The organism is Loktanella sp. DJP18 (genome assembly GCF_049310965.1).
Taxonomy (GTDB): domain Bacteria; phylum Pseudomonadota; class Alphaproteobacteria; order Rhodobacterales; family Rhodobacteraceae; genus Loktanella.
Genome location: NZ_JBMERN010000004.1, coordinates 56038 through 98947, shown reverse-complemented (window position 1 = coordinate 98947; position 42910 = coordinate 56038). Strand labels below are relative to the sequence as shown.

Sequence of the window (42910 nt, the reverse complement as noted above, 5' to 3'; positions counted from 1 at the left end):
GGTTGTAGTCGAAATCGGCCTGCATTTCGGCCGAGGAATCGACCACGTCCATCGGGCGCAGATCCTCTTCGGTCTGGGCTGCGAGCGGCGATGCCACGGTCAAGGCAAGCGTGGCGGCCATTGCTGTCATTCTGGTTGTCGAGCGCATGGGAAGGGAAGGCATCCTTCTTTTCAGGTCGGTTCAGGCGGTCCAACGCAGGCGGGGCGGTCCGGGATGCAGCGCCCACGCTGTCGTGACAGTCCGTGATGGGATGCGATGATGCGAGAATGGCCCGCGACAAAGGCGCGGGCCATTCGAGGTCGGCTGGCGCGGGTGTTCAGCGCGCGTTGAAGCCGTTGCCGAACTCGTTGGAGTCGCCGTTCACGACCAGATCGACACGACGCGCCTTGGACTCAAAGCTGCCTTGATCGCGCAGGATCGACTGGATCGCCGTCAGTTCTTCGCTGGTGATGACGTCGCCCTTGCGGGTCGAGACGCCGAGGGTCGCGAGGTTCTGCCTTGTCGCCGAAATGGCCTCGGCGGATCGGTCGTAAATGCCGTTCGTGGCGATCAGGTCGTTGACGCTGGCGGCAGAGGCGGCGGTCACGCCCAGTCCGGAGATCAGGGTGGCGATGATGGCGGTGGTTTTCAGGTGGGTCATGGGTCAGGTCTTTCTTCTGGTGTGTCGGAGGGATCGTTCCCTCTTGTCAGTCCATATAGGAGCCCGTTTTACTAATACGCACATAAAATGCAAACTTTAATGTGATATCCGCATTTACGCACATTAAATAGATCAATATCCAACAGTCGATAATTGTCGTGATGGATTGGGTGACCTCATGCAGCGCCCGTTGCGGGTCAGACACCGGCATGCCAACATGCCTACATGACACAACTTTGCACCCGCGACGGGACCGCGCTGTCCCGCCTGACCTTTGGCACCATGCAATTCGGCGGCCGCGCCGATGCGCGCGAAAGCCGGGCCATGTTTGACGCTGCCCGCGCCGCCGGGCTGAATCACTTCGACACTGCCGTCCGCTACACCGAAGGCGAAAGCGAAAGGCTGTTGGCACCGATGGTGGCACAGGAGCGTGACGCGATCTATCTGGCGACCAAGATTGGCTATCAGGGCGGCTGCGGACGGGCGAACATCCTGGCGCAGTTCGACATTTGCCGCAGCCAGTTGGACATGGACAGCGTCGATCTGCTGTATCTGCACCGCTGGGACCATGAGACTCCGCTGGAGCAGACCTTCGAAACGATGGCCCGCCTGCAATCGGAAGGTGCCATCCGCCACATCGGGATCAGCAACTATGCGGCCTGGCAGGTGATGAAGGCGCAGGCGGTCTGCGCGGCGCTTGGCACGCGCATCGATGTCATGCAGCCGATGTACAACCTGGTCAAGCGGCAGGCCGAGGTCGAGATCCTGCCGATGGCCGCAGATCAGGGCATTCAGATCTGTTCCTACTCTCCCCTTGGCGGAGGCCTGCTGACCGGCAAATACGCGCGGGGTGAGACGGGGCGTCTGAGCGAGGACAAGATGTATGCCGCCCGTTACGGACGCGACTGGATGCACGACGCAGGAGCCCGACTGGCGGCCATGGCGGATGAGGCCGGCGCCGAAGCCGCGACGCTTGCCGTGGCTTGGGTCGCGGCGCATCCAACCGCCCCCTCGCCCATCGTGTCGGCAAAGTCGGTCAAGCAACTTGAACCATCACTCGCCGCGAACGGATTGCAGATGACGGCGGACCTTTACGCCCGGATCACGGCGCTGTCGCCGACCCCGCCGCCCGCGACGGACCGGCTGGAGGAAGCATGACCGACTTCATCGTCGTCGGCGGCGGTGTGGCCGGCATCTCGGCTGCCGCGCGGCTGTCGCATCTGGGCCACGTCACGCTGCTGGAGGCAGAGGCGCAGACCGGCTATCACAGTTCTGCCCGGTCGGCCGCGCTGTTCGAGGAGAACTATGGCAAGCCCACGACGCGGGCGCTGAATGCGGCCAGCCGGGAGTTCCACCAGACGGCGAACGGCGGCGTGCTGTCGCCGCGCAACGTCATGCTGGTCGGCAGTGCCGCCGATGCCGATGCCTTTGCCCACGACCTGACCGACATGAGGCTGGAACCGATCACCGGGACAGAAGCACGCGCGATGGTGCCGATCCTGACGGACCGCGTCGACCGCGCGGGGTGGCACGCGCAAGCCTGGGACATCGACACGGACCGCCTGATACAGAACTGGCTGCGCGAACTGCGCGGCAACGGTGGCACCATCGTCACCGATGCGCGGGTCACTGCGGTAACACGCGAAAGCGCGGGCTGGCATGTGACCACGCCGCAAGGCGAGGTGTCCGGCGCGGTGCTGGTCAATGCGACCGGGGCCTGGGCCGACCGGATCGCAGCACTGGCCGGTGTCACGCCTCTTGGCCTGACGCCCTATCGCCGGTCGATGGCGCGGCTGGCGGCCCCCGGCGGGCATGATGTCAGCGGTTGGCCGATGATCTTTGGCGCAGGCGAAGCCTGGTATGCGAAACCCGACGCCGGCGCGCTGCTGGTGTCCCCCGCAGACGAGGACCCGGTCGAACCGCACGACGCCTTTGCCGACGACATGGTGCTGGCCGAGGGGCTGGCGCGTTATCAGGATCATGTGACCGAGGCGGTGACGCGTCCGATCGCCACCTGGGCCGGCCTGCGCACCTTTGCGCCGGATCGGCAGCTTGTGCTGGGCCGGGCGGTGGATGCACCGGACTTCATCTGGTGCGCAGGACAAGGCGGCTATGGCTTTCAGACGGCACCTGCCGCGTCCGCCCTGATCGCGGACATCGTGGCCCAGCGGGTGCCAGAGGTGGGGGTGGACCTGGCCGCTGCCCTGTCGCCGGCGCGGTTCGGCTAGGCGACGCAGGCCATCAGTTCCCAACTGCGCGGGGTGGTGAAGGCTGCGTCGTGGCAGTGACCGCCGACGCGCAGGGCGGGAAAGATCGTGTAGAGCTCGGTCCGCGCCTTTGGCGAGAGGTTGGCAATGCCCTCGGCATCGGGATGGAAGCTTTCGGTCGCGGCCCCTTGCGGCACGGTGCCGTTGTCCTGACAGGTCGCAACGGCAAAGTCGCCGATCCGCGCCAGTTCGGCCGGGCGTGCGAAAATCTCGATGAACGCTGCGACATCTGTGGATTGCGCCACGGTGTTGCGATAATGGATTTCCGAGATGAAAGCCCTTCTGGCACCTGGTCCCTTGACTGACACGGTCAGCGTCGATCGGGCAGATGGCGGGGGAATGTTGCGGTTTGGGAAAGAATAAGGCGCGGGCCCCCTTGATGAAATCCGGCGGCCCGCCATTTGCTGGCAATGAGTGATCCACAGATATCCCACGAAGGCCGCCGTTTGCGCCGCCAATTCGACCGTCTTCGCCGGGACTATCCCCGCATGGGCGCGGTCCTGCACCGCATGAGCCGTCCAGGCTGGGCGCTCGTGCGGGTGCCGGTCGGCGTTTTCTTCATCTTGGGTGGGTTGCTGGCGATCCTGCCCATTTTCGGACTGTGGATGATCCCGGTCGGTCTGCTCTTGCTGGCCGTCGATGTGCCGCTGCTGCGCCGCCCGGTGTCCGCGGCGATGATCCGGTTGCGGCGCAGGGCCGAGACATTCCGGCAGCGCCGCAAACGGTGACGGCACCGATTGTTTCATCGGAAAAGGGGGGCCAGCCCCCCGGGCTGCGCCCTCCCCCCGGAGTTTATCTGGCCAGATGAATGCGGATCAGCCGTCCTTGCGGATCGTGGCGTTATGGGGATCGTAAGGGCTGTCCTCGACGATCTGGCAAGGCCAGAGTTTGTCGAACATCTTGACCTGCAGCCGGGTGCCGACGGCAGCGTGGTCCGGCTTGACGTAGCCCATGCCGATGCTTTTGCCGAAATGGACGGAATAGCCCCCGGAGGTCAGACGCCCGACGCGGGTGTCGCCGTGATAGAGCACCTCGCGGCCCCAGGGGTCGGCGTCGGCGGGACCGTCGATCAGCAGGGTGACGCATTTCGACCGGAGGCCCTTGGCCTGCATGGCATCCTTGCCGTGGAAGTCTTTGGCGAGGTCGACGAAACGCGGCAGATCGGCCTCGAGCGGGGTGGCATCGCGGCCGAGTTCGGTGCCGAAGGCGCGGTAGGATTTCTCCTGCCGCAGCCAGTTCTGCGCGCGCGCGCCGACGAGCTTCATGCCATGCGGCTCGCCGGCCTTTTCCAGCAGGTCGAACAGGTAGTTCTGCATCTCGATCGGGTGGTGCAGTTCCCAGCCGAGTTCGCCGGTATAGGCCACGCGGATCGCGTTGACGGGGCACATGCCGAGTTCGATCTGGCGCGCGGACAGCCAGGGGAAGCGCTTGTTCGACAGGGCCGTCGCGGGGTCGGCGTCCTTGATGACGGCAGCCAGCACGTCGCGGGATTTCGGGCCGGCGATGGCGAAGACGCCCCACTGGGTCGTCACGTTCTGCACCTCGATGCGGCCGAAGTCGGCTTCCTTGTCCGCGACCGCCTTGCGCAGGTAATCCGCGTCATAGGTGGTCCAAGCTCCGGCGGATACGAGGTAGAATTCGTCCTCTGCCAGACGGACAATGGTGTATTCGGTGCGCGTCGTGCCATGCGCCGTCAGCGCATAGGTCAGGTTGATGCGACCGACCTTTGGCAGCTTGTTCGTCGTGAACCAGTCGAGGAAAGCGGCGGCACCTGGGCCTTTGACGACGTGCTTGGTGAAGGCAGAGGCATCGATCAGACCAACGCCTTCGCGGATCGCGCGGGCTTCATCGACCGCATACTGCCACCAGCCGCCGCGCCGGAAGGACCGCGCGTCGTGGTCGAAGCTGTCGGGTGCGTCCACCGGGCCGAAGTAATTCGGGCGTTCCCAGCCGTTGACCCAGCCGAATTGCGCGCCGCGCGCCTTTTGCCGGTCGAATGCGGGCGTGGTGCGCAGGGGGCGGCAGGCGGGGCGCTCCTCGTCCGGGTGGTGCAGGATGTAGACGTGCTCGTAGGCCTCCTCGTTCTTGCGGGCGGCCCACTCGGTCGTCATCCAGTCGCCGTAGCGCTTGGGGTCAAGGCTGGCCATGTCGATCTCGGCCTCGCCATCGACCATCATCTGCGCGAGGTAGTAGCCGGTGCCGCCCGCCGCTGTGATGCCAAATGAGAACCCTTCGGCTAGCCACATGTTGCGCAGCCCGGGGGCCGGACCGACCAGCGGGTTGCCGTCGGGGGTGTAGCAGATCGGGCCGTTGAAGTCGTTCTTGAGACCTGATTCCTCGCACGATGGAATCCTGTGAATCATCGCCATGTACTGCGCCTCGATCCGTTCGAGGTCGAGTTCGAAGAGGTCCGCGCGGAAGCTGTCTGGGACGCCGTATTCGAACCGCGCGGGCGCATGTTTTTCATAGACGCCGAGAATCCAGCCGCCGCGTTCCTCGCGCACATAGGATTGTGCGTCGGCGTCGCGCACCACGGGGTGTTCAGGGTTGCCGTCCTTGCGCCAGGCTTGCAGCGCGGGGTCGCCGTCCATCACGATGAACTGGTGTTCGACGGGGATCGCGGGGATCTTGATGCCCAGCATCTTTGCCGTGCGCTGTGCGTGGTTGCCGGAGGCCGTGACGACATGTTCGGCGGTGATGACGATCTGTTCGTCGGAGGGCACGAGGTTGCCGCCCCTTTCCACCATCTTCGTCGCGGTGACTTCCCAATGGCTGCCGTTCCAGCGAAACGCATCCGCCTGCCATTTGCGTTCGATGGCGACGCCGCGCTGGCGCGCACCCTTGGCCATCGCCATCGTCACGTCGGCGGGGTTAATGTAGCCGTCGGTGTTGTGGTAAAGCGCGCCTTTCAGATCGTCCGTGCGGATCAGCGGCCACTTCGCCTTGATCTCGTCGGGAGTCAGAAAGACGGAAGGCACGCCGCAGGTCTCGGCCGTGGAGGCGTAAAGCTGATATTCCTCCATCCTCTCGTCGGTCTGTGCCATGCGCAGGTTGCCGACGACGGCGAAACCGGCGTTCAGGCCGGTCTCCTCCTCCAGCGTCTTGTAGAAGCGGATGGAGTAGTCGTGGATGTGGGTCGTCGCAAAGCTCATGTTGAAGTAGGGCAGCAGGCCCGCCGCGTGCCAGGTCGAACCCGAGGTGAGTTCATCTCGTTCCAGCAGCATCACGTCGTCCCAGCCGGCGCGGGCCAGGTGATAGGCGATCGAGGTGCCGACGGCTCCGCCACCGATGACCAGTGCCTTGACGTTCGTTTTCATGGGCGATTCCCTGCGATCTGATGGATTTGCCCGCACTCTGGTCGAAACGCGGCAGCGGCGTAAGAACCAGCCGACTCAAATCGGCATGTTTGCGACAGGGTCGATGCGTCGTTGCCTAACGCAGGCAATACGGCGACAGTGGCCCAGTATTTTTACCGGATTTCAGCACCATGACCCGCGACGACTTCATCCGACTGGTCGGACCGTCCCTGTTTCACGTGACGCTGGTGTCGAACCTTGCCGGGATCACCGCGCGTGGGCTGCTGCGCCCGGCAGAGGCCGCGCGTCAGGCAGGGTTTGCACCCGTGGATGTCGCCCTGCGCAAGGAGCCTGAGACCATCGTCGCGCATGCAGGACCGATGACGCTGAACCATCAGCGACCCCTGCTGGCGGGCAGGGATCAGGCGAAGGATTTCCTGTCGTCCGGCAGCCTGAAGGATTGGGCGATGCAATTGGACGAACGCATCTTCTTCTGGCCGCGTGCGATGCGGCAGACCTATCTGGACAGCCTTGGCGAGCGGGCACCGCTGCACGTGCTGGAAATCGACGCAGGCGGGTTGTTCGACATCTATGCAGACCATCTGGACCTGGCACCGATCAATTCCGGGGCGGCGCTGCGCAGGCCGGCACGGCGCGGGCCGTGGCTGTATGTGCCGGCCACGGCCACCGTGGCGGCCTTTCGGACGAACCGGATCAAGCGGGACCTCGTGAAATCCCGCGACAGTGTGGCGGAGGTCAGCCTGCGCTGCGATATTTCCAGCCCCCAACTGTCGGTCCTGCTGACCAAGGGGGAAGCGTGACAAGCGGGACGGCCCGGCCTAGAAACACGCGGAACGACCGGGAGGGACAGATGCTGATCTGCAAGACCGTTTCCGAGGCGCGCAGGGCCGTGGCCGACCTGCGCCAACGGGGCAGCGTCGGGCTGGTGACGACGATGGGCGCGCTGCATGCGGGCCACATCGCGCTGGTTGCGGCGGCGCGGGCAGACCATGCATCGGTGGTCGCGACGATCTTTGTCAATCCGGCGCAGTTCGGCGACCCGGCGGACCTTGCAAAGTATCCGCGCACCGAAGACGCCGACCTTGCGATGCTGCGCGATGCGGGTGTGGCGATGGTCTTCTTGCCGACCGCCGATCTGATATATCCGCCGGGCCATGAGACCATTGTCGAGACGACGCATCTGGCCAACATCCTGCACGGTGCGGTGCGGCCGGGGCATTTCCGCGGCGTGGCGACGGTGGTGACCAAGCTGTTCAACATCGTGCAGCCCGACGCCGCCTATTTCGGCGAGAAGGACTACCAGCAGCTTGCGGTGATCCGGCGCATGGTGGCGGACCTGTTCATCCCCGTCAGCATCCACGGCGTGCCGACCGTCCGCGACGATGACGGCCTTGCCCTGTCGTCGCGCAACGTGCGGCTGACCGAGGGCGACCGCGCCGCGGCCCCGGTCCTGCACCGCGCGCTGCGCTCTGCCGCCGATACGATCCACGCCGGCGGCACCATCGAGGAAGCGGCGCAATCGATCCACGAGATCGTGGCGACTGAGCCACGCGCCAGCCTGCGCGGCCTCGATTTCGTCAACGTCGCGGATTTCAGCCCGGCAACGGGCGATCCCACAGACCCCATCGGCATCATGATCTCGGCCCAGTTCGGAGATGTCTTGCTGATCGACCAGAAGGAAGTGACCCCATGAGCAGCCAGACCGAACACGTCCGCCGGAACACCGTGCCGCAGATCCGCAATCGCAAGGGCGGAGAGCCGATCGTGTCGCTGACATCCTACCACGCGCATACGGCGGCCATCGTGGACAAGTATGCGGATTTCATCCTTGTGGGCGACAGCCTTGGCATGGTGATGCACGGCATGGACAGCACTATCGGCGTGCCGCTGGACCTGATGATCATGCATGGCCGCGCCGTCGTGCGCGGCACGAAGAAGGCGCTGATCGTCGTGGACATGCCCTTTGGCTCTTATGAAGAATCGCCGAACATGGCGTTTCGCAACGCTGCCAAGATCATGAAAGAAACCGGTTGTGGCGCGGTCAAGCTGGAAGGCGGCGCGCGCATGGCCGAGACGATCCATTTTCTGGTCGAGCGCGGGATTCCCGTGATGGCGCACACCGGCCTGACGCCGCAATCGTCGCACGTGATGGGCGGCTTCAAGACGCAGGGGCGCAATGAGGAGACGTGGGAGGCGCATCTGAACGATGCGCGGTCGGTGTCGGAGGCAGGTGCCTTTGCCGTGGTTCTGGAAGGCATGGTCGAGCCGCTGGCCGCGAAGATCACGAAGGAGGTGGCGATTCCCACCATCGGGATCGGGGCGTCGGTGGATTGCGACGGCCAGATCCTCGTGCTGGAGGACATGCTGGGCCTGAACCCATGGACGCCGAAGTTCGTGAAGGTCTACGGACAGCTTGGCCCGATGATCGAGGATTCGGTCAGGCGCTACGCTGCTGACGTGAAGGCGCGGGCGTTTCCGACCGATGACGAGGTCTATCGCTGAATAGCCGTTGAAACCGCGCCTTATGTCGAACCAGACGCCAGCTGATGCCGGATCCGGATTTGCAATTTTGACACGTCCCGCGTGAATCCACGGTCGATTTGTGGATTCGGGGGGATCAATTCCGGCATTTTCATGTTATCTCCAAGTCACCGCACGTCAGATGCGGACTTGAGGAGAGCTTTATGAAACGCACCACGCTTTTAGCGGTGGCTGCACTCATGGTATTGGGCGGATGCATGTCCCCCAAACCGATGGCAGGCCGCGCCGACAACAACATGCTGCGGTTTTCAAGCATGGACTACACGTCCATCGCGGAACGTGCGCAGTAAGGCATCGCCAGACCAGAGACGTGCCACCCCGCCTGCACCGCGCTGACGCGGTGCAGACAACGCGCGACGCAATCAACCAGCGATATCTTCGTCCATGACCAAAGGCTCGAACGGCGGCAGGTCCGCGGGGATCGGGCCGACGACACCGACCTCGACCGGGGGCGGCGGCATGCCGTTCGTGGACGGCAGCGGGGTCGGCGCGCGGGCCGGACCGTCAAGCGAGGTGGTGCTGACAGGTGCCGGCGGCGGAACCGGCAAGGGCTGCGACACCGAGGGTATGACCAGCGTGCCATTGCCGACCTGCGCATCCGATCCGTCGAACGCAGGGACCTGAGCCGCACAGGCCCCAAGGCTGGCTAGCGCCACGGCGGCCGTCATCAATTTCATCATCTTCATCGCTCCTCTTCCTTTGGGCATAGGTGGACCGTTGCCGGTCCGCGTCAAATCGCCCGTCATAGCTGTCCCGGCACCACAAGATCGGGTGGACGGTGGCCGTCCGCAAAGGTCTTGATGTTGATCAGCACCTTCTCGCCCATCTCGATCCGGCCTTCGGCCGTGGCTGACCCCATGTGGGGCAAAAGGATCACGTTGGGAAGGGCCTTGAGGCGGGGATTGATCTCGTGGCCGCGTTCGAACACGTCCAGTCCGGCACCCGCGATCTCTCCTGCCCGCAGCATCCGGGTCAGGGCGTTCTCGTCGATGACCTCTCCGCGGCTGGTGTTCACGATGACGGCGTTGTGCTTCATCAGCTTCAGCCGGCGGGCGTTCATCAGGTGAAAGGTGGACGGCGTGTGCGGGCAGTTGACGCTGATCACGTCCATCCGCGCGACCATCTGGTCAAGGCTTTCCCAATAGGTCGCGTTTAGCGGTGCCTCGACCTCGCCGCGCAGGCGCTTGCGGTTGTGGTAATGGATCTGCATGCCGAACGCACGCGCCCGCCGGGCCACCGCCTGCCCGATCCGGCCCATGCCAAGGATGCCCAGCCTGCGCCCGGCAACCCGCCCGCCCAGCATCGCCGTCGGGGCCCAGCCGGCCCATTCGTCGGACTGCGCGACCCGCATGCCTTCGGGGATGCGGCGCAGGACGGAGAGCATCAGCGCCATCGTCATGTCGGCGGTGTCGTCGGTCAGCACGCCGGGCGTGTTCGTCACGAGGATGCCGCGCTGGCGGGCCGTGGCCACGTCGATATTGTCCACTCCGGCCCCGTAGTTCGCGATCAGCTTCAGCCGGTCGCCGGCCTGCGCCAGCAATCGCGCGTCGATGGCATCGGTGATCGTCGGCACCAACACGTCAGCCCCCTGCATCGCCGCGACAAGCGCCTCTCGGGTCATGGGGGTGTCGTCGTCGCGCAGGCTGACGTCGAACAATTCGGTCATCCGCGTCTCGACCGCCGGCGGCAACCGTCGCGTCACGACAACACTCAGCTTCTTGCTCGACATTTGCCCCCCTGCGGTGCTTTTCAAAGTCCCCGGTTGATGGCAGGTTGCCAGTCAGGGACGCGCGGCACAAGAACCATCGCGCCCGTCTGGCGGATCGAGGCAGTACCATGAACATCACGCATATCCTGTGTCTGGCATTGTCGCTTGCCGTGGCAGGCCCCCTGCATGCGCAGGACACCGCACCGACCGCCGCCAGCTTCGAGGCACCTGACATCGGGCCAGAGACGAACCTGCCCCTGCCCCGCTATGTCAGCCTGAAAGTGAGGGAGGCGAACGTCCGCCGTGGGCCGTCGCTGACCCACCGCATCGACTGGGTGTTCCAGCGGCGCGACATGCCCTTGCAGGTGGTCGCGGAATACGGCCACTGGCGTCGGGTCATCGACCGCGACGGTCAGGGCGGGTGGGTGCACTACACGATGCTGTCGGGCGTCCGCACGGTGATCGTCGACGAAGACCACATGGCCCTGCGCTCCCAGCCCTCGGACAGCGCATCCGAACGGGCCGAACTGGAACAGAACGTCATCGCACGCCTTGGCGAATGCGAGGCCGATTGGTGCGAACTTTCCGCGGGCGGCTATACCGGCTGGGGTCACAAATCGCGGCTTTGGGGTGTGGACACCGACTGAGGCTTCCGCGCGCCCGTCCCCTCGGGTAGAGAGGGGCCATGAGTGATGCCGCCACCAACACCCGCCTGAACCTGTCTGCCGGACTTTTGTCCTGCGCCGTGGCCCTGGCGCTGGTCGTGGCAAAGCTGTGGGCGCTGGGTCAGACCGGATCGCTGGCGATCGCGGCGACGCTGGCAGATTCGGCAATGGACCTGATGATGTCGCTGGCGGCTCTGGCCGCCATCGCCTATGCTGCAAAACCCGCCGACGACGATCACAACTTCGGCCACACCTCGGCCGAGGATCTGGCGGCGCTGGGGCAATCGCTGATCATCCTCGCGTCGTCCGGCGTGATTGCGACGGCGGCGATCTGGCGGTTGTGGCAGGGCGATGCCGCCCTGCCCCGCAACGAGGCGTCGGGCATTGCCGTCGTCGTGTTTTCCATCGTCCTGACACTGGGGCTCGTGATCTGGCAGCGGCGCGTGGCGGCGCTGACCGACAACCCCGTCGTGAAGGCGGACAGCCTGCACTATCTGGGTGACCTGATCCCCAACGTGGGGGCCATCGTGGCGCTGTGGGCGTCGTCGGCGCTGGGACTGGCACAGGTGGACAGCGTCGTGGCCCTGGGGGCAGCATTGCTACTGGCGGTCGGCGCGCTGCGGATCGGTCGGGGGGCATGGGACGCGCTGATGGACCGGCAGGCCGACCCGGAGATGATCGCTGGCATCACGGCCATCGCGCGGGAATTCGAAGGGGTGCGGGGGTTCCACGACCTGAAGACCCGCCGCGCGGGCAGTCGCGTCTTCGTCAACCTGCATATCGAACTGGACGGCGCACAGTCCCTGGATGCGGCCCATGCCATCGGGGCGGGTTTGCGGCGCGCGATCCTGCACACCTATCCCCGCGCCGATGTGCTGATCCACAAGGACCCGGTCGGTGTGCAGAAGCACCCGGACGACCCGCAGGCCTAGTCGATCATGGGAACGCGGTGCTTTCTGGCACGTTGAGCCAGCAGCAATGGAGGCTGCGATGACAGTGACACCCCAATCCCTTGAAGGTCGGCTGATGGCCCAGCGGCAAGTGCTGGCCCGCCTTGTTCAGGCCGCGGACGAACCGGTCAGGCAATGGCTGCGCGACAAGTCCGAAGTGCAGGTGCCAGAGGAAGACCCCGGCATGGGCGACGCATCGGGTGCCTTCGCGATCGAGGCGAGCCTCGCCGACGAGATGCGCCTGATCCTTGCGGCCTCCGAGCGTCACCAGAAAGACTGACCGGTCAGGCGGCCAGGCCACGACCCCGCAACAGGGCATCCACGCCGGGCATCCGGCCCCGGAACTGCTGATAGAGCGTCGCCGCGTCCACCGATCCGCCCGACGACAGGACCGTTTCCTCCAGCCGCTTCGCCAGCGCGGGATCGAAGGGATCGCCTGCTTCGGTGAAGGCGTCGAAGGCATCCGCGTCCATCACCTCGGACCACATGTAGCTGTAGTAGCCGCTGGAATAGCCGTCGCCTGCGAAGACATGCGCGAAATGCGGTGTCGCGTGGCGCATGCCGATCGCATGCGGCATCCCGAGGTCTTGCAGGATTTCCGCCTGCTTCTGCATCGGGTCCGCCGGCGGCGGTCCGGCGTGGAATTCAAGGTCGACCAGCGCGCTCGCGATGTATTCGACGGTCTGGAAACCCATGTCGTAGGTGGCAGCGGCCAGCATCCGTTCCAGCATCGCCTGCGGCATCGCCTCGCCCGTTTCGGCATGAACGGCGAAGTGTTGCAGCACCTGCGGCACCTCGAGCCAGTGTTCGTAAAGCTGGCTGGGCAGTTCCACGAAATCCCGCGCGACGGACGTGCCCGAAATGGACTCGTAGGTCACGTCGGACAGCATCTGGTGCAGCGCGTGGCCGAATTCGTGGAACAGCGTGCGCGCATCGTCATAGGATAGCAGCGCTGGCTTGCCCTTGGCAGGCTTGGCAAAGTTGCAGACGTTCACGACTATGGGCTTCACGTCGCCCGCCAGCCGCTGCTGGCTGCGCATCGCCATGCACCAGGCCCCGGACCGTTTCGACGCCCGCGCGAAATAGTCGCCAACAAAGACCGCGACGTGTTTGCCGTTCCGTGTCACGTTCCACAGCCGCACGTCCGGGTGATAGACCGGGCCGTCGAAGGGCGCGAATTCCAGCCCGAACAGGCGGTTGGCGCAGTCGAAGCTGGCGTCGATCATCCGGTCGAGCTGCAGGTAAGGCTTCAGCGCCGCTTCATCCAGATCGTGTTCCGCCTGACGCCGCTTTTCGGAGTAATAGCGCCAGTCCCAGGGTTCCAGCGGACCTGTCACACCGTCGGCGTGCAGCATTGCGGTGAGTTTCACGGCGTCCGCCTCGGCCGACGCCTTGGCCGGTTGCCAGACCTGCATCAGCAGGTTGCGCACGGCGGCGGGTGTGCCGGCCATTTCGGTTTCCAGCTTGTAGTCCGCGAAACTGTCGTAGCCCAGCAGGTCGGCGCGCTCTACCCGCAGGGCGAGCGTTTCCGCCGCCAGGGCCCGATTGTCCGTCGCACCGCCGTTCATGCCGCGCGCGGTCCAGGCCGCGTAGGCCCGTTGCCGCAGATCGCGGCGGGGCGAGAATTGCAGGAACGGCACGATCAGCGACCGTGACAGCGTGACCACGGGGCCGCCGTGGTCGCCCGCCTCGCCCGCCGCCCGGGCGGCGTCGGTCACGAAATCGGGCAGACCCGTGAGATCGTCTTCGGACAGGGGCATGAACCAGTCGCGCTCATCCGCCAGCAGGTTCTGGGTGAACTGCGTCCCCAGCACCGCCAGCCGGGATTTGACGTCGCGCAGCCGGTCGGCGGCGGCCCCCTGCAATTGCGCCCCCTGCCGCACGAAACCGCGCCGGGTCAACATCAGAACGCGGGCCTGTTCGTCGGTCAGGTCAAGGTCGTCGCGCCGTGCCCACAGGTCTTCGATGCGCGCGAACAGTGCCGCGTTCGCCGTGATCTCGGACCCGAAGGCCGACAACAAGGGCGAAAAGTCGCGCTGCAACGCCTCGCGCGCCGGGTTGCTGTCGGCCCCCGCGACGCCAAAGAACACGCCCAGCACGCGGGACAGCGTGCGTTCCGCAAGTTCCAGCGCCTCGATCGTGTTGGCAAAGGTCGGTGCGTCGGGATGGGCCGCAATGGCGGCGATGTTTGCCCGCGCCTCGATCAGGGCCGCGTCGACGGCGGGGGCGAAATCGTCGTCCGTGATCGCGTCGAACGGCGGCAAGGCGTGGGGCGTGTCCCATTGGGTCAGCAGCGGATTGGTCATGTCGGGTCTCCTTCAGCGATCAATCTAGGACGGCACCCGGAAATGAGCCACCGCCCCCCGTTCATCTGGCCAAATAAACTCAAACGCGACGACGCCCTCTCTCGAACCGCCGAAGCAGAATCGAGAGGCTGATCGTCATCGTCAGATAGACGAGGGCCACGACATTGTAGGTCTCGAAGTAGCGGAAATTGCCGGCTGCGATCACCTTGCCCAGTTGCGTGATGTCGGCCACGCCGAGCACGCTGACCAGGGACGAGTCCTTGACCATCGCGACGAAATCATTGCCCAGCGGCGGCAGGATGGTACGCAGCGCTTGTGGCCAGACGATGAAGCGGAACCGCTGCCGCCCGTTCAGACCCAAGGCGCGCGCCGCTTCGATCTGGCCGGTGTCGACCGATTGCAGACCGGCGCGAAAGACTTCGGCCAGAAAGGCCGAATAGGCCAGAAACAGCGCGATGATCGCCCGCCACAGCAGCGGGAAATCCCGCGTCCGCGCCTCTGGCAGGCCCAGCGCGTTCCATCCCGCGACCAGCGCCGGGGCCAGTACGAAGGCGACATAAAGCAACAGCACGAGGATAGGGATGCCGCGCATGACCTCGACATAGAAGCGCGCGATCTGGCGCAGGATCAGTGACCCCGACCCGGCCATGAGGGCGAGGCCGAGGCCCAGTGCGCAGGCCATGGCGTAGCTGACCAGCGTGACGAAGATCGTGGTCCGAACGCCCTGCATCAGCGTGTCCAGCACGTCGCGCGATGCGGGATCCGCCAGCACGCCTGCGAACAGCGCCGCACCGATCAGGCAGACCGCGACCAGCCAGTAGGGAAAGTCGCGGTCGGCCGGCGTCAAAGGGTCATTCACCCATCTTGAAGTCGAGGAACCATTCGGTGTTCAGCGCATCTAGGGTGCCGTCCGCCTTCATGTCGGCGATGGCGAGGTTGATCGGCCCGACAAGGTCGGAGCCTTTTGGGAAGATGAAGCCGAAATCCTCGGTCCCCAGCCTCTCGCCCACGATCTTGAGCGCGCCGTCCGACGCATCGACATAGCCTTGCCCGGCGGTGCCGTCGGTCAGCACCAGGTCGACGTCGCCCGCCCGCAGGGCCTGCACCGTGGCACCGAAGGTCTCCATCGTCTTGATGCGAGGGTTCGCCTCGTCCCCGTCAAGCACGTCGTAGACGCCGACGTAGAACGGCGTCGTGCCGGGCTGTGCGGCCATCAGCAGGTCGGCGTCGGCGGCGAAGCTCGCGGCGTCGCTGAAACGGTCCTCGTCGCCGCGGACCAGCATCACCATCTCGGAGGTCATGTAGGCGTCCGAGAAGTCGACGACCTCGGCCCGGTCCTCGCGGATGGTGATGCCGGTCATGCCGATGTCGAATTGTCCTTCGGACACGGCAGGAATCATCGCTTCCCAGCTCGTATTTTCATAGGTGACGGTCAGGTTCAGGCGCTTGGCGATTTCGGCCATCGCGTCGTATTCCCAGCCCACGGCGGCCCCGTCCTTGATGAACTGCAAAGGGGGATAGGCGTTTTCGGTCACGACGGTGATGTCGCGCCCGCCCAGATCGGGCAGGTGGCTATCGGCGGTGGCGGTGGTGGCCAGCAGGACGGCGGCGAGCGAGGTCAGGATTTTCATGGCAGGTCCCCCAAGGATATCTCGATCAGACCTTGGCCGCAGTCGCGCCGACCTGCAAGCCCCGGCCTTGGCACACCGGGCAATCGGCGCGCGGTGCGGCCTGCATGATGCGGGTGTCGGCATAAAGTGCATCGTAGATCAGCAGACGGCCACCCAGCCCCTGCCCCGCACCGGTCAGCGCCTTCAAGGCCTCGACCGCCATGAGCGATCCCATGACGCCAGCCAACGGGCCGATGATGCCCGCCTCGGCACAGCTTGGGACCAGGCCGGGGGCCGGACGGTCGGGAAAAACGCAGGCGTAACAGGGGGTGCCGTGCGCGGGATCATACAGGCTGATCTGCCCTTCCCACTGGGTCATCGCGGCGGAAATCAGCGGCTTGCCCAGGTCAACACAGGTCCGGTTCACCAGATAGCGCGTGTCGAAATTGTCCGACCCGTCAAGGATCAGGTCATAGTCCGCGATCAGGTCCGCGGCGATGTCTGGCGTCACGCGCCGGTGGTAGGGACGCACGACGATATGCGGGTTCTGGCGGCGCAATTCGCGCGCCGCGACCTGCACCTTGGGCAGGCCAGGGTCGCTGTCGCCAAAGATCACCTGCCGTTGCAGGTTGCTGATATCGACGGTGTCGTCGTCGATCACGCCGATCGTGCCGACGCCGCTGGCCGCCAGATACATCAGCGCCGGAGAGCCGAGGCCACCGGCCCCCACGATCAGTATCTTGGCGCGGCGCAGCGCCGCCTGCCCTGGTCCGCCGACCTCGCGCAACATGATGTGGCGGGCATAGCGTTGCAGTTCGGTGTCCTCGAACCGGTCAACGGTCGGCTGCGTTGCAGGTTTCACACGCGCCTTCACCGCGCGCAGGATCGCGGCATAGGACCAGATGACAGCACCGAAACCCGCAATCAGCAGCCAGAGCCGCGCATCGCCGCCGGTCGCCTGCCGCAGCGGGTGGCCGGCGGGCAGGACCAGTTGTGCGGCGATCACGGCGGCCATCAGCACGCCGACCATGACCCAGCGCGCAGGCTTTGGCGCACCCATTGCTGCGCCGACGCCCCAGATGACGGCGATCAGGAAAAGGACCATGATCACGGGGCCACCCCCGTCGATCCGAACCCGCCCGTTCCGCGCGGCGTGCCGTCCAGATCGGCCAGCGCAAAACCGGCCTGCATCACCGGTGCCACCACAAGCTGCGCGATCCGCATGCCGTGGGTCACAGTAAAGTCCACTTGTCCCAGATTGATCACCAGCACGCCAAGCGGCCCGCGATAGTCGCTGTCGATGGTGCCCGGCGCATTCACGAGCGCAATTCCATGCTGCAGTGCCAGACCGGAGCGCGCGCGGACCTGCACCTCGAACCCTGCGGGAATGGCCAGCCGCAGGCCTGTCGGTACCAGCGCCCGCATGCCGGGTCGCAGCAAGATCCCGTCCACCCGGTCGCTCGCGTCGAGGTTTGCGCAGACATCCGCACCGGCAGCGCCCGCCGACTGATAGGCGGGCAGCGGCAAAGTTTCGTCCGCCCCGGGCACGAAGGCCACGCCGATCTCGTGCTTCATCTGACCAGCCACACTCCCGCCACGGTGATCTGGCGCAGCCGGATGCCCCTTTGAGGCTCCTGCGCTCACCCCAGCGCCTCCACCAGTCTTCGGGCAAGGCGTTGCGCGACCGCGTCCTTGCTCATGCGGGGCCAGTCTTCTGCCCCGGTGTCCGTGATCAGCGTCACCGCGTTTTCCGTTCCGCCCATGATGCCGGTCCCGTCCGACACATCGTTTGCGACGATCCAGTCGCAGCCCTTGCGGGCACGTTTCGCGGTCGCGAGCCGCGTCACATCCTGCGTCTCGGCGGCAAAGCCCACGACAAGGCGCGGACGGTGAGTGGTCAAGGCTGACACCCCAGCCAGAATGTCGGGGTTTTCCGCAAACTCCAGCACGGGCAGGCCGCCCGTCGTTTTCTTCATCTTCTGCGCGCCGGTGTTGACGACGTGCCAGTCCGCGACGGCGGCGGCAAAGATGCCTGCATCAGCAGGCAGCGCCGCCATGACGGCGTCGTGCATCTGCCGTGCCGTCTCGACCCGGACCAGCGTCACGCCGTCGGGTGGCGGCACGATCGCGGGGCCGGTCACGAAGGTCACCTGCGCGCCAAGCCCGACCAGTGCCCGCGCGATGGCGGTCCCCTGCGCGCCAGAGGACCGGTTCGCGATGTAGCGGACAGGATCGATCGGCTCATGCGTCGGGCCGGAGGTCACGATGACATGCCGCCCGGCCAGTGGACCACCCGCCATTTGCGCCGTGATCGCGTCCAGGATCGCAGCAGGTTGCGCCAGTCGACCGGGGCCGTGTTCGCCGCAAGCCATGTCACCCACGTCGGGACCGACGAAGGTGACGCCATCGACCCGCAGGGTCGCCAGATTGCGCTGCGTCGCCGCATGGGACCACATCCGCACGTTCATGGCGGGTGCCATCAGCACCGGCGTGTCGGTCGCCAGCAGCAGCGTCGCCGCCAGATCGCCCGCCAAACCGGTCGCGGCCTTGGCCATCAGGTCCGCGGTTGCGGGCGCGACAACGATCAGGTCAGCGACGCGGGACAGTTGGATATGCCCCATCTCGGCCTCGTCCGTCAGGTCGAAAAGGTCGGTATAGACCTTCTCGCCTGCCAGTGCCGCGACCGACAGCGGTGTCACGAACTCGGCCGCCGCATGTGTCATGACAGGCGTGACGGCCGCACCGGCGCTGCGCAACAGTCGGATCAGCTCTAGCGATCTGTAGGCCGCGATGCCGCCACCGATGATCAGCAGGATGCGCTTGTCGTGCAGCATGGAATGTCCCCTTCGATGCGCCCCCAGATGTAGGCGGCAGCGATGCCGATGACAACAAGCCTAGTTGGCGATGGCCGCGCAGGGGTCGGGGCGATCCTGAACGGGCGTCGTGAGGATTGCATCGAAGGGCGCGTCGGGGTCGCCCTCCCCTTCTGACTGGCCCAGCGACCATACGACGATGTCGGGACGGGCAGCGCGGATCGCAGCTGGAACGCCGACATCGGTGCGCGCGTGGCCCGTGCCGGTGATCAGCACGACCGGGCCGCCGGTTGCATCGAACGCCGCCACGGCCGCACCGCCGAAAGCTGCATCACGCAGACGCTGGGCGCTGACCATGCCGGGCAGCATCTCCTCGGGCAGCTTGTCACAGTGGGCCTCGGCCTGTTCCTGCGTCAGGGTGGCAAGTTGCGCGTCCGTCAGGGGCGGCACCGGCAGGGCGTCCGGCACCTGTGCCGTGTCGCCCTGCATCACCGCGACCAGATCGTCGCGGGCTACGGCAGCCCCGACGACCATCGCATCCGGTGCGGCGGCAAAGATCGGGGCATACATCGCGAAATCCGGCCAGCCGCTGTCAGCCCAGCCGGTCGCAGCGGCGACGGCATCCGCATCGGTGCGGTCGACGGCCATCGCAGCACCGGCCTGCGCGGATGAGAGCATCTCGAACACCAGCGCCTTCGGCGCAACCTGCCCTACGATCCGCGCCTGCGTGGCATGGTGCAGCGGATTGTCATGCACCTCTCCCAGAACGAAGATGTCGGCCCGTGGCAACGGGCCGACATCCGCGGCCACAGGAGCCGCCAGCAAGGTTACCAGTGCGACAAGCGTTTTCACGCGAAGAATGACAGCACTTCCCTGCTCTGGCTTTCCAGATTCTTGCGCATCTTGCCAAAGGCCGCGGCCTCCAGCTGGCGCACGCGCTCCTTGCTTAGCCCCAATTCGGTGCCAAGGCTTTCGAGCGTGCGGGGATCGTCGCGCAGTTTGCGCTCGCGCACGATGAACCTTTCGCGGTCGTTCAGATCTCCGAGCGCGGTCAGCAACCACTGACGCAACTGCGCATTGTCATGGGCCAGTTCGACATTCTCGGCGGCCTGGCTGGCATCGTCTTCCAGCGCATCGATCCACTCGCGGCCTTCGTCTTCGGACGACTGGGTAGCGTTCAGGCTGAAGTCAGAGCCGGACAGCCGCCCTTCCATCATCTCGACATCGTGCAGAGGCACGCCGACCTCGGTCGCGATCATCTGGCGCATGATGTGACCTTCAAGCTTCTTGCCCTCGGCCGCCGCTTCACGCTCCAGCCGGGCCTGCACGCGGCGCAGGTTGAAGAACAGCGATTTCTGCGAGGACGTGGACCCGGTGCGCACCATGGACCAATTGCGCATCACGTAGTCCTGGATCGACGCCTTGATCCACCAGACGGCATAGGTCGAAAAGCGCACGCCCCGGTCGGGATCGAACTTCTCGGCCGCCTTCATCAGGCCGACAGAGGCTTCCTGGATCAGGTCGTTCATCGGCGCGCCGTAGCGCTTGAACTTCGCCGCCATCGAAATTGCGAGGCGCATGTAGGCAGTGATCAGGCGGTGCAGGCTTTCCTCGCACCGCTCGTCGCGCCATGCATAGGCTAGGCGAAGCTCTGTTTCGGCGTCGAGCAATTCCGCCTTCATGGCGGTTCGCGACAGGGTCTGATCCGAAAATCCTTCAAAAGCCATGGTCGTATCCCCCTTGGAATGTCGCGAACTGCTTGTGTCTTTGTGCGACGCAGTTTCTATGTCTGATGAACACATCTTCCGCACGAAAGTTCCATGAAGAAGTTGCACAATCTCATTTTCATACTAGGCGGGGCGGCGTCGGGTAAATCTGCCTTTGCGGAAAGCGTTGCCATTTCCTTTGACAGGCCAAGAACTTACATCGCGACGGCACAGCCATTCGACGAAGAGATGCGGCAGAAGATCGCGGCCCATATCGCCCAGCGCGGCGATGGCTGGGCGACAGTCGAAGCTCCTTTCGATCCGGCTGCCGCCCTGCGATCGCAGGATTCCGCGCATGTCGCCCTGCTGGATTGCGTGACCCTGTGGCTGACGAATGTGCTGCTGGCCGATCGCGACATTGAAGCGGCCTGCGACGACCTGCTGGTGGCCCTGTCGACCTGCCCTTGCCCTGTCCTCGTCGTGTCGAACGAGGTCGGTCAGGGCATCGTGCCCGACAATGCGCTGGCGCGCCGGTTTCGTGCGGCGCAGGGGCTGATCAATCGCCGGATTGCGGCGCAGGCGGACACGGTCGTCGCCGTCATGGCGGGCTTGCCGCTGCTGCTGAAGGGCCGTCTGCCATGACGACGCTTTGGCTGGTGCGGCACGGTCCGACCCATGAACGGACGATGACGGGCTGGCGCGATGTGCCGGCGGACCTGTCCGACCGGGCGGCCCTCGACCGCCTGTCGGACTATCTGCCCGCAGACGCGCTGATCGTGTCGTCCGACCTGCGCCGCGCGATCACGACCGCCGACGCGATTGCCCGCAACCGTCTGCGCCTGCCGGACGACAGGGCCTTGCGAGAGATCGATTTCGGGGCCTGGGACGGATTGCATCACACGCAGGTCAGCGCCCGCGATCCGGTGCTGTCGCGCCGGTTCTGGGAACAACCGGGCGATCTGGCCGCACCGAACGGCGAAAGCTGGAATGACGTCACGGCCCGCGTCGCACGGGCCATCGACGCATTGATCGCCGCGCATGCTCCGGCCCATCTGATCGTGGTCGCCCATATGGGCGTGATCATGTCCCAGATTCCCCGCGCGACCCGGCAGACGGCCTTTGCCGCCATGGCCCACCGGATCGACCCGCTGGGCGTCACCGACATGACCCTCGCAGCCGACGGCTGGCGGATCGGACGCATCAACCACATCGCATGAGGCGCAGCAGATGAAGCATCACCTGTATATCGGCAATCGGCTGTATTTCAGTTGGTCGTTGGCCGCGTGGCTGATGGTGGACCGCTTCGGCCTGTCGGACAAGGTCGACACGACCGTGCTCTATCCGGCGTCAGAGGACGACGTCGCGGCCCTGTTGACCAATCTGGCACCCGCAAAGACGCTACCAACCATGGTAACCGCCGGGGGCGCGATCCTGTCCGACAGCATGGCCATCGCCGAAGAGCTGGCAAGCCTTTACCCCGATGCGGGCCTTTGGCCGCAGGACTCTGTGGCGCGCGGCACCGCGCGGACGCTGGCGAACGAGATGCACAGCGGCTTTCGCGCCCTGCGGGGCGGCTGGCCGATGAACCTGCACCGCAGCTTTCAGCCTGTGATGCCCCCGGCGGACGTCGCTGCCGAACTGGACCGGCTGGAGGTCAACTGGACCCACGCGCGGCAGACCACCGCGACGGAGGGTCCGTGGCTTTGCGGGGACTACAGTATCGCCGACGCGATCTTTGCCCCGATGGCGGTCCGGTTGGCGAACTACGGTTTCGACACACGGCCCGCGACCCGGTCCTACGTCGCGGCTCATCTTGCCGATCCGGCGCTGCGCCGCTGGCGCGCGATGGGGTTGGCGGCGGGCAAGGCATCGGCGGTATTCGAACACGACCGCACCATACGACCCTGGCCCGGCCCCGCGCCCCTGCCCGCGGCCCCGGTGACGCACGGCCGGTCCGAGAACGCCATTTGCCCCTATTCGGGCAAGCCCGTCACGCACCTGATGGGAATGCAGGGCCGCACCTTCGGGTTCTGCAATGTGGTCTGCCGTGACAAGACTGTCGCCGACCCCGCGGCATGGCCCGCCTTCATGGCGATGCTCTGACGCCGTGCTTTCGCATTCATCTGGCCAAACTTCCAGCGGAGGTTCCGGCGCAGCCGGATCAGACTTCCTTGGTCAGGGTCAACCTGAAGCTGACCGCTTCAGCCACGTGGTTGCGGCGCACCGCGTCAGAGCCATCGAGGTCCGCGATCGTGCGCGCGACCCGCAGCACGCGGTGATAGCCCCGCGCGGACAGACCGAAGCGGTCGGCGACGCGCAGCAGCAGATCACGCCCTTCGGCATCGGGGGTCGCCACCGCTTCCAGCACCGCGCCCTGCGCGTCGGCATTGGCCCACATGCCCGGATGCGCGCTGTAGCGGTCGATCTGCACGCCCCGCGCCGTGGCGACACGGGCGGCGATTTCAGCCGACGTTTCACCACCCATCGGCAGGTCGAGGTCGGTGAAAGATACGGGCGGCACCTCGATGCGCAGATCGAAGCGGTCCATCAGGGGACCACTGATCCGGCCCAGGTAGTCATCACCGCACAGGGGCGCACGACCACAGGCGCGGGCGGCGTCGGCGAGGTAGCCGCATTTGCAAGGGTTCGCCGCGGCGACCAGCATGAAGCGGCAAGGATAGCGGACATGGGCGTTTGCCCGGGCGACGACGACCTCGCCCGTCTCAATGGGCTGGCGCAGGGTTTCAAGAACGGCGCGGGGAAATTCGGGAAACTCGTCCATGAACAGCACGCCATTGTGCGCAAGGCTGATCTCGCCCGGTTTCGCCCCCCGCCCACCGCCGACGATGGCGGCCATCGACGCCGTGTGGTGCGGTTCGCGAAAGGGACGCGTACGGGAAATGCCGCCGGCGTCCAGCAACCCGGCGAGAGAGTGGATCATCGAGGTTTCCAGCGCCTCGACCGGCGTCAGCGGCGGCAGGATGCCGGGGATGCGGGCGGCCAGCATCGACTTGCCCGACCCCGGCGAGCCGACGAGCAGCATGTGATGGCGACCGGCGGCGGCGATCTCCAGCGCCCGCTTGGCGCGTTCCTGACCCTTGACCTCTGACAGGCAGCGGGCACCGCTGTCGTGGGTGACTTCGCCGGGGGTTGCGGGGTCCAGCACGGCGCGGCCGTTCAGGTGGCTGATCGCCTGCGCGAGCGATGCGGGCGCGATGACGCGGACGCTGTCGACCCAGGCGGCCTCTGCCCCGCAAGCGGCGGGACACATCAGCGACCGGTCGCTGTCACCGGCCGCGACCGCCGCAGGCAACGCGCCGACCACGGGAACGAGCGTGCCGTCCAAGGACAATTCTCCCAGGGCGACGATGTCCGACACCTCCTCGTGCGGGACCACCTCGAGCGCCGCGAGGACGGCCAGAGCGATGGGCAGGTCGAAGTGCGAGCCTTCCTTCGGCAGGTCGGCGGGCGAGAGGTTGATGCTGATGCGCTGGCTGGGCAGGGCGATGGCCATGGAGGTCAACGCGGCACGCACCCGCTCGCGCGCTTCTGACACCGCCTTGTCGGGCAGGCCCACAATGGCGAAACCCGGCAGGCCGGGACTGATCGCGCATTGCACCTGCACCAGTCGCGCATCGATGCCGTCGAAGGCGACGGTGTAGGCCATGGCGACCATGCGGAAAAATCCCTGTTAACGAGGGTTAACACGTAGCGGTGGCTTGGTTGCCAAATGATTAATGAATCACCGCATCTCTGCCGATTTTCACGCGGCGAAAGCGTCGGGCGGGCAATGACCCATCCAGATGAACAGGGGAGCCGCGTTTAGACCGCGGGGCCGGTCACGCGGTTGACGTGTCCCATCTTGCGGCCAGGCCGTGCCTCTGGCTTGCCATAGAGGTGCAGGCTGGCAGCGGTCGCAGCAATCTCGGGCACGCGGTCCATGTCATGGCCGATCAGGTTTTCCATCATGACGTTGCTGTGGCGGCTGCCGTCGCCCAGCGGCCAGCCCGCGACGGCGCGGATGTGCTGTTCGAACTGGTCGATGGCACAGCCGTTCTGGGTCCAGTGGCCGGAATTATGCACGCGGGGTGCAATCTCGTTCACGATCAGGGCGTTCGGGGTGACGAAAAGCTCGACCCCCAGCACGCCCACGTAGTCCAGCGCGTTCAGGATTCGGGCGGCGATCAGGATCGCGTCGGTGCGCTGGGTCGGGGTTAGCGTCGCGGGAACGGTCGTGGTGTGCAGGATGCCGTCGCGGTGGACGTTCTGGCCGGGGTCGAAGCAGGCGACGGCTCCGTCCTGCCCGCGCGCGGCGATGACCGAGACCTCGTGCGTGAAATCGACGAAGCCTTCCAGCACGCAGGGCTGTCCATTCATGGCGGCAAGCGCCGCGGGGGCGTCGCCGGGCACCATGATCCGGGCCTGCCCCTTGCCGTCGTAGCCCATGCGTCGGGTCTTGAGGATCGCGGGCACCCCGATGGTGGCGATGGCGGCGTCGAGGGTGGCGGCGTCGGTCACATCGGCAAAGGGGGCCACGGTCAGCCCAAGCGTTTGCAGGAACGTCTTTTCCGCAAATCGGTCCTGTGAGGTCGCGAGCGCACGACGCGGCGGGTGGATCGGACGCAGCGCCTCGATCGCATCGAGGGCCCCCGTGGGGATATTCTCGAACTCGAAGGTGACAACATCGCAGCCTTGGGCAAAGCGGGTCAGCGCGTCGGTATCGTCGTAGGCAGCCTGCATATGAAAATTCGCGACGTGGGACGCGGGGCAATCGCCGGCAGGTTCAAAGATGCAGGTCTTGAACCCTAGCCGGGATGCGGCGACAGACAGCATGCGGCCCAGCTGGCCACCGCCGAGGATGCCGATGGTGGCACCGGGGGCAAGCGGATCACTCATCGGTGGGTTCATCCGGGATGGAGGCGGAAAGGTCGGCGCGCCACTGGTCAAGCCGCTGCGCGAGGGCTGCGTCGTTCAGCGCCAGGATGCCGGCGGCCATGAGGCCCGCATTGGCGGCCCCGGCAGCGCCGATCGCCATGGTCGCCACCGGAAAGCCGCGCGGCATCTGTAGAATGGAATAAAGGCTGTCGACGCCGGACAGTGCCTTTGTCTGGACCGGCACGCCGATCACCGGCACCCGCGTCTTGGACGCCATCATGCCGGGCAGATGCGCAGCCCCGCCTGCGCCCGCGATGATGACCTGCAAGCCGCGGTCCACGGCGGTCTTGCCATAGGTCCACAGGCGGTCCGGGGTGCGGTGAGCGCTGACGATCTTTGCCTCGTACGCGACACCGAGGGCATCGAGGATGTCGGCGGCTTCCTTCATCGTGGGCCAGTCGGACTGGCTGCCCATGATGATGCCGATCTGCACGTCCGCCATGACGACCCCTTTAGCCTACCTGCGCGGGCCTTATACCGTGCCGCGACCCGGCGGCAAGCGATCAAGCGATGATGTCGGGGTTCAACCGATCTGATAGCCGCGCGATCTGATCCTTGAGCGCGAGCTTCTTCTTCTTCAGCCGCTTCAGTGTCAGCACGTCGCCGGGGTGACGTTCCTGCAGGACGGAGATCGCAAGGTCGAGGTCCCGGTGTTCGCCGCGCAGCACGGCGAGTTCGATGGTCAGGACCTCCGCCTCGTTCATGCGGGGGGAGGAGTTCATGGCGGGTCTTTCGATCTGTGCGCGGGCCGAGGCACGTGCAGTGTTGAGTTGATCTTATCGCCAATCATCAAGAACGCCTAGAGGTTTCAGTCCGATGAAGGCCGGGCAAGCCGTCACTTGCAGGGCCGCGCAGGGGTGCCCATATTGATGATGACGGTTGCCGCACCTGGGACCGCCATTGCAGATGTCGCTTGAGCATGAGGACTGTCGCATGACGAAACTGGCCTTGGGAACGCATCCGTTCCTGTTGGGATTCGAACAGCTTGAACGTCTGGTGGAACGGACCGCCAAGACGGGAAACGATGGCTATCCCCCCTACAACATCGAACAGACTTCTGAACGATCCTACCGCATCACGCTGGCCGTGGCCGGATTTGCCGAGGATGACCTGTCGATCACCGTCGAGGATTCGACACTGGTCGTACGCGGTCGCCAGACCGAGGACATGGGCGAGCGCGTGTACCTGCATCGCGGCATTGCCGGGCGCCAATTCCAGCGGTCCTTCGTGCTGGCAGAAGGCGTGGAGGTTGGCGCGGCGCTGATCGAGAACGGATTGTTGCATATCGATCTGAACCGCAGCGAGCCGAACCGCGTTATACAGACAATACAGATCCGGAAAGGGTAATCCATGTTCACGAAAAACGATCTGCAGGTTCTGGGCCAGAACATCGTGTATCTGAAGCCCGTGGCCACCGCCGACCTGCCCGACGACGTGCAGGCGCAAGCCGGCGACCGGAAGACCCTCTTTGCCGTTCACAACACGATGGGCGAGCAGGTGGCGCTTGTCGCGAGCGAAGGCATCGCCACGCATCTTGCGGCGGAACATGACATGCAGCTTGTGACGCTGCATTGACGCCGCGTCGCTGACGTCAGGCGCCGATCAGGCGGTCCGACAGGTCGTCAGGCCGGGCGAACCGCGGATCGGATTGAGCCTTCACGGCGTCCGCGATGGCCTGCATTGCGGTCGCACCGGTCCAGACACCCAGCGTGGAAAGTGACCGTACCAGCAGCTTCGGCGCGTGGTCGGGCCAGTCCTTTTCCCGCCAGACAGCCTCCAGCGCCTTTTGCGTACGGTGCTGCAACAGGTCGGCGCGTTCGCGTTGCCGACCGAAAGTGACGCCGGCGAACAAGCCCCGCCCGACATAGGCCAGGCGTGTGGACGAATGTTGCATTTCGCGGGTCGCGACCGTGCCGATCACGGCCAACCGTTGCAGCAGATCATCTTCTGCCTGATCGTCGCCCGACAAGTCGATCGAGGCGACCCGCAGCGAAAACAGGGACAGTGCGTGGCAGCCGGGCGACAGGCTCAGCAAGTCGGCCTTGAGGCTGGAATATGACATTGCGCCCGATGGCACGCCCAGAAAGGGCGTTTCGTCCTGTCCCATGACCGTGCGTTGCCGCAGTTGCGTCAAGGTCGACCGCGCCTTGCGTTCGCGCAGAAGACTGGCGTTTAACATCGTCGCCATGTTGATGCGGGCACCAAGATCCAGTCCATCCAGTGGCTTGCGCACGAAGTCGGTCGCCCCGGCGGCAAAGGCGCGATGCATGACGCCACCCTCAGTGCTGGCCGTGATCATGATGATCGGCGTCGCGCTGTGGCGCGACATGGCCCGGATCGTGGCGCAGAGGCTGATGCCGTCGGTTTCGGGCATGACCACGTCAATCAGGAACGCATCGAATGGCCGACTGTCGTAAATGGCTGAAAGAGCCTCTGCCGCGGACGTGACGCAGGTCAGGTCGTGTTCAGAGCCCAACCACATCGGTGATTGCAGAAGGTCGAGGATGATGGGGTCGTCATCGGCGACAAGAATACGCATTTAACACACTCGGCTCTGGCACCGCTGGGAAACGCGGCGTTCCTTCAAAGTTACTGGCAAATTTGTTCAAATGTTGCCGAACATCGGGCAGGAGTGAGGTCATCGCACTTTGCCGGATGCAAAATGAGCCGCACCGAAGCGCAGCCCATTCCAATTCAGGTTGGGATCGCGTCAACCGGTGATGAGCCCCATCGATTCCAGCTTCAGAATGACCTGATGGGCGCAGTTGTCGACATCGGTCGATTCTGTCTCGATCCGCATCTCGGGGCGTTCCGGCACGTCGTAAGGGTCTGAAATGCCAGTAAACTCCTTGATCTTGCCTTCGCGGGCCAGTTTATACAGCCCTTTGCGGTCCCGGCGTTCGCATTCCTCGATCGAGGTCGCGACGTGGACTTCGATAAAGGCACCGAAGGCTTCGATGTCTTCGCGCACGGCGCGGCGGGTCGTGGCGTAGGGCGCGATGGGCGCGCAGATCGCGATGCCGCCATTCTTGGTGATCTCGGAGGCGACATAGCCGATTCGGCGGATGTTCAGGTCGCGGTGTTCCTTGGAGAAGCCCAGTTCCGACGACAGGTTCTTGCGCACGATGTCGCCGTCCAGCAATGTCACCGGGCGGCCGCCCATTTCCATCAGCTTGACCATCAGCGCATTGGCGATGGTCGATTTGCCCGAGCCGGAAAAGCCGGTGAAGAAGACGGTGAATCCCTGCTTGTTGCGGGCGGGCCGGGTGCGGCGCAGTTCGGTGACGACCTGCGGGAAAGAGAACCATTCCGGAATCTCAAGACCCTCGGACAAGCGGCGACGCAGCTCGGTGCCCGAGATATCCAGCACGGTGCCGCCTTCCGGGATTTCGTCCGCCGGGTAATACTGCGCCTTTTCCTGCACATAGACCATATGCTTGAAGTCGACCATCTCGACCCCGATCTCGGACTGATATTGTTTGAACAGATCCTGCGCGTCGTAGGGGCCGTAGAAATCCTTGCCGACAGAGTTCTTGCCGGGGCCGGCGTGATCGCGACCCACGATGAAGTGGGTGCAGCCGTGGTTCGCGCGGATCAGGCCGTGCCAGACCGCCTCGCGCGGGCCGGCCATCCGCATGGCAAGGTTCAGCAGCGACATTGTAGTGGTGGATGCGGGATACTGGTCCAGCACCGCCTCGTAGCAGCGCACGCGCGTGAAGTGATCGACGTCGCCGGGCTTCGTCATGCCGACGACGGGGTGGATCAGCAGGTTGGCCTGCGCCTCGCGCGCGGCGCGGAAGGTCAGTTCCTGATGCGCGCGGTGCAGCGGGTTGCGGGTCTGGAAGGCCACCACTTTGCGCCAGCCGACCTTGCGGAAGAAGGCGCGCAGTTCGTTCGGCGTATCGCGGCGCGACCGGAAATCGTAATGCACCGGCTGCTGGATGCCGGTGACCGGGCCCCCAAGATAGACGGCACCTGCTGTGTTGTGCAGATAGTTCACAGCCGGGTGGGCCGAGTCGTCGGCTCCGAAGACCTTCGCAGCCTCCAGCGACTTGTTCGGCACCCATTTGTCGGTGACGGTCATGGTGGCGAGGATCACGCCCTCCTGATCGCGCAGGGCGATGTCAGTGCCGACCTCGATGGTGTCGGCAAACTTTTCGGACACATCGAGCGTGATCGGCATCGGCCACAGCTTGCCGTCGGCAAGACGCATGTCCGACACGACGGAATCGTAATCGGCCTCCGGCAGGAATCCCTTCAGCGGGTAGAAGCCGCCGTTCATCAGCAGTTCGAGATCGCAGATCTGGCGCGGCGTCAGGTCGTGGCTGATCAGATCCCCGGCCTCTTGCTTGAGCTTCTGCGCGCTGTCGGGCGAGACATAGAGTTCGGGGATCGGAGAAAGATTTTGCGCCATGGGATGACCTGTCATTGCGTCGGTTCAACGGATGCGCGTCCGAAACATGGATTTGCTGCAATGGCAAGGGAGTCGGCAGCGAGTGCGGTCGGCTGTGGTCAATCCGGCAACGCCGGTCCAACTGTATCCACGACACGATGCGTTTCGGGGAAGTTTCGGGGAAAGAGCCTCCGGCGGGAGTTTATCTGGCCAGATGAATGCGGACCGGCGCGCAGCAGCATGCTGCGGGATTGCACGCCGCGCCGGTGCCGACCGCAAGTGGCCGCGTCAGTGCGTCATTCGGCGGCTGACGTCTCGGTACCCCAACCAAGGGGTTCGGTCACGACATCACGCTCTGCCTGTCCGTGTTCGGCCAGAAACCGTTCCGCATCAAGGGCTGCCATGCAGCCCATGCCGGCGCTGGTCACGGCTTGACGGTAAACGTGGTCGGTCAGGTCGCCAGCGGCAAAGACGCCGGGGATGGCGGTGCGGGTCGTGCCCGGTTCGACCTTCACATAGCCGCCGTGGTGCAGGTCAAGCTGATCCTTGACCAGTTCGGACGCGGGCGCGTGGCCGATGGCGATGAACAGGCCCTTTGCGGGAATTTCGGTGATCGCACCGGTATCGACATGGCGGACCCTAACCGCTTCGACGCCCAGCGGATCGGTGGTGCCGACGACCTCCTCGACAGCGTGGTGCCAGAGCGTGACGATCTTGGGGTTCTTCAGCAGGCGGTCCTGCAGGATCTTCTCGGCGCGCAGTTCATCCCGGCGGTGCACCAGCGTGACCTTGCTGGCGAAGTTGGTCAGAAACAGCGCTTCTTCTACCGCCGTGTTGCCGCCGCCGACGACGACGATCTCCTGCCCGCGATAGAAGAAGCCGTCGCAGGTGGCACAGGCAGAGACGCCAAAGCCCTTGAACTTCTCCTCTGACGGCAGGCCCAGCCATTTGGCGCGCGCACCGGTGGCGAGGATCACGGCGTCGGCGGTCACGACAGCCCCTGAATCGCAGGTTGCGGTGAAGGGGCGTTGCGACAGGTCGAGCGATGTGACGATGTCGTGCACGATATTGGTGCCCATCGCGCGGGCGTGGGATTCCATGCGCACCATCAGGTCGGGACCCTGCACCTCGGTATCGCCGGGCCAGTTCTCGACCTCGGTCGTGGTGGTCAACTGGCCGCCGGGCTCGATCCCCTGAATCAGCATGGGTTCCAGCATCGCGCGACTGGCATAGACGCCGGCCGTATAGCCTGCGGGGCCGGAGCCGACGATCAGAACCTTGGTATGGACGTTGTCGGGCATCAAAGCCTCCTGCATTGGGTTGCGCCAGATATAGGCGCGTGGCGGGCGCATGAAAACCCGCCGCGCGTTTACGGAAGTTGCGCGGGATTGATACATTATTGCGCCCGCTTGGCCGGGGGCGTATGAATTGCAAAATTCAATGAAGGACACGACCATGCCGGGTGCCAAGCTGGACGACATCGACCGGATGATTCTGGCGGAATTGCAGGCGGACGGCCGCATGACCAACGTGGAACTGGCCAAGCGGGTCGGCATCAGCGCGCCGCCTTGCCTGCGCCGGGTCCGGACGCTGGAGGAGCAGGGTTACATCCGCGGCTACCATGCCGACATCGACCCGCGAGAGCTGGGGTTCGAAGTGCAGGTCTTCGCGATGGTCGGCCTTGTCAGCCAGGCCGAGGCCGATCTGAGCGCCTTCGAGGGGCGCTGCAAGGGATGGTCGCTGGTGCGTGAATGTCACATGCTGAATGGCGAAGTCGATTTCATTCTGAAATGCGTGGCCCCCGACCTGCGGTCGTTCCAGCGGTTCCTGACCGAGGAGCTGACCAGCGCGCCGAACGTGGCATCGGTCAAGACATCCCTGGTGATCCGGGGGGCCAAGGACGAGCCGGGCGTCCCCTTCGACGTGCTGGAAGCCCGGCTGGCAAAGGAGGCCTGACGGCCCCCATCAGGTCACGCCGCGCTGAACAGGTCCAGATCGCGCAGGGCAATGCGCGGATGCAGCAGCGGGCCGAAATCGGTCAAGGCCGTCTTGTGCGGGAACAGCGACATCAGCAACGCCCCGAGATCGGGGCGCAGGTTCAGGCGATGCGGCAGACCGGGATGCAGGGTCTCGACCTCGATCCCGCCTGCGCTGATGCTGACGTGATCGGCAAAGCCGAGCTGATAGGCATGGACCGGCGTGATGGGTTGCAACGCCACGACGCTGCATTGATCGACAAAGTCGCGGGCCGGCACGAAGGCCGTCGCATCCCCGGTCAAGCGTTGCGTGCCGGGCGCGCGGTGGGCGATGCGAGCTGTGGGACCCAGCACAAGGTCCGTGGCAGGGCGAGAAAATCCCATTGCTTCGGCGGTGATGCGGATCATGGTGCCGATCTCGGGGCGTGTCTGCGGGCTTCGCGGCACGATCTGCATCATGCCACGCCACAGCAGCGTCTGCATCCCGTGGCTGACCGTCAACACGCGGTCGCCCGGCCACAGATCCTCGACCGCGCGGGGGCCGCTGTCGGTCTGGAGAATGGCACCGCGCCCCAAGGCACCGAAGCAATCCTCGAACACCGGGATGGCGGGGGCAAGCTGGCTGGTTTCCGTGACATCCATGGAAGTCGTCAGGTGGGCAACCTCGTACCTGCGCATGAGAGGCATCACGCGCCGAGGTTGCCCATCTGGACTAGCGATCCGGTCTGAGGACACCGGATTGGTATGGCAATCCGCCGCGAGGCCTGCGGCGGCGATGGGGGTCTTCAATGTCATGTGTCACCTTGCGGTAATTCACATCATCTGCCGGCCCCACCGACAACATCTGAGGAGAACGTTGCTGTTGAACCAAATGTGGCAAATTGGGCGTGTGGCTGTCAAAGTGTTTCGCCAAACTGGTGCGAGCCGGCACCAATGCCGGCGCAAGGTGCAAGATTGTTCATGGACACGCGCCGATCCCGCCACATTTCTCCGGACATAAGCCCTGCATGTCGCCGAATCGCGGACGACGCCCGCCATCGGAGAAGACGATGACCCCCACCGCGCAGCAACCGGAGTTCACCATCGGGATCGAGGAGGAATATCTTCTGGTCGATCCCGACAGCGGTGACCTGCGCGCGATGCCACAGCCCATGTTGTCCGACCTGCATGATGCGCTGGGAAAGCAGGTCAGCCGAGAGTTCCTGAATCGCCAGATCGAGGTCGGTACCGAGGTCTGTGCCACGGTGGAGGACGCACGCGCCGATCTGGGGCATCTGCGGCGAACAGTGCAGCGGATTGCCGGGCAATACGGCCTGGCCCCGATCGCCGCGTCCTGCCACCCGTGGGAGGACTGGGCCGATCAGGATCGCACGGACAAGCCGCGTTACGCCAAGCTTGACGACGATCTTGGCGCGGTGGCGCGGCGCATGCTGATCGGCGGGATGCATGTCCATGTCGGCATCGCGGACCCCGACACGCGCATTGCCGTGATGAACCGTCTGACGCCCTGGCTGCCGGTGCTGCTGGCGCTGTCGGCATCCAGCCCGTTCTGGCAAGGTCGCGATACCGGCCTCGCCTCGTGGCGTCTGAGCGTGTTTGACGGGATGCCGCGCACCGGCCTGCCGCCGCGCTTTCCCGATTGGGACGCCTTTGAGACTGCGACCGGCACCTTTGTCGATCTGGGCGTGATGGAGGACACGTCGAAGATCTGGTGGGACCTGCGCCCGTCCCACGCCTTTCCGACGCTGGAGGTGCGGATCTGCGACGTGTCCCCCAAGTTGGAAGACACGCTGACGCTGGCGGCGCTGGTCCAGGGTCTGGCCCGGACGATCTGGCGTGGGCTGGCAGAGGATGTCCCCCTGCCCGACCCGTTGATCGTCAAGGAAAACCGCTGGCGCGCGCAACGCTACGGTGTGGCGGAGGGTCTGATCGTCGGGCACCCGGCAGCCATCGTGCCCACGGCCGACATCGTAGACGATATGCTGAAATCGATGGCCGCCGACACCGCAGCGCTTGACAGCAGCAGAACCGCGGCGCGGGCACGCGATATCGTGGCGCAGGGCAGCAGTGCCATTCGGCAACGGTCGGTCCGGCAGACGGAAGTGGCGCGCGGCGCATCCGAGATCGAAGCCCTCAGGTCGGTCGTGCAGTCACTGATCGCGGAGTTTTCAACAACGGCCTGACAGGGCCCGCGCAGCCAGAGGGGTGAACCGCGCGGGACGCTAGGGACCGGGTCAGCCGGCAAGGCTGATGCCGCTGGGCATCGGCGGCAGGGTCACCTTGACCTTGCGCTCTTCGCCTTCGAGGCGGCGGGAAATCATCGCCTGACGGCGCAGGCCGCGTTCCCACGGCATCTGGGTCGTGCAGGCCTCGGCCTCGGTCATCAATGTGGTCATCCAACGTTTCTGCGTCGCCATAATGGGTCATCCTCTGCGTGTTTTTGGTGTCCGCTGCAAAGCGGTCAATGACGACACTTTCACCCGCAGCTTTGGCAGGATTGGGGCTGCGGAGACGACTTTCGCAAAGAATGCATGCGATCCGTCGCGCCGATTTGGGCAACATTGTCCTGCTAGGGGAAACAGCGCGTTTACAGGCGACTTTTGGTGTTCTGCGATGCAATCTGGCGATTCGCGGCAGGATTGTTGCGGGAATGTCGGCGGAAATTGGGCAACCGTCCGCCGCAGTCCCGCCCGATTACAGGGTGATCGCCGCGATCAGGCGACCGTAATCGGGGTCCTTGGCATGGACCGACCTGCGATAGGAAAAGAATCGGGCCGGGTCCGCATAGGTGCAGTGGCGCGTCCACTCCGCCTGCCCGACCCCGGCCCGTCGCAGACGGCTGAGCCCGTAAGCCGGCAAGTCGAATTGCAGGCGATCGCCCGTGCCCTGCACGAAGTAGCGGGCTGCCTGCTCATCCGCCTCCAGCACGGCGTCGCGGAATTCGGGTCCGACCTCATAGGCGCGCTGACTGATGGTGGGGCCGATGACGGCGGCGATACTGGCCCGGCGGGCACCCAGGCGTTCCATCGCAGTCACGGTGTTTTCGATGATTCCATGCAGCGCGCCCTTCCAGCCCGCGTGGCACGCCCCGATGACGCCCGTATCGCTGTCCGCGAACAGGATCGGCTGGCAGTCGGCGGTCAGCACGGACAGGGCGACACCGGGGGTCGCGGTGACAAGGCCATCGGCCTGCGACGCATCACGCGGGGAGCCGTCGACCGTCACGACCGTCGCGGAATGGACCTGATGAACGCCGACCAGCGCGACCGGGACGACGCCCATTGCCGCGGCGACGCGATTGCGGTTGATCTGCACGATGTCAGACTGGTCACTGCTGCCAAAGCCGCAATTGAGCCCGGCGAAGACCCCCGACGATGCACCACCCATGCGGCTAAAGAAGCCGTGTCGCAACGGAGCGAGGCTGGGGGCGGTGATGATGTCGAGTGTCATGCGGTCAGTCCCGGTGGGGGTGCGGCGCCGTCGGGATAGATCCCGATCACCTTGAAAAGGTCGCCCATTTCCGCAGGGTGGGTCAAGCGCCGATGTGCCGTAATGTGGGCTTCCAGTGCCTGTCCGGTCAGACCGGCGGCCAGCGCTTGCGCACGCTGCGCGATGCCGAGGCGTTCGAGGAAGACGCCCTGCGGTGTCAGCCGCGTATGCCGCGCGGGAGCACAGGCGGCGGCGATGGCGGCAAAATCCACATGCGCCGTCAGATCGGCGGCACCGGGATCGGCCAGCGGGTCGGTGGCGGCATGATCCCGCACCGCCTGAAAGGTGTCGCCCAACGATGTCCAGTCACCGTAGTCGATGATCAGCGCGGCCCCGCCATGCCGCGCGATGCGGTCGCCGAGTGTCGCCGCAAAGGGCGCGAGGGCCGGGCAAAGCTCTACCACGTCGCCGTCGCGGGTGTCGTCCAGCCGGTGCGACAGTGCCGCCAGCGGGGCGGCCTCTGTCAGCCCAAAGCTCAGGGTCGCATCCTGAAGGCCGACGACGACCTCTCTCCAGCCCGCACCGTCACGGCGGAACTGGCGGACCGGCAAGGCGTCGCAGAATTCGTTGGCGACAAGGTACAGCGGCAGGTCGGGCAGATCGTCGGTCCGATCCAGCCAGACCGCCTCCGGCACACGTGTCGCCTGCGCCGCCCGCAGGGTGGGCGAGGCTTCGATCAGATGCGCGCGGGCGGCGGCGTGAAAGCCCGGCACGCCTTTGGTTGCGCGCAGGATGTCGGCCATCAGGGTGCCGCGTCCCGGCCCCGCCTCGGCCAGCGCAAAGGCGTCGGGTGCGCCCTGGTCCACCCAGCTTTGCGCAAGACAAAGGCCGATCAACTCTCCGAACATCTGGCTGACCTCGGGTGCGGTGATGAAATCGCCACCCCGCCCCAGCGGATCGCGGGTCGTGTAGTAGCCGTGCACCGGGTCCAGCAGGCAGGCCGCCATGAAGTCTGCCAGGGTCATCGGGCCGTTCTGCGCGATCCGCGCCCGCAAATGGTCGGCCAGCGTCACCGGCGGCGCGACAGCACGATCAGGCTGACCCCGAACAGGAACATCGGCAGCGACAGGCTCTGGCCCATCGTCAGCCCCCAGTCGCCGAAATCAAGCGCCCAGCCCAATCGGTTGTCGGTGCCACGAAACTGCGCGTCGGGCTGGCGGACGAATTCCACCAGAAACCGCGCCAGCGCATAGCCCGCGCAGAAGACACCGGTGATGAACCACGGAAACCGCAGCCCGCCACGGCGGTAGACAAGGAACAGCAGGACGGTGCCCAGCACAAGGCCTTCAAGGGCCGCCTCGTAAAGCTGGCTGGGATGACGGGCGCACAGGCCCACGAGGTCCGGACAGTCCTGTGCGGCGTCCGAGGGGAACACGACCGCCCAGGGCAGGTCGGTCGGCCGCCCCCAAAGCTCTCCGTTGACGAAATTCGCGATCCGCACCAGCAGGATCGCGGGCGTTGCGGCAAGGCAGGTCACGTCGGCCATCGACCCGATTGACACACCATTGCGCCGGGCGAACAGCCAGACTCCCAGTACCACGCCAAGGAACCCGCCGTGGAACGACATGCCGCCGGTCCAGATCGCCGGAATTTCCAGCGGATTGGCCAGATAGTAGGCGGGCTGATAGAACAGGCAATACCCCAGCCGCCCGCCTGCGATCACGCCGACGACGATGTAGGTCAGGTAGTCTTCCAGACGCGCCGCGGCGACGGGCGGGTCGCCGCGCCACAGGTCCGGCCGCGTCAGTGCCGCCGCGATCATCCTGTAGCCGATGGCGATCCCGACGATATAGGCCAGCGCGTACCAGCGCAGCGCAAAGGTGGTCCCGAAGACCGAGATCGAGAATATCTCGGGCGAGATGTCGGGGAATGGGATGGCGGCGAGCATGGTGCCATTCCTGTGGCGCGGCCCGCGTGAAGTCAACCGCCCGCTTGCGACATGAGCGACCCGGCCCCATATACGTCATGCAACGGGGTTTTTCCCCGCCCAAGGATGGAGAGACCCATGCAACCCAAAGGCAAGATTTTCGACGACCTGAGTTCCCTGATGACCAACGCGATGGGCGTGGCGCAGGGGGCCCGTGACGAGGCGGGCAACGCGATGAAGTCCATGCTGGACCGCTGGCTGGCCGACCGCGACTTCGTCACGCGCGAGGAATTCGACGCCGTCCGCACGATGGCGCAGAAGGCCCGCGAAGAGAACGCGGCCCTGGCGGCGCGGATCGCAGCGCTGGAAGCAAAGCAGGGCTGAGGCGGCCCCCGACAGATTGCAAAGGCTCCGCGCTGAAAGGCACGGGGCCCTTCTCTTGCGCAAGACACGCACCTCCCATTTCATCTGGCCAAATAAACTCCCGCCGGAGGCTCCGGTTTTCTCGGAAAACCGGACTTTAGTCGCGACCCAGGATCACGCCCGTCAGGCTAAGCCCCCGATCGAAGCGACCGTTTTGCAGGAACGCCAGCGTCTGCGCCATGACCAGCGGATTGTTCATCATGAAGGTGTGGGTGACGGGCAGGACGATATGATCCTCCATCCCGTCGAGCCGGGTGCTGGCGACGCTGACCTTGCCGTCGTCACCGCCGTCGATGACGGCTGAATAGACGGAATTCAGGCTGCGCGATCCGGCAATGATGCCCAGTTCGTAATCCTCGGCACCGGGCAGCGCGTTCGGGAAGCTGTCTTCGTCCGTGCCAAGCTGCAGCCCCGCCGGTCCGTTGATCCACTGGAAGGGTGCCCACTCGCCGAACACATCGACAAGGGCCGACCCTTCGTTGGGCGGGGCCAGCATGACGACACGCCCCAGCCGTTCGGGGTGGTGCCGGACAAGATAGGCGCGGATCAGGATACCGCCCATCGAATGGGTCACGACATTCACGCGCCGGTCGCCGCAGGCGGCGATGTCCTGACCCACGTTCTCGGCCACCAGCTTCTGGATCGTCTCCTCGGTCGAGGGGTAGCCACGGTTCACCACGAAAAAGCCCTTGCCTTCGAGGTAGATCTGCATCGGCGTCAGGCTGATCTCACTTCGCGCCAGGCCATGCAGCAGGACGACGCATTCCTCGGACTGGGCGACCACGGGGGCCCCTCTGGTGCAAGCGACCAGAAGGGCCAGCAGGATCGGTGCAAGGTATTTCATGGCACACAGATAGCATCGTGACGGGGCGAACACAGGCCCCACCTTGCACAATCGCGCGACAGGGATCAGGTTGCAGCGCATGTCCCGCCCGCCCCGCATTGCCGTCCGCGCCGTCATCGTCCATGACGACTGGCTGCTGCTGGTGAACGCCTATCCGAACCGGACCGACCTGTGGTGTGCGCCGGGCGGCGGGGTGGAACCGCACGCCAGCCTGCCCGACAACCTCACGCGCGAATTGCACGAGGAAACGGGGTTGCAGGCCACCGTCGGCGCGGTCTGTCTGGTCAACGAGTTCCACGATACCGCGCGGGACTACCACCAGATCGACATCTACTTTCGCTGCACCGTGACCGATCCGGCCATCGCGGGCGGTTGGATCGACCCCGAAGGCGTCGTGGCGCATCGCCGTTGGGCGACCCGCGCCGAACTGGCGACGATGCGGGTCAAGCCGGACGCGCTGGCGGCCGTGGCTTTTGGTGATGCCGACGCGATCAGCTACGACCCGTTGGAGCCGATCCTGCGCTGACGCAGCACCGACAGGCCAATGCCACCCAACACAAGGACCGCCGCGGCGGCGATGCGCAGCGTCAGCGGCTCTGACAGCAAAACGATCCCTGCCAGGACCGCGATCACCGGCACGCTGAGCTGCGCAATGGCCGCGATGGTGACCGGCAGCGCCGGCAGTACGCGATACCACAGCGCATAGCCAAGGCCCGACGTCACCGCACCCGCCACCAGTGCCACCCCGACGCCTTGCGCCGGCAAGGGGCCAAGGTCGGCGCGCAGGGTCACCGCCACCAGCATCAGCGGCAGGCACAGCGTGAAGTTGGCGGCGGTCGCACCGCTGGCATCGTGTTCCGCCTGTCCCAGCAGGGTATATACTCCCCACCCGATGCCCGCGGCGATCATCGTCAGGGCGCCGCCCGGATCGACCCGGACGACCCCGGCAGGCCAAAGCAGGACGACCAGACCGACCATCGCAACCGCCATGCCCGCCCAGCGCAACGCCGGCACCGCCAGCCCGCGTCGCACGGCGGTTCCGAACATGACGATCTGCACCGTGGCGAACAGGATCAGCGCACCCAGCCCTGCCCCAAGGCTTTGATACGCCCAGGAAAACCCGATCATGTAGGTCGCGAGCGTCATGGCTCCCATCCAGCGGCGGCGGCTGCGCAGCACCGGCCAGCCCGCGGTGCCGGTCAAGGCCAGCAGAATAAGCGCACCGGCACCGACACGCAAAGCGCCGAAGGTCACCGGGTCCATGTGGAAATGCGCCACACCGATCCGATTCAGCACCGAATTGCCGGCGAAGGCGATCATGACCACCGCGACCAGACCCGCTTGCAACATCATCCAAAAGCCGCCGGATAGCGCAGGACCGCCTGGGGTGCTGCGCCGCCGATACCAGCGACAAGCGTGTGCGCGATCGGATAGGGTGAGGTCAGCGCCTGGGCCTTGGCCACCGAGAATTCTGCCTTGCCGTAGAATTCCGGCTGGCCCAAAACGACCACCGGCGTCGCGGTCTGGTCGGCCCAGGCCGCAAGTTGCGCAATCAGGCGACGTCCGTGCCCCCGGCCCTGCCAGTCCGGCGCGATGGCCACGGGGGCCAGGCAAAGCCAGCCGACAGGGGCGATCATCGCCGAGAGCGCATAGTAGCCGATCACGCCTTCGCCCAGAGGAATCACCTGTTCGCCCCGCATGGCACCGGCTGCACGCAGGTCGTGCACCAGCTTCACTTCGGCCTCACCGCCAAAGGATGCCGTCAGCAGCGCATCAATGGCGGATAGATCATGGGGCGTGGCGGGTCTGATGAAACCGGGGAACTGCATGACCCATCATGCCGCGTTGCCGCTCTATTGCCCAGACCGTGCGCCTGAGTAGTCAGGCCGAAGGATCCGTCGTTCATTCTTCGGGACGAGCATTGTCTTAGGTCTCTTTGACCGGAGGTATCGCAGCGGTCGCGGTGTGAGGGGTGCGATGCAGGACATGATCATCGGAGGGGCCGCAAGTATCTGATCCCACTTTGCCGAGGGCCGCGCAGCGCCAGAACGGAGATGCGCCGGAGAGGTGCTGCAACTGGGCACCGCGCAGGCAGAAAGGGCCTGCGGCATCTGCCGCAGGCCCCCATTTGCCGTCATGGTCCGACCGGCATGCGCGTGGCGCACATCGGTCGGGGATGCGTGGGGGTCCGAGGGTCGCGCGCGACCCCCTGCCCCCGTCAGAACCGTTTCGGGCCGGACAGGCCCAAAGCCGGTTCTTACATCATGCCGCCCATGCCGCCCATGCCGCCCATGTCACCCATGCCGCCGCCGTTGCCGCTGTCCTTGGACGGACGATCGGCAACCATGGCTTCGGTGGTGATCAGCAGACCGGCGACCGATGCTGCGTCTTGCAGCGCGGTGCGCACGACCTTGGCCGGGTCGATGACGCCGAACTTGAACATGTCGCCATATTCTTCGGTCTGCGCGTTGAAGCCGTAGTTCGGATCGTTGCTTTCACGGATCTTGCCCGCGACGACCGACCCGTCAACGCCGGAGTTTTCGGCGATCTGACGCAGCGGTGCCTCGAGTGCCTTGCGGATGATCGAGATGCCGACGTCCTGATCGGAGTTCGCACCCTTCAGGCCATCGAGTGCCTTGCCGGCCTGCACGAGAGCGACGCCGCCACCGACGACCACACCCTCTTGCACGGCTGCGCGGGTTGCGTTCAGGGCGTCGTCGACGCGGTCCTTACGCTCTTTCACTTCGACTTCAGACATGCCGCCGACGCGGATGACGGCCACACCGCCGGCCAGTTTGGCCACACGTTCCTGCAGCTTTTCACGGTCGTAGTCAGAGGTGGTCTCTTCGATCTGGCCACGGATCTGGTTGACCCGTGCTTCGATCTCGGCCTTTTCACCGGCACCGTCGATGATGGTGGTGGTGTCCTTCGTGATCGTGACGCGCTTGGCGGAGCCCAGCATGTCGATGGTCACGTTCTCCAGCTTCATGCCGAGATCTTCCGAGATCACCTGGCCACCGGTCAGGATCGCGATGTCCTGCAGCATGGCCTTGCGACGGTCACCGAAGCCCGGTGCCTTCACGGCGGCGATCTTCAGGCCGCCACGCAGCTTGTTGACGACCAGCGTGGCCAGAGCCTCGCCTTCGACGTCTTCCGAGATGATCAGCAGCGGCTTCTGCGACTGGATCACGGATTCAAGCAGCGGCACCATCGGCTGGAGCGAAGAAAGCTTCTTCTCGTGCAGCAGGATGATGACGTCGTCGAGCTCGGCGGTCATCTTCTCGGTGTTGGTCGTGAAGTAGGGCGACAGGTAACCACGGTCGAACTGCATGCCTTCGACGACATCGGTCTCGGTCTCGAGGCCCTTGTTCTCTTCGACGGTGATGACACCCTCGTTGCCGACCTTCTGCATCGCGTCCGCGATCTGACGGCCGATTTCGGCTTCGCCGTTGGCGGAAATGGTGCCGACCTGCGCGACTTCGTCGCTGTCGGTCACGTCACGCGCAGCGGCCTTGATCGCTTCGACGACTTTGGCCGTGGCCAGGTCGATGCCGCGCTTCAGGTCCATCGGGTTCATGCCGGCGGCGACGGACTTCATGCCTTCGCGCACGATGGCCTGGGCCAGAACGGTCGCGGTGGTCGTGCCGTCACCGGCTTCGTCGTTGGTGCGCGACGCGACTTCCTTGACCATCTGCGCGCCCATGTTCTCGAACTTGTCTTCCAGTTCGATTTCCTTGGCGACAGAGACACCGTCCTTCGTGATGCGCGGAGCGCCGAAGGACTTGTCGAGGACGACGTTACGACCCTTGGGGCCCAGCGTCACCTTGACGGCGTCGGCGAGGATGTTCACGCCACGCAGCATGCGATTGCGGGCGTCGGTGCTGAATTTGACGTCTTTGGCTGCCATTTTCATGTGCTCCTTGAGATTTCAGTTGGGTTGGAAAAGCGGTGGGTCACTGGGACCCCCTGCGGCGTTACATGACGCCGAGGATGTCGCTTTCCTTCATGATCAGCAGGTCTTCACCATCGAGCTTGACCTCGGTGCCGGACCATTTGCCGAACAGGATGCGGTCGCCGGCCTTCACGGCCATCTCGATCAGCTCGCCGTTGTCCTTGCGGGCACCGGTGCCGACGGAAACGATCTCGCCTTCGGCGGGCTTTTCCTTGGCGGAATCAGGAATGATCAGACCGCCCTTGGTCTTGTCTTCGCCTTCGATGCGACGGACCAGCACGCGGTCGTGCAGAGGTTTGAATGCCATCTTGTGAACCTTCCTTGAAGCGTTTCATGTGTCATTAGCACTCACCTTGGTCGAGTGCCAGCGCGGCTTAGGTAGGCAATGGAACGGGCCCTGTCAACAGGATTGCGCGCCGGAAATCGCAGTCATCGTGCGTGTGGGCCCGGTCGGTTCGTAACGGGCGGATTGCCGCCAATGCCACGGCCTGTCCCGTGCCGTCTTCG

49 protein-coding genes are annotated in these 42910 nt (G+C 65.2%); 19 read left to right on the top strand and 30 right to left on the bottom strand.

The features are described 5' to 3' along the window. Positions 1-317: 317 nt before the first annotated feature. On the bottom strand, positions 318-641 hold the full coding sequence (locus ACOI1H_RS02260; RefSeq protein WP_422435094.1) for a hypothetical protein: 324 nt from the start codon (positions 639-641) through the stop codon (positions 318-320). A gap of 225 nt (positions 642-866) precedes the next feature. Here ACOI1H_RS02260 and ACOI1H_RS02255 point away from each other — a divergent pair, with 225 nt between their 5' ends. Together ACOI1H_RS02255 and ACOI1H_RS02250 are read left to right on the top strand one after the other, a co-directional pair. Further along, a complete protein-coding gene (locus ACOI1H_RS02255) occupies positions 867-1799 on the top strand; it encodes an aldo/keto reductase (RefSeq protein WP_422435093.1) in 933 nt (310 codons plus the stop codon). Continuing rightward, complete coding sequence (locus tag ACOI1H_RS02250) at positions 1796-2869, top strand: NAD(P)/FAD-dependent oxidoreductase (protein ID WP_422435092.1); 1074 nt, start codon at positions 1796-1798, stop codon at positions 2867-2869. The genes ACOI1H_RS02255 and ACOI1H_RS02250 overlap by 4 nt, the downstream gene beginning before the upstream one ends. Here the strand turns inward: ACOI1H_RS02250 and ACOI1H_RS02245 are convergent. Next, positions 2866-3216: a hypothetical protein gene (locus tag ACOI1H_RS02245; protein WP_422435091.1), complete on the bottom strand. Its 351-nt coding sequence runs from the start codon at positions 3214-3216 to the stop codon at positions 2866-2868. The genes ACOI1H_RS02250 and ACOI1H_RS02245 overlap by 4 nt on opposite strands. Positions 3217-3354: 138 nt before the next feature. Here ACOI1H_RS02245 and ACOI1H_RS02240 point away from each other — a divergent pair, with 138 nt between their 5' ends. After that, complete coding sequence (locus tag ACOI1H_RS02240) at positions 3355-3636, top strand: hypothetical protein (RefSeq protein WP_422435090.1); 282 nt, start codon at positions 3355-3357, stop codon at positions 3634-3636. Positions 3637-3723: 87 nt separating this feature from the next. Here ACOI1H_RS02240 and ACOI1H_RS02235 read toward each other — a convergent pair whose 3' ends face one another. Beyond that, positions 3724-6225: a GcvT family protein gene (locus ACOI1H_RS02235; protein ID WP_422435089.1), complete on the bottom strand. Its 2502-nt coding sequence runs from the start codon at positions 6223-6225 to the stop codon at positions 3724-3726. 170 nt (positions 6226-6395) lie between these two features. Between ACOI1H_RS02235 and ACOI1H_RS02230 the strand changes: the two genes are divergently transcribed. From ACOI1H_RS02230 to ACOI1H_RS02215, 4 genes are all read left to right on the top strand, one after another. Then, positions 6396-7025, top strand: coding sequence for a DUF7002 family protein (locus tag ACOI1H_RS02230; protein WP_422435088.1), 630 nt, complete (start codon positions 6396-6398; stop codon positions 7023-7025). 50 nt (positions 7026-7075) lie between these two features. Next, entirely contained in the window at positions 7076-7918 is an 843-nt protein-coding gene (gene panC / locus ACOI1H_RS02225; protein WP_422435087.1) for a pantoate--beta-alanine ligase, read from the top strand. Continuing rightward, positions 7915-8727 carry a 3-methyl-2-oxobutanoate hydroxymethyltransferase gene (gene panB, locus ACOI1H_RS02220; protein WP_422435086.1) on the top strand — a complete coding sequence of 271 codons (813 nt, stop codon included), beginning with the start codon at positions 7915-7917 and terminating at the stop codon, positions 8725-8727. Before panC ends, panB begins: the two co-directional genes overlap by 4 nt. Positions 8728-8909: 182 nt before the next feature. Then, a complete protein-coding gene (locus ACOI1H_RS02215) occupies positions 8910-9056 on the top strand; it encodes a hypothetical protein (RefSeq protein ID WP_422435085.1) in 147 nt (48 codons plus the stop codon). A gap of 72 nt (positions 9057-9128) precedes the next feature. On the opposite strand, the gene ACOI1H_RS02210 is transcribed toward ACOI1H_RS02215, so the two are convergent. After that, the gene (locus ACOI1H_RS02210) at positions 9129-9452 is read right to left on the bottom strand and encodes a hypothetical protein (protein ID WP_422435084.1); all 324 of its coding nucleotides are present in this window, start codon (positions 9450-9452) and stop codon (positions 9129-9131) included. A gap of 56 nt (positions 9453-9508) precedes the next feature. Beyond that, on the bottom strand, positions 9509-10495 hold the full coding sequence (locus ACOI1H_RS02205; RefSeq protein WP_422435083.1) for a 2-hydroxyacid dehydrogenase: 987 nt from the start codon (positions 10493-10495) through the stop codon (positions 9509-9511). Between the two features lie 107 nt (positions 10496-10602). Here ACOI1H_RS02205 and ACOI1H_RS02200 point away from each other — a divergent pair, with 107 nt between their 5' ends. From ACOI1H_RS02200 to ACOI1H_RS02190, 3 genes are read left to right on the top strand one after another with little or no spacing between them, the layout of a single operon-like run. Continuing rightward, positions 10603-11121, top strand: a complete 519-nt coding sequence (locus tag ACOI1H_RS02200) for an SH3 domain-containing protein (protein ID WP_422435082.1) — start codon at positions 10603-10605, stop codon at positions 11119-11121. 38 nt (positions 11122-11159) lie between these two features. After that, positions 11160-12071 carry a cation diffusion facilitator family transporter gene (locus tag ACOI1H_RS02195; RefSeq protein WP_422435081.1) on the top strand — a complete coding sequence of 304 codons (912 nt, stop codon included), beginning with the start codon at positions 11160-11162 and terminating at the stop codon, positions 12069-12071. Between the two features lie 58 nt (positions 12072-12129). Continuing rightward, positions 12130-12369: a hypothetical protein gene (locus ACOI1H_RS02190; protein WP_422435080.1), complete on the top strand. Its 240-nt coding sequence runs from the start codon at positions 12130-12132 to the stop codon at positions 12367-12369. 4 nt (positions 12370-12373) lie between these two features. On the opposite strand, the gene ACOI1H_RS02185 is transcribed toward ACOI1H_RS02190, so the two are convergent. The 8 genes from ACOI1H_RS02185 to ACOI1H_RS02150 form a co-directional block, all read right to left on the bottom strand. After that, entirely contained in the window at positions 12374-14395 is a 2022-nt protein-coding gene (locus ACOI1H_RS02185; RefSeq protein WP_422435079.1) for a M3 family metallopeptidase, read from the bottom strand. Positions 14396-14474: 79 nt separating this feature from the next. Continuing rightward, positions 14475-15242: an amino acid ABC transporter permease gene (locus ACOI1H_RS02180; RefSeq protein WP_422435078.1), complete on the bottom strand. Its 768-nt coding sequence runs from the start codon at positions 15240-15242 to the stop codon at positions 14475-14477. 4 nt (positions 15243-15246) lie between these two features. Then, entirely contained in the window at positions 15247-16026 is a 780-nt protein-coding gene (locus ACOI1H_RS02175; RefSeq protein WP_422435077.1) for a transporter substrate-binding domain-containing protein, read from the bottom strand. A gap of 25 nt (positions 16027-16051) precedes the next feature. After that, positions 16052-17116, bottom strand: coding sequence for a HesA/MoeB/ThiF family protein (locus tag ACOI1H_RS02170; RefSeq protein WP_422435076.1), 1065 nt, complete (start codon positions 17114-17116; stop codon positions 16052-16054). Continuing rightward, positions 17113-17580, bottom strand: coding sequence for a dUTP diphosphatase (gene dut / locus ACOI1H_RS02165; RefSeq protein ID WP_422435075.1), 468 nt, complete (start codon positions 17578-17580; stop codon positions 17113-17115). The genes ACOI1H_RS02170 and dut overlap by 4 nt, the downstream gene beginning before the upstream one ends. 65 nt (positions 17581-17645) lie before the next feature. After that, positions 17646-18839 carry a bifunctional phosphopantothenoylcysteine decarboxylase/phosphopantothenate--cysteine ligase CoaBC gene (gene coaBC / locus ACOI1H_RS02160; protein WP_422435074.1) on the bottom strand — a complete coding sequence of 398 codons (1194 nt, stop codon included), beginning with the start codon at positions 18837-18839 and terminating at the stop codon, positions 17646-17648. Between the two features lie 60 nt (positions 18840-18899). Continuing rightward, on the bottom strand, positions 18900-19670 hold the full coding sequence (locus ACOI1H_RS02155; RefSeq protein WP_422435073.1) for a ChaN family lipoprotein: 771 nt from the start codon (positions 19668-19670) through the stop codon (positions 18900-18902). Beyond that, the gene (locus ACOI1H_RS02150; RefSeq protein WP_422435072.1) at positions 19667-20545 is read right to left on the bottom strand and encodes an RNA polymerase factor sigma-32; all 879 of its coding nucleotides are present in this window, start codon (positions 20543-20545) and stop codon (positions 19667-19669) included. Before ACOI1H_RS02150 ends, ACOI1H_RS02155 begins: the two co-directional genes overlap by 4 nt. A gap of 93 nt (positions 20546-20638) precedes the next feature. On the opposite strand from ACOI1H_RS02150, the gene cobU reads away from it, so the two are divergent. The 3 genes from cobU to ACOI1H_RS02135 are packed head-to-tail and all read left to right on the top strand — an operon-like array spanning position 20639 to position 22627. Further along, on the top strand, positions 20639-21166 hold the full coding sequence (gene cobU / locus ACOI1H_RS02145; RefSeq protein WP_422435071.1) for a bifunctional adenosylcobinamide kinase/adenosylcobinamide-phosphate guanylyltransferase: 528 nt from the start codon (positions 20639-20641) through the stop codon (positions 21164-21166). After that, positions 21163-21741: a histidine phosphatase family protein gene (locus tag ACOI1H_RS02140; RefSeq protein WP_422435070.1), complete on the top strand. Its 579-nt coding sequence runs from the start codon at positions 21163-21165 to the stop codon at positions 21739-21741. The genes cobU and ACOI1H_RS02140 overlap by 4 nt, the downstream gene beginning before the upstream one ends. 10 nt (positions 21742-21751) lie before the next feature. Further along, positions 21752-22627: a glutathione S-transferase gene (locus tag ACOI1H_RS02135; protein ID WP_422435069.1), complete on the top strand. Its 876-nt coding sequence runs from the start codon at positions 21752-21754 to the stop codon at positions 22625-22627. A 58-nt stretch (positions 22628-22685) separates the two neighbouring features. Here the strand turns inward: ACOI1H_RS02135 and ACOI1H_RS02130 are convergent, their stop codons facing one another. The 4 genes from ACOI1H_RS02130 to ACOI1H_RS02115 form a co-directional block, all read right to left on the bottom strand. Continuing rightward, on the bottom strand, positions 22686-24200 hold the full coding sequence (locus ACOI1H_RS02130; protein ID WP_422435068.1) for a YifB family Mg chelatase-like AAA ATPase: 1515 nt from the start codon (positions 24198-24200) through the stop codon (positions 22686-22688). A 146-nt stretch (positions 24201-24346) separates the two neighbouring features. Continuing rightward, the gene (locus ACOI1H_RS02125; protein WP_422435067.1) at positions 24347-25420 is read right to left on the bottom strand and encodes a 5-(carboxyamino)imidazole ribonucleotide synthase; all 1074 of its coding nucleotides are present in this window, start codon (positions 25418-25420) and stop codon (positions 24347-24349) included. Beyond that, positions 25413-25901, bottom strand: coding sequence for a 5-(carboxyamino)imidazole ribonucleotide mutase (gene purE / locus ACOI1H_RS02120; protein ID WP_422435066.1), 489 nt, complete (start codon positions 25899-25901; stop codon positions 25413-25415). The genes ACOI1H_RS02125 and purE overlap by 8 nt, the downstream gene beginning before the upstream one ends. 61 nt (positions 25902-25962) lie before the next feature. Next, on the bottom strand, positions 25963-26181 hold the full coding sequence (locus ACOI1H_RS02115; RefSeq protein ID WP_422435065.1) for a YdcH family protein: 219 nt from the start codon (positions 26179-26181) through the stop codon (positions 25963-25965). A gap of 211 nt (positions 26182-26392) precedes the next feature. On the opposite strand from ACOI1H_RS02115, the gene ACOI1H_RS02110 reads away from it, so the two are divergent. Both ACOI1H_RS02110 and ACOI1H_RS02105 read left to right on the top strand, forming a co-directional pair. Continuing rightward, complete coding sequence (locus ACOI1H_RS02110; protein WP_422435064.1) at positions 26393-26806, top strand: Hsp20 family protein; 414 nt, start codon at positions 26393-26395, stop codon at positions 26804-26806. Positions 26807-26809: 3 nt separating this feature from the next. Continuing rightward, on the top strand, positions 26810-27034 hold the full coding sequence (locus tag ACOI1H_RS02105) for a DUF1150 family protein (protein WP_422435063.1): 225 nt from the start codon (positions 26810-26812) through the stop codon (positions 27032-27034). A gap of 16 nt (positions 27035-27050) precedes the next feature. Here the strand turns inward: ACOI1H_RS02105 and ACOI1H_RS02100 are convergent, their stop codons facing one another. The 3 genes from ACOI1H_RS02100 to trxB all read right to left on the bottom strand — a co-directional run bounded on the left by ACOI1H_RS02100 (position 27051) and on the right by trxB (position 31153). Next, positions 27051-27998: a response regulator gene (locus tag ACOI1H_RS02100; protein ID WP_422435062.1), complete on the bottom strand. Its 948-nt coding sequence runs from the start codon at positions 27996-27998 to the stop codon at positions 27051-27053. 171 nt (positions 27999-28169) lie between these two features. Beyond that, the gene (locus ACOI1H_RS02095; protein ID WP_422435061.1) at positions 28170-29873 is read right to left on the bottom strand and encodes a bifunctional sulfate adenylyltransferase/adenylylsulfate kinase; all 1704 of its coding nucleotides are present in this window, start codon (positions 29871-29873) and stop codon (positions 28170-28172) included. A 275-nt stretch (positions 29874-30148) separates the two neighbouring features. After that, positions 30149-31153 (bottom strand): thioredoxin-disulfide reductase, encoded by a 1005-nt coding sequence (gene trxB, locus ACOI1H_RS02090; protein WP_422435060.1) that lies wholly within the window; start codon positions 31151-31153, stop codon positions 30149-30151. A 154-nt stretch (positions 31154-31307) separates the two neighbouring features. Here trxB and ACOI1H_RS02085 point away from each other — a divergent pair, with 154 nt between their 5' ends. Then, positions 31308-31808 carry an Lrp/AsnC family transcriptional regulator gene (locus tag ACOI1H_RS02085; RefSeq protein ID WP_422435059.1) on the top strand — a complete coding sequence of 167 codons (501 nt, stop codon included), beginning with the start codon at positions 31308-31310 and terminating at the stop codon, positions 31806-31808. Positions 31809-31822: 14 nt separating this feature from the next. On the opposite strand, the gene ACOI1H_RS02080 is transcribed toward ACOI1H_RS02085, so the two are convergent. Continuing rightward, positions 31823-32623: a Hint domain-containing protein gene (locus ACOI1H_RS02080; RefSeq protein ID WP_422435058.1), complete on the bottom strand. Its 801-nt coding sequence runs from the start codon at positions 32621-32623 to the stop codon at positions 31823-31825. A 254-nt stretch (positions 32624-32877) separates the two neighbouring features. Between ACOI1H_RS02080 and ACOI1H_RS02075 the strand changes: the two genes are divergently transcribed. Then, a complete protein-coding gene (locus tag ACOI1H_RS02075; protein WP_422435057.1) occupies positions 32878-34011 on the top strand; it encodes a carboxylate-amine ligase in 1134 nt (377 codons plus the stop codon). Positions 34012-34062: 51 nt separating this feature from the next. On the opposite strand, the gene ACOI1H_RS02070 is transcribed toward ACOI1H_RS02075, so the two are convergent. The 4 genes from ACOI1H_RS02070 to lgt form a co-directional block, all read right to left on the bottom strand. Further along, positions 34063-34245, bottom strand: coding sequence for a hypothetical protein (locus ACOI1H_RS02070; protein WP_422435056.1), 183 nt, complete (start codon positions 34243-34245; stop codon positions 34063-34065). Positions 34246-34522: 277 nt separating this feature from the next. Beyond that, complete coding sequence (gene pgeF / locus ACOI1H_RS02065; protein WP_422435055.1) at positions 34523-35278, bottom strand: peptidoglycan editing factor PgeF; 756 nt, start codon at positions 35276-35278, stop codon at positions 34523-34525. Continuing rightward, positions 35275-36282 (bottom strand): class I SAM-dependent methyltransferase, encoded by a 1008-nt coding sequence (locus ACOI1H_RS02060; protein WP_422435054.1) that lies wholly within the window; start codon positions 36280-36282, stop codon positions 35275-35277. Before ACOI1H_RS02060 ends, pgeF begins: the two co-directional genes overlap by 4 nt. 44 nt (positions 36283-36326) lie before the next feature. Then, positions 36327-37205 (bottom strand): prolipoprotein diacylglyceryl transferase, encoded by an 879-nt coding sequence (gene lgt / locus ACOI1H_RS02055; protein WP_422435053.1) that lies wholly within the window; start codon positions 37203-37205, stop codon positions 36327-36329. 117 nt (positions 37206-37322) lie between these two features. On the opposite strand from lgt, the gene ACOI1H_RS02050 reads away from it, so the two are divergent. Further along, positions 37323-37568, top strand: a complete 246-nt coding sequence (locus tag ACOI1H_RS02050; protein WP_422435052.1) for an accessory factor UbiK family protein — start codon at positions 37323-37325, stop codon at positions 37566-37568. A 136-nt stretch (positions 37569-37704) separates the two neighbouring features. Here the strand turns inward: ACOI1H_RS02050 and ACOI1H_RS02045 are convergent, their stop codons facing one another. Then, positions 37705-38451 carry an esterase/lipase family protein gene (locus ACOI1H_RS02045; protein ID WP_422435051.1) on the bottom strand — a complete coding sequence of 249 codons (747 nt, stop codon included), beginning with the start codon at positions 38449-38451 and terminating at the stop codon, positions 37705-37707. 79 nt (positions 38452-38530) lie between these two features. Between ACOI1H_RS02045 and ACOI1H_RS02040 the strand changes: the two genes are divergently transcribed. Then, positions 38531-38977, top strand: a complete 447-nt coding sequence (locus ACOI1H_RS02040) for an NUDIX domain-containing protein (RefSeq protein WP_422435050.1) — start codon at positions 38531-38533, stop codon at positions 38975-38977. On the opposite strand, the gene ACOI1H_RS02035 is transcribed toward ACOI1H_RS02040, so the two are convergent. From ACOI1H_RS02035 to groES, 4 genes are all read right to left on the bottom strand, one after another. Then, positions 38947-39804 carry a DMT family transporter gene (locus ACOI1H_RS02035; protein ID WP_422435049.1) on the bottom strand — a complete coding sequence of 286 codons (858 nt, stop codon included), beginning with the start codon at positions 39802-39804 and terminating at the stop codon, positions 38947-38949. The genes ACOI1H_RS02040 and ACOI1H_RS02035 overlap by 31 nt on opposite strands. After that, positions 39801-40280: a GNAT family N-acetyltransferase gene (locus ACOI1H_RS02030; protein ID WP_422435048.1), complete on the bottom strand. Its 480-nt coding sequence runs from the start codon at positions 40278-40280 to the stop codon at positions 39801-39803. Before ACOI1H_RS02030 ends, ACOI1H_RS02035 begins: the two co-directional genes overlap by 4 nt. A 428-nt stretch (positions 40281-40708) precedes the next feature. Further along, entirely contained in the window at positions 40709-42358 is a 1650-nt protein-coding gene (gene groL / locus ACOI1H_RS02025; protein ID WP_422435047.1) for a chaperonin GroEL, read from the bottom strand. Positions 42359-42425: 67 nt separating this feature from the next. Continuing rightward, the gene (gene groES, locus ACOI1H_RS02020) at positions 42426-42710 is read right to left on the bottom strand and encodes a co-chaperone GroES (RefSeq protein ID WP_089901424.1); all 285 of its coding nucleotides are present in this window, start codon (positions 42708-42710) and stop codon (positions 42426-42428) included. Between the last annotated feature and the right edge of the window lie 200 nt (positions 42711-42910).

Bases quoted from the DNA above. Each gene is read 5' to 3' on its own strand.
- lgt (WP_422435053.1), bottom strand. From the start codon at position 37,205: ATGCTCGCCGCCATCCCATTCCCCGACATCTCGCCCGAGATATTCTCG.
- ACOI1H_RS02185 (WP_422435079.1), bottom strand. From the start codon at position 14,395: ATGACCAATCCGCTGCTGACCCAATGGGACACGCCCCACGCCTTGCCG.
- ACOI1H_RS02050 (WP_422435052.1), top strand. From the start codon at position 37,323: ATGCAACCCAAAGGCAAGATTTTCGACGACCTGAGTTCCCTGATGACC.
- ACOI1H_RS02070 (WP_422435056.1), bottom strand. From the start codon at position 34,245: ATGGCGACGCAGAAACGTTGGATGACCACATTGATGACCGAGGCCGAG.
- ACOI1H_RS02175 (WP_422435077.1), bottom strand. From the start codon at position 16,026: ATGAAAATCCTGACCTCGCTCGCCGCCGTCCTGCTGGCCACCACCGCC.
- pgeF (WP_422435055.1), bottom strand. From the start codon at position 35,278: ATGACACTCGACATCATCACCGCCCCCAGCCTCGCTCCGTTGCGACAC.
- groL (WP_422435047.1), bottom strand. From the start codon at position 42,358: ATGGCAGCCAAAGACGTCAAATTCAGCACCGACGCCCGCAATCGCATG.
- ACOI1H_RS02040 (WP_422435050.1), top strand. From the start codon at position 38,531: ATGTCCCGCCCGCCCCGCATTGCCGTCCGCGCCGTCATCGTCCATGAC.
- ACOI1H_RS02110 (WP_422435064.1), top strand. From the start codon at position 26,393: ATGACGAAACTGGCCTTGGGAACGCATCCGTTCCTGTTGGGATTCGAA.
- ACOI1H_RS02190 (WP_422435080.1), top strand. From the start codon at position 12,130: ATGACAGTGACACCCCAATCCCTTGAAGGTCGGCTGATGGCCCAGCGG.
- ACOI1H_RS02115 (WP_422435065.1), bottom strand. From the start codon at position 26,181: ATGAACTCCTCCCCCCGCATGAACGAGGCGGAGGTCCTGACCATCGAA.
- ACOI1H_RS02135 (WP_422435069.1), top strand. From the start codon at position 21,752: ATGAAGCATCACCTGTATATCGGCAATCGGCTGTATTTCAGTTGGTCG.
- trxB (WP_422435060.1), bottom strand. From the start codon at position 31,153: ATGCCCGACAACGTCCATACCAAGGTTCTGATCGTCGGCTCCGGCCCC.
- ACOI1H_RS02045 (WP_422435051.1), bottom strand. From the start codon at position 38,451: ATGAAATACCTTGCACCGATCCTGCTGGCCCTTCTGGTCGCTTGCACC.
- ACOI1H_RS02085 (WP_422435059.1), top strand. From the start codon at position 31,308: ATGCCGGGTGCCAAGCTGGACGACATCGACCGGATGATTCTGGCGGAA.
- ACOI1H_RS02100 (WP_422435062.1), bottom strand. From the start codon at position 27,998: ATGCGTATTCTTGTCGCCGATGACGACCCCATCATCCTCGACCTTCTG.
- ACOI1H_RS02125 (WP_422435067.1), bottom strand. From the start codon at position 25,420: ATGAGTGATCCGCTTGCCCCCGGTGCCACCATCGGCATCCTCGGCGGT.
- purE (WP_422435066.1), bottom strand. From the start codon at position 25,901: ATGGCGGACGTGCAGATCGGCATCATCATGGGCAGCCAGTCCGACTGG.
- ACOI1H_RS02095 (WP_422435061.1), bottom strand. From the start codon at position 29,873: ATGGCGCAAAATCTTTCTCCGATCCCCGAACTCTATGTCTCGCCCGAC.
- ACOI1H_RS02255 (WP_422435093.1), top strand. From the start codon at position 867: ATGACACAACTTTGCACCCGCGACGGGACCGCGCTGTCCCGCCTGACC.
- dut (WP_422435075.1), bottom strand. From the start codon at position 17,580: ATGAAGCACGAGATCGGCGTGGCCTTCGTGCCCGGGGCGGACGAAACT.
- ACOI1H_RS02235 (WP_422435089.1), bottom strand. From the start codon at position 6,225: ATGAAAACGAACGTCAAGGCACTGGTCATCGGTGGCGGAGCCGTCGGC.
- ACOI1H_RS02230 (WP_422435088.1), top strand. From the start codon at position 6,396: ATGACCCGCGACGACTTCATCCGACTGGTCGGACCGTCCCTGTTTCAC.
- cobU (WP_422435071.1), top strand. From the start codon at position 20,639: ATGAAGAAGTTGCACAATCTCATTTTCATACTAGGCGGGGCGGCGTCG.
- ACOI1H_RS02195 (WP_422435081.1), top strand. From the start codon at position 11,160: ATGAGTGATGCCGCCACCAACACCCGCCTGAACCTGTCTGCCGGACTT.
- ACOI1H_RS02075 (WP_422435057.1), top strand. From the start codon at position 32,878: ATGACCCCCACCGCGCAGCAACCGGAGTTCACCATCGGGATCGAGGAG.
- ACOI1H_RS02205 (WP_422435083.1), bottom strand. From the start codon at position 10,495: ATGTCGAGCAAGAAGCTGAGTGTTGTCGTGACGCGACGGTTGCCGCCG.
- ACOI1H_RS02210 (WP_422435084.1), bottom strand. From the start codon at position 9,452: ATGAAGATGATGAAATTGATGACGGCCGCCGTGGCGCTAGCCAGCCTT.
- ACOI1H_RS02035 (WP_422435049.1), bottom strand. From the start codon at position 39,804: ATGATGTTGCAAGCGGGTCTGGTCGCGGTGGTCATGATCGCCTTCGCC.
- ACOI1H_RS02060 (WP_422435054.1), bottom strand. From the start codon at position 36,282: ATGACCCTGGCAGACTTCATGGCGGCCTGCCTGCTGGACCCGGTGCAC.
- groES (WP_089901424.1), bottom strand. From the start codon at position 42,710: ATGGCATTCAAACCTCTGCACGACCGCGTGCTGGTCCGTCGCATCGAA.
- ACOI1H_RS02105 (WP_422435063.1), top strand. From the start codon at position 26,810: ATGTTCACGAAAAACGATCTGCAGGTTCTGGGCCAGAACATCGTGTAT.
- coaBC (WP_422435074.1), bottom strand. From the start codon at position 18,839: ATGCTGCACGACAAGCGCATCCTGCTGATCATCGGTGGCGGCATCGCG.
- ACOI1H_RS02130 (WP_422435068.1), bottom strand. From the start codon at position 24,200: ATGGTCGCCATGGCCTACACCGTCGCCTTCGACGGCATCGATGCGCGA.
- ACOI1H_RS02080 (WP_422435058.1), bottom strand. From the start codon at position 32,623: ATGACATTGAAGACCCCCATCGCCGCCGCAGGCCTCGCGGCGGATTGC.
- ACOI1H_RS02140 (WP_422435070.1), top strand. From the start codon at position 21,163: ATGACGACGCTTTGGCTGGTGCGGCACGGTCCGACCCATGAACGGACG.
- ACOI1H_RS02260 (WP_422435094.1), bottom strand. From the start codon at position 641: ATGACCCACCTGAAAACCACCGCCATCATCGCCACCCTGATCTCCGGA.
- ACOI1H_RS02200 (WP_422435082.1), top strand. From the start codon at position 10,603: ATGAACATCACGCATATCCTGTGTCTGGCATTGTCGCTTGCCGTGGCA.
- panB (WP_422435086.1), top strand. From the start codon at position 7,915: ATGAGCAGCCAGACCGAACACGTCCGCCGGAACACCGTGCCGCAGATC.
- panC (WP_422435087.1), top strand. From the start codon at position 7,076: ATGCTGATCTGCAAGACCGTTTCCGAGGCGCGCAGGGCCGTGGCCGAC.
- ACOI1H_RS02030 (WP_422435048.1), bottom strand. From the start codon at position 40,280: ATGCAGTTCCCCGGTTTCATCAGACCCGCCACGCCCCATGATCTATCC.
- ACOI1H_RS02250 (WP_422435092.1), top strand. From the start codon at position 1,796: ATGACCGACTTCATCGTCGTCGGCGGCGGTGTGGCCGGCATCTCGGCT.
- ACOI1H_RS02215 (WP_422435085.1), top strand. From the start codon at position 8,910: ATGAAACGCACCACGCTTTTAGCGGTGGCTGCACTCATGGTATTGGGC.
- ACOI1H_RS02150 (WP_422435072.1), bottom strand. From the start codon at position 20,545: ATGGCTTTTGAAGGATTTTCGGATCAGACCCTGTCGCGAACCGCCATG.